We start from the raw sequence: 57,671 nt of genomic DNA, 5'->3' as shown, positions 1-57,671 counted from the left end.
CAGCATGCGCTACGTCGCCCCCGAAGCCGCGCGGATTTTGGGCAAACCGCTGGAAGACCTGCGCATGATCGTCGCCCACCTCGGCAACGGCGCATCCATCACCGCCATCCGAAACGGCAAATCCGTCGATACCAGCATGGGCTTTACCCCCATCGAAGGCCTCGTCATGGGCACCCGCTGCGGCGACATCGACCCCGGCGTGTACAGCTACCTGACCGCCCATGCCGGCATGAACATCGAGCAAGTCGATGAAATGCTGAACAAAAAATCAGGATTGCTCGGCATCTCCGAACTCTCCAACGACTGCCGCACCCTCGAAATTGCCGCCGACGAAGGCCACGAAGGCGCACGCCTCGCCCTCGAAGTCATGACCTACCGCCTCGCCAAATACATCGCCTCGATGTCGGTCGCCTGCGGCGGCATAGACGCCCTCGTCTTTACCGGCGGTATCGGCGAAAACTCCCGCAACATCCGCGCCAAAACCGTTGCCTACCTCGACTATTTGGGTCTGCACATCGACACCAAAGCCAACATGGAAAAACGCTACGGCAACTCAGGCATCATCAGCCCGACAGGTTCCAATCCCGCCGTTTTGGTCGTACCGACTAACGAAGAACTGATGATCGCACTCGACACCGCCGCACTGGCAGGCTTTTTGCAAGAAGCAGGTTAGGGGATAGGGCAGAGTGTTTTTGAAAGAGAAAAGAGGTCGTCTGAAAACAAGATTTCGGTTTCAGACGACCTCTTGCCATATCAGCAACCTTGTCCCTTCCCCCGTCCTGCGGGGGAAGGCTAGGATGGAGGTGGTTTTACAGGTTTAGGTAAATCAAACTCGTGCGGTCCATAGAGCCACCCTCTCCCCAACCCTCTCCCGCCGAACGGGAGAAGGGGTAGGTTGCAGGGTGTGGTATAAATTTCTGTCCGATTACTGTTATTCCCATTCTGCTTGCGTGAGGGTAGGCTACAGTGGGAATCTATTTTTCGATAATAGAAATCTCGCAACAAAAATCTTAAAAATCATCCAAACAAACCTCATCCCATCAATAGATTCCCGCCTGCGCGGGAATGACGACGGCGGGGTGTTCGGCGTAGTTTGATGATGAACGGGGTCGTCTGAAATTCCATAAATCGTAATTTTCAGACGACCTCTTTGATTTATCAGCAACCTTGTTCCTTCCCCCGTCTGGCGGGGGAAGGTTAGGATGGGGGTGGCTTTGTGGCGTGGGAAAAATCAAATTCGTTCAGCTCATAGAGCCGCCCTCTCCCGCCGACGGGAGAGGGTAGGTTGCGGCAGATGTGGAAAAGCATGGAAGAGGATAGCGGCGGATGTAAGATGTTTGCTGTTATTTGAACCCATTAAACAAGGTCGTCTGAAATCTAAAATCCTTATTTTCAGACGACCTCTTTGATTTATCAGCAACTTTGTCCCTTCCCCCGTCTGGCGGGGGAAGGTTAGGATGGGGGGCTTTGTGTTTTTGAGGAAAAATCAAATTCGTGTAGTTCGTAGAGCTACTCTCTCCCCAACCCTCTCCCGCCGGACTGGAGAGGGGGGTAGGTTACGGCAGATGGAAAAGCATGGAAGAGAATGGCGGCGGGTAGGGTGTTTGCTGTTATTTAAATCCATTAAAAGAGGTCGTCTGAATTCCATAAATCGTAATTTTCAGACGACCTCTTTGCCGTATCAGCAACCTTGTCCCTTCCCCCGTCTGGCGGGGGAAGGTTAGGATGGGAGTGGTTTGTGGTTTGGGGAAAAACAAATTCGTGCAGCCCATAGAGCCGCCCTCTCCCCAGCCCTCTCCCGCCGACGGGAGAGGGGGCGGGTTGCAGCAGATGTGGAAAAGTATGGAAGTGAATGGCGGCGGGTAGGGTATTTGCAGTTATTTGAATCCATTAAACGAGGTCGTCTGAAATTCATAAATCCTTATTTTCAGACGACCTCTTTGCCGTATCAGCAATCTTGTTCCTTCCCCCGTCTGGCGGGGGAAGGTTAGGATAGGGGTGGCTTTGTGTTTCTGAGGAAAATCAAAGTCATGTGGTTCGTAGAGCCACCCTCTCCCCAGCCCTCTCCCGCCGGACGGGAGAGGGGGGCAGGTTGCAGCAGATGTGGAAAAGCATGGAAGGGAATGGCGGCGGGTAGGGTGTTTGCTGTTATTTAAATCCATTAAAAGAGGTCGTCTGAAATCCATAAATTCTTATTTTCAGACGACCTCTTTGCCATATCAGCAACCTTGTTCCTTCCCCCGTCTGGCGGGGGAAGGTTAGGATGGGGGTGGCTTTGTGGTTTGGGAAAAATCAAATTCGTGTAGTTCGTAGAGCCACCTTCTCCCCAACTCTAAAACTGTTTCTTCACGCCCAGCATGATTTCGTTTTGGCGGTAGCGGTAGAACACGGAATTGCTTTTGACGGTGGTGTGTTTGAAGCGCAGTTCGGGGTAGAAGCCGCCAATGTGCCATTGTCTGAAGCCTGCGGCGGCGAGCCAGACGGTTTGGCGGTCGCTGCGTCTTTGTCCGTCTGCGGCGATGCCTGCGCGGTCGTAGAGGTTGCGCCGTTTCATGACGAGGGCGTTGAGGTAGGTGCCGTTGTCAAACAGGGTGTATAAGCCTGTGCGGAGGGTGTATTCGCGGTGGTCGGATGTGCCGCCGTTGTATGTGCGGCGGGTGTAGTCGGAGCCTGCGAACACGCCGGTTTTCGGGGTCAGGGCGTATTCTGCACCCAAGCCTGTGCGGTATTCGGTGTAGTCGGCGGCGTAGGTTTTTGCGGTGCCGCTGTGGCGGTAGCGTTTGCCCGACCAGTCGGCGTTGACCTGCCATTTGGGGTTGATGGTATGCGTCCACGAGGCTTCGGCACCGTAGGCGTTGTAGTAGGTGTGGCGGTTGCGCCGTTCGTGTTCGTAAACGGGCATCATCGAGAGGCGGCTTTGTGCGTCGGCGTATTCGTAACCGGCGGACAGTGTGCCTGTTTGGCTGCCGTAGTCGGACAGGGCGGCGTCTGTGTCTTTGCGGCGGTAGTGCGTGCCGTAGGCGAGGAGGCTGGTTTTGAGGCTGTGGTGTCCTTTAATGGGGGTAATTTTGCCTGCGCTCAGGCTGTAATTCCATACGGGGGAACGGATGGGGGCGGGCAGGTTTTGGTAGGCGAGGCATTGGCCGTCAAGTGGCAGGATGCAGCGGACGGAGCCGTCGGATTGGTTGATATTGCTGTTGTAGCCGTAAGCGATGCCGATTTGTCCGTGCCAGCGGCTGCGTTTGTCGATTTCGCCGAGGTATTGTCCGATCAGGGCGCGGGTTTCTTCGGGAATGTCGGCGGCTTGGGCGCGGGCGAATGCGCTTCGGGCTTCGCGGTTTTGGTTGTCTTCGGTATAAAGGCGCGCGGTTTCGAGCAGGATGCGCGGGTTGGCGGGGTCGAGTGCTTCTGCTGATTGCAGGTTTTGCAAGGCTTCGGCGAGGCATCCTTCGGCGCGTTGTTTCAAACCGAGCACCAATTTGGGTAGGGCGGGATTGTGGCCGGGCAGGGCGGCATAGCGCGTGGCGAAGCGTTCTGCCTTTTTCCATTGGCGTTCGTTGATGGCATGGTAAATCGCGCTTTCCAGCTCTTCGGTATTGTTGCCGACGGTGTAAATTTGACCACCGATGCGGATGTATGCGTCGTCGTTTTCGATATCGCCTGCGGGTGTGCCGCCGTCCAGCCAGCCGCTTTCCCGATATTGCTGCTGCACGCGTCCGTTTTCTTCTGACAGGCGGCGTAGGTCGTCGCTGTCTGCGTGGGCGGACAGGGGCAGCAGGGCAAGCAGGAGGAGGCAGAATTTGTTCATTCGTATTCTTTCGGGCTGGTGTGTGGTAAGCAGACGAGGTGGCTTGTGGCGAGGCGGAATAGGTCGTCTGAAAAGATGCAATGTTCAATATCGCTTTGTTTTTAATCTGTTTCCGTTTTCAGACGACCCTTTTAGATAGAGACGAGCACAAAAGGTCGTCTGAAAACGGAAACTGCGGAAATTCGTCCGCAACTTGCCATAAAACGGGGAAAGCACGGCAATCCGCGCCTTCCCCGTTATGTTTCTATCGACGGCTTATTGTTTTACGCCGCCGAAGGAGATGTCATCGGCGCGGCTTTCTGTACCACGGGTCGCAGTACCCACCAATGCGGCGGCATTTTGACCGTAGAACTGACCTTTGATGCCTTCGTGGTTGCGGGCGGCGTCAGAGGCGAAAGTACCGTTGCGGTTGTCGATTTTCACGCCGGCAAAGTCCAGAGTGTCGGTATGGCGCGCCAGTTTGCCGGTCATGCTGCCGCTGTCGCCTGAACCGAAATAGGCTTTGACGGTACCGGTATAGATATCGCGTTCGCCGGCTTTATGACCGTTGACACCGACTACGTTGTAAGTCGCAGTTGCCAAGCCTTTGGTGCTGCCAGTCGGGTTTTTGCCATAGAACCAAGCAGGATGCGCGTTGCCTTTGACATGCGCAGTAGCGGCGGCTTCTGAAGCAGGCGCCCATTCGCCGAAGAACACATTGCCCGAAGCAGTCGGAATTTTGCCGACGGTCAGCAAGCCTTTTCCTTTGCCGTCTTCAGTGTTCAGGCTGAACAGCTCGATCTGATTAATGCGGCGTTCGCGGATGACACGCTCGCCCTTGCCTTCGATTCTGTCGATAACAAACAGGATTTCTTTGTTTTTCAGGTTGTCGGCATCAGCAACGCGGACGGAGTTTTTGACTGTATATTGAGGTTTTGCCACTGCGTTATTTGGATTGTAGGCAGGAGGTACGTCGGCTGTGGTCATGACGCCGACAGGTGTTGTCGAAGTACGTTTGCCATAAATTGGCTCAGAGTAAGGGAAGTTACCATTGTTGACGACGGGTTTAGACGGAGGAGGCGCAATCGGTTTGCCGATAGGACGGGCAGGAGGTTGGGAAGCTGTGCTCATCACACCACTGTCCGGTATCGAAACATTGCCGCCGATTGGCATGGAGTAAGGAAAGTCGCCATTGTTGCCGACAGGTTTGGATGGAGGAGGCGCAGTCGGTTTGACCGGACGTGCAGGAGGCAGGGTTGCGCCCGCCAGTGTCATCACGTCGTCGTGTGCTTTCAAATAAGGTTTGCCGTCATTGGCTGCGTTGGGATTGATTGGCATGGAGTAAGGGAAATCTTGGTTAGCCAATGGCGCACGTTGTGGAGGAGGCGCAGTCGGTTTGACCGGACGTGCAGGAGGCAGGGTAGCGCCTGCCAGCGTCATTACGTCGTCGTGTGCTTTCAAATAAGGTTTGCCGTCGCGCGCTGCGTTAGGATTAATCGGCATGGAATAGGGGAAATTGTGGTTGTCCAAAGTGCTGCGTGCGGGTGCAGAGGTGGGGTGGGAAGCGTCATATGCAAACGCAGAATGCGCTGTGATAACCGCCGTCGCTGCAAAACAGGTTTTTAGAATAGAGGAAGTTATTTTTTTCATAGCAATACTCTTGTCGATAATTAATTAGGATATTGTCTGTATACGTGCAACAATAAACTGCTTTATGAAACAAGCTGATACATACAGGGGAGGCGAGGATAGCATGACAAGGGGGAAATGTAAAAAATTACTGTGGGATTATGAATATAAACTGATATTACTCAACTAGATTAAATTTAATAAGGCGATTTGCCCATGACTTGATGAATGCCGAAGGATTAAAATAGAAAATGTCCACCTCCTGACATTTGTCACATCTGTTATAAAAAAGGTCGTCTGAAACCCGTGTAATAGGTTTCAGACGACCTTTCTATTATCAGGCGTTGTTTACCTGTTTCTCAAGATTATGCTTCTTTGTTTTCAGTAGCTTTTTGACGCAGACGCAGACTCAATTCGCGCAGCTGTTTGTCGTCCACCGCATTTGGCGCGTTAGTCAGCAGACATTGGGCGCGTTGGGTTTTCGGGAAGGCAATCACGTCGCGGATGGATTCGGCACCGGTCATCAACGTCACCAGACGGTCGAGGCCGAATGCCAAACCGCCGTGCGGAGGCGCGCCGAATTTCAGGTTGTCCAAGAGGAAACCGAATTTTTCCTGTTGCTCTTCGGGGCTGATTTTCAGTGCGGCGAACACTTTTTCCTGCACGTCGGCACGGTGGATACGGATAGAACCGCCGCCGATTTCCCAGCCGTTCAACACCATATCGTAGGCGCGTGCCAGGCAGTTTTCAGGATCGGACGCCATCAGGTCTTCATGGCCTGGCTTGGGCGAGGTGAACGGATGGTGCATGGCTGCCCAGCGGTCGCCGTCTTCGTCGTATTCGAACATCGGGAAATCGACAACCCACAAAGGTTTCCATTCGTCCACGAAGTAGCCGTTTTCCGCGCCGTGTTCCAAGCCGACTTTGATACGCAGTGCGCCGATGGCTTCGTTCACGACTTTGGCTTTGTCTGCGCCGAAGAAGATGATGTCGCCGTTTTGCGCGCCGGTACGCTCGATGATTTCTTTCAGGGCATTTTCAGACAGGAATTTCACGATCGGAGATTGCAGGCCGCTGTCTTCGCCGTTGGAAAGGTTGCCGACATCGTTCACTTTGATGTACGCCAAACCTTTCGCGCCGTAAATGCCGACAAATTTGGTGTATTCGTCGATTTCTTTGCGGCTGAATTTCGCGCCGTTCGGTACGCGCAGGGCAACCACGCGGCCGCCTTTCATGTCGGCTGCGCCACGGAAGACTTTGAATTCTTCCGTTTTCATCAGGTCGGTCAGCTCGGTGAATTTCAGGTTGATGCGCATATCCGGTTTGTCGGAGCCGTAGTAGAACATGGCTTCGGCGTAAGGCATACGCGGAAAATCGCCCAAATCCACGCCCAGCGCGTCTTGGAAGACTTGTTTTGCCATGCCTTCGGTGATGTCCATGATTTCATCCTCATTCAAGAACGAGGTTTCCAAGTCGATTTGGGTGAATTCAGGCTGGCGGTCGGCGCGCAAGTCTTCGTCGCGGAAGCACTTGGTGATTTGGTAGTAACGGTCAAAACCTGCCACCATCAACAGTTGTTTGAATAATTGCGGCGATTGCGGCAGCGCGAAAAACTCGCCCGGATGAACGCGGCTCGGCACGAGGTAGTCGCGCGCGCCTTCGGGCGTGGAGCGGGTCAGCATCGGGGTTTCAATGTCGATGAAACCTTGCGCGTCTAGATAACGGCGAACACCCATAGCGACTTGATAACGCAGGCGCAGGTTGCGCTGCATCACCGGACGGCGCAGGTCGATAACGCGGTTGGTCAGGCGCACGTTTTCGCTGATGTTTTCATCGTCGATTTGGAACGGCGGCGTAGCGGCAGCGTTCAACACTTCGATTTCTTTGGCGAGGATTTCGATTTTACCGGAAATCATTTTGTCGTTGGTCGTACCTTCGGGACGGTTGCGCACGCGGCCGGTAATGCTCAAAACGTATTCGTTGCGGGCGGAATCGGCAGTGGCAAATGCTTCGGGCGTATCGGGGTCAATCACGACTTGGACGATGCCTTCGCGGTCGCGCAAGTCGATAAAAATCACACCGCCGTGGTCGCGTCGGCGGTGTACCCAGCCTTTGACGGTTACGGTTTGGTCTAAGTATTGCTCGCTGATCAGGCCGCAATAGTTGGTACGCATAAAATCACCTTTTTATATTGTTCAATTTGAAAAGAAGGAAAAGGTCGTCTGAAAAAAGACACCTTAATTGTTTTGTTCTTTACGCCATTCTGCCTTCAGAAAATTTAATTCTGCTTCCGTGGGCTTACCGTAAATGTAGATTTGATCCGGATTGTCTGCAGAAAAGGAGTCATCATTTTTATAAACAACATGATAAGCAGCGATATGTTGCTTGTCAGTTAGAATATACATGTTGTTGCCTCCGCAGTTATGCGGTTGGCACATGGTGGTGTAGTAATAGGTCTTGCCGCCGATTTTCACACTTTCCAGCGGCGGCATCGGACCTGCCATTTTACGCACCCAATTGTGCATGGGGGCTTTGGGTGCATGTTTGCTGACTTGTTCGTGCCAAAGCTTTTTGAAAGCGGGTTGTTTGTGCCAATCAAATAGAAATACCTCTTCGCCTTTACTGTTGGTTACAGGTGCGGAGACGGCTAGATTGGGCAGAAACAAGGCAAGCAGTAAAGCAGATAAATATTTCATGTTTATATTTTGAGGTTGAATAAACTTTCAGGCTGTTAGTTTATGCGTTCAGCTCGTCTGAAAATTTCAGTCATCACGATTTTCCCAACGCCAAAGTATAGTGGATTAAATTTAAATCAGGACAAGGCGACGAAGCCGCAGATAGTACAGATAGTACGGCAAGGCGAGGCAACGCCGTACTGGTTTAAAGTTAATTCACTATACAACAGCTAAAAACAATAATGACAATGTAAATAGCCATGAATCAAGGCCAAAACGACCATGTGTCATGTGTTTACCATCTCTAGTTTATTTTTCTAAACATCGTATTTCGGCTTGGGCTTTGAGCGGCAAGTCATCCGGCATCACCATGCCCAACGAAATCACATATTTCAATGCTTCGTCCACGCTCATATCGAGTTCGCGCACGTCGCTTTTTTTCACCATGATGTAATAGCCGCCGGTCGGGTTGGGCGTGGTCGGCACATAGACGGAAAGATAGTCGTCATCGTGCGGCAGGCTGCCTTTGAGTTTGTCGGGAATATGCCCTGATACAAAGGCAATCGTCCAAATATTGGGTTGCGGGAACGGAACCAGCACGGGCGTTCTGAACGAGCGGCTACTGTCGGAGAGCAGGGACTCGGATACTTTTTTGACGCTGGAATAGATGGACTTGACGACGGGAATCCGTCCCAACAGGCTGTCCCATGCGGCGAGGATTTGACGCCCCAAAACGTTGGCGGCGAACACGCCGGTCAGAAACAAGACGACGATGGCGGCAATGATGCCCAAACCGGGAATGTTGAATCCCCAGAAATATTGGGGCTGCCATTGCTCGGGCAGCAGACTGATCAGCCGGTCGGCGGCAGATATGATATAGCTGACCGCCCAAATGGTTACGGCTATCGGCAGCCACACCAACATGCCTGTAATCAGATATTTTTTTAATGCCTTGGCAACTTTTCCGCCTTCGGCCGTTTGTTCTGTCATCTTCTGTGTTATTCCGACAAATATCGCCCAAACGTTGCATTATACGCGTTTGGGCGATAGGAAACGAGTGTTTTTAATATGGGGAGCGGTTTGTTTTGCTTTCAGACGACCTGCGTGCAACATGGTATAAAAGGTCGTCTGAAAACAAGATTCGGCATTAAATTCCGTCCCAGTCGTTGAACATCAGACCGATGCCGATGCCGTTTTGTTTGTGGTTGTAATCAATCAGGCTTTCGCCGTAGCCGTGAAAGCCGCGCACGACGCCTTTGAGTTTGCCTTTAATCGGGAAAGTATAGGCGGCTTCAACCGCGCCGTGTCCGGTTTTCGGATTGTAGCGCAGCAGGGACGAAATATTCTGTTTGTCGTTCAGACGGTATTGCAGCTTCAAATCGCCATGACCCATGTAGTCGGTAATGTCGGGATTGTCGTTGTTTTCACCGGTCTGATCGAATGCGCGCATCCACACGCGCGGGATGACGGTCAGTTTGCCCCATTCCATTCCTGCCAGCGCGTAAACTCGGTTCCATGAGCGGGATTCGGGGCGGCTTTGTCCGTTGGATTGGTGGACGAAGCCTACGCCGACCATACGCAGTTTGCCGCCGAACGGTAAATCAGCCTTCACGGGCTGGGTCAAGAAGATTTCGGGTTCGTAATCGGTATTGCGGAACGGCGCGGATTTTCTGCCTTGGTTGTAAATCTGCCAATCGGATTTTTGGGTGTAGCCGAACCACAAATCCGCGCGGGTTTTAAACAAATCTTCGGCGATTTTGCTTTTGAACGAAACTTGCAGTTTGGTTTCTATGTGTTTCTGTTCGCTGAATTTTTCCTGATTGGTCGTGCCGCGCGAAGGGGAATGGGGATGAAGGTTGGGCGAGCTGTTGTACCATGCGGGCATGAGGTACATGGGATTGTGCTCGCGCACGCTCAACAAGCCGCGCGAGTCGTTTTTGTCTAAATCGTACATCAGGCTCAATGGCGTGTAGGCATCGGCTGTGGTGCGGAGATTGTCTTCCGAAAGGGTGGATTGCTCTTTATTTTCGTCAAACACAATTGTCGCCGCTTTTTTCTCACGGCTGGTGCTGATGGTTTTGGGCAAATCGACCGGCGCTTTGGCGGCTTCTTCGCGAATGACGGGCAGCGGTGCTTGCGGCGGCAGTTGCGCCGAGTAAATGCTGTCGTAACACGCTAAACGGGTGGCATTGTCTTGAATGGAGGTGCATTGCAAAGCCGTGTCGGCATAGGCGACAGGGGCGGTGGCTCCGCCGACAAGGATAAGCATCAAGGCGCGCCGGCATTTGGAGAATGACGGTTTTCCGTTTTCCAGGGTATCGCTTTGCGCCAAATTGTGTTTCAACATCTTGTTCATCATTTCATTCATGGGATTGCCGATTGGATGTTTTCAGACGACCTTTTGCCTGAAAATCGGGATTAATCGTTTTAAAAACAGATTAAACCGCATTTTACCGCCTTGCGCCTTCTTTACGGCGGGTCGTCTGAAAAGTTTACATCAACTTGCACCATATACGGCAATGCCCCTGAAAGGTTAAGACCTCAGGGGCATCGTTATCTGCTTGCCTGTCCCGACGCGATAACACGCCAAGGCGATGGGCGAAAAAGATTAAGCCAATGCTTTTACTTTGGCAGACAGACGGCTCTTATGGCGGGCTGCTTTGTTTTTGTGGAATACGCCTTTGTCAGCGATACGGTCGATGACTTTGACGGACTCTTGGTAAACTGCTTGAGCAGCAGCTTTGTCGCCGGCTTCAACTGCTTTCAACACTTTTTTCACTGCGGTACGGAATGCAGTACGCAGGCTGGCGTTGTGGGCGCGTTGTTTAACCGATTGGCGGGCACGTTTGCGGGCTTGTGCGCTGTTTGCCATATTGAATATCTCCTGAAAAAATAAATTCTGTAAACGCGCAATTTTAAAGACAGATTTCTCTATATGCAAGTATTTTCTCTGTTTGCGCGCGCAAATCGACCGTATTTTGCCCAAAAACGACATCTTGCGCAACGCCGTTTTCCCGAGTCTGGGAAATCGTGCCTTATTTCAATAAAAATCAGTCAGATATTGCTTTGAGTTCTCACCTACTTCCATTACAATAGCCCCGCTTTGCGCCGGGGTATTGATGGGGTGCAGAGTGTTCATTTTCTGTTAACAATCTTTCATCAGGAATCTGCCCGTATGAAAAAATCCGTATTAGCCGTATTGGCGGCATTATCGCTGGCCGCTTGCGGCGGTGGCGAGAAAAAAACCGAGCAACCTCAAGCAGGCAGCGCGCCTGCTGCCAATGCCGAAGCAGCCGCCACCGATACTTTGAACATCTACAACTGGTCGAACTACGTTGACGAGAGTACCGTTGAAGACTTCAAAAAAGCCAATAATCTGAAGCTGACCTACGACCTTTACGAAAACAACGAAACCCTCGAAGCCAAAATGCTGACCGGCAAATCCGGCTATGATTTGGTTGTTCCCGGTATTGCTTTCCTGCCCCGCCAAATCGAAGCGGGTGCTTATCAGAAAGTCAATAAAGACCTGATTCCTAATTACAAAAACATCGATCCCGAATTGTTGAAAATGCTGGAAACTGCCGATCCGGGCAACCAGTATGCCGTGCCTTACTTCTCCGGTGTCAACACTTTGGCAATTACGGCAAAGGGTAAAGAGCTTTTGGGTGGCAAGCTGCCTGAAAACGGTTGGGATTTGCTGTTCAAGCCTGAGTACACCAATAAACTGAAATCATGCGGCATCGCCTTGTGGGATACGCCGAGCGAAATGTTCCCGATTTTGTTGAACTACTTGGGTAAAGATCCTAAAGGTACAAATCCTGATGATTTGAAAGCAGCGGCGGAAGTGCTGAAAACCATCCGTCCTGATGTAAAACGTTTCAGTCCGTCTATCATTGACGAACTGGCGCGCGGCGACATCTGTCTCGCAGCAGGTAACGGCGGCGATTTGAACTTGGCGAAAGCCCGTTCCGAAGAAGTGAAAAACAATGTCGGTATTGAAGTCTTGACGCCGAAAGGCATGGGCTTTTGGATTGAATCTTGGCTGATTCCCGCCGATGCGAAAAACATCGCCAATGCCCACAAATACATCAACTACACGCTTGATCCCGACGTTGCGGCGAAAAACGGTATTGCCGTTACCTTCGCACCTGCAAGCAAACCGGCGCGCGAGAAAATGCCTGCCGAATTGGTTAACACCCGCTCCATCTTCCCGAATGCTCAGGATATGAAAGACGGTTTTGTGATGCCGCAAATGAGTTCGGATGCGAAGAAACTGTCGGTTAATCTGTGGCAGAAAATCAAAGTCGGTTCAAACTAATCGTTTGATGCTTTGAAGTGAAAGGTCGTCTGAAAACCTTGGATTGGGTTTTCAGACGACCTTTTCTTATTTTGGTTTCGGGGTGGTGTGCATGGATTGATCTTGGGTAAGGTGTTGTTTTGATATTGGATTTGGCTGTGATTTGTTTGTGTTGATTTATAGTGGATTAACTTTAAACCAGTACGGCGTTGCCTCGCCTTGCCGTACTATCTGTACTGTCTGCAGCTTCGTCGCCTTGTCCTGATTTAAATTTAATCCACTATAGTTTAAAGTAAGTCGGCTGTGTTTGTGATGAATTTTTAAAAGCAAAGAAAAAAAGCACAGTTTGTTTAAACTGTGCTTTAAGAATTTGGCACGCCCACGGGGAATCGAACCCCGGTTACCGCCGTGAAAGGGCGATGTCCTAACCGCTAGACGATGGGCGCGGATAAATTTTGTTGGCGCACCCGGAGCGATTCGAACGCCCGACCCTCTGGTTCGTAGCCAGATACTCTATCCAACTGAGCTACGGGTGCATTTCCATCACTTCGCGACTGCGTCGTGAATCAAGAAGACCGAATAATATACAAGCTGTCGGCGGCTGTCCAGCATTTTCTGGATAAAAATATTTATAATAAAATAACAATATGAAAATAAAGGATATTAATTATCGTAAAATGCCCACTCCCGATAAATCTTGCGCCATTTTTGCGGCGGCGTTGTCTGTCATGCCGCCAACGAAATCTAAGATTTTCATGTAGGCGCGATACAGGCTGTCGGTTTCTTGGATGGGGTCGTGGTTTTTTAGCAATTCAAGCGCGAGGGATTGGCGTACATCGACTTGTTTTTCTGCAATCATGGCGTATGCGGCGGGAACCAATAAATCCAAAATAGAACCGAGACACGGGAAGGTGGCGATTTCGGTCATGAGTTTGGTACGGTGGCGGAAAATGCGTGTGCGGGCAAGTTCTTTGGCTTTCTCTAAAGTGTTTTGAACTTGCGGGCTGCACAACGCCAATAGGTCTTTGCCTTTGAAGTTGCCGTTTAGCAGGTCGGATTGGTGCATCATGAAAGTCTGGGCGACGTCTTCTATCGCTTTGCCGATGGCGATGCCGCGCAACATGGCGCAACGTTGGCGGCTGGATTGTGCGTGCCAAGTGCTTTCTTCAAAGGTAAGTTCGGATAATACGCTTTCTATTTCGGCGTCGCTCAGTAGATCCAATTCGACTGCGTCCTCCAAGTCTAAGAGGGCATAGCAGATGTCGTCCGCCGCTTCCATCAAGTAGGACAAGGGATGGCGCACCCAGCAGTCTGTTCCTGATTCAATCAGTCCCAATTCGTCTGCAACGCGGCGGATGAAGGGTAATTCGGTTTGATAAATATTGAATTTTTTTCTTCCGTTGGGATGTTGCGTCGTCCAAGGGTATTTCAGCAGTGCGCCTATGGCGGCAGAGGTTAGGCGCATGCCGCCTGCGTCGGGATACATTTCCAAGCTTGCCGTGATACGCAGGCTGTGGGCATTGCCTTCATAGGTTTGGATGTCGTTGCGCTCTGCTTCGTTTAATGTCTGTAAAAACGGCTGGTTTTTGGGATTGCGGAACCAGTCGCGCAATGCGTCTTCTCCGGTGTGTCCGAACGGCGGGTTGCCTAGGTCGTGCGCAAGGCAGGCGACTTGGACGACGGCGCCGATATCGCTCGGCGTATTGTTTTCCGGTAAAAAACCGCCTACCTGCAGCATCACGCCTACACGGTTGCCGATACTGCGCCCGACGCTGGCGACTTCGACGCTGTGTGTGAGGCGGTTGTGGGTCAGGTCGTGTTCGGCTAGAGGGTGGACTTGGGTTTTACGTCCCAATCTGCGGAATGCGCCGGAGAACACGACGCGGTCGTAGTCGATATGGAAGTCGGTGCGTAAAGCGTCGGCTCCTTCTTGGGTGGAAGGCGTGACGGTCGGGATGATTTCGCCGTTTTTCGTGCGGAAACGTTGTGAGGAGAGTAGATTTTTCCAATTCATCTGCATGAAATTGCTCCTTGCGGGTTTTCAGACGAGCTGTGTAGGATGGACGGGATATTACTGCATTGCGGGACGGTTTGAAATCCCGATTGGCGTAGGGCGGCTGCTTGGGTTGCGGGTCTGAACAGGACTTTGTTTTTCAGTTACAATACGCGCTTATTATAATGATCGACAGTTTGAAGAGACGCGATGAAAGAACATAAGGCCCGGAAACGCTTCGGGCAGAATTTTTTGCAGGACACGCGGATTATTGCCGATATTGTCAACGCCGTGCGTCCGCAGGCGGATGATGTGGTGATTGAAATCGGACCGGGCTTAGCGGCGATTACCGAGCCTTTGGCGAAGAAGCTGAACCGCCTGCACGTTATCGAAATCGACCGCGACATCGTACGTCGTCTGAAAACGCTGCCGTTTGCGGATAAGCTCGTGATTCATGAAGGCGATGTATTGCAGTTTGATTTCAACAGCATCGCGGGCAAAAAGAAAATTGTCGGCAACCTGCCGTACAACATTTCCACGCCGCTTTTGTTCAAGCTGGCGGAGGTGGCGGACGATGTCGTCGATATGCATTTTATGCTGCAAAAGGAAGTGGTCGAGCGCATGGTTGCCGCGCCGAAAAGCAACGACTACGGCCGCTTGGGCGTAATGCTGCAATATTTTTTTGATATGGAGCTGTTGATTGACGTGCCGCCCGAATCGTTTGACCCTGCGCCGAAAGTGGATTCTGCAGTGGTGCGCATGATTCCGGTGAAACACCGCATCGGCAAGGCGGACGATTTCGAGCATTTCGCCAAACTGGTGAAACTTGCCTTCCACCAACGCCGCAAAACCATACGCAACAATCTGAAAGAGCTTGCCGGCGACGAGGATTTACAGGCAGTCGGCATCAGCCCGCAAGACCGCGCCGAACACATCGCGCCGGAGAAATATGTGGAACTGAGCAATTATCTCGTCCGTAAGGTCGTCTGAAAAATAGGGGATGGAATGCTTAAAAAATATCTTTGGGGCGGGGTAGTCATATTCATTGCAGGTACGGTGTTTGCCTTAGGCGGTATCGGTGGGAAGAAAGGTGATTTGCTGAGTAAGGCAAAGGCTGGTGATGCAGATGCACAATATATGCTGGCAGAGCAGTTGGAAATGACCACTGACCCTGTGAATCTCAAGAAGAGTGAGTTTTACTATTGGCTCAAGAAAGCTGCAAAAAACGGCAATGGTCAGGCACAGGATTTACTCCATGATATTGATGCTGAATATGATAGAAAGGCTTTGGAAGACGAACTTGCACCTAACGGTTCGCAAAAATTGATGGATGAAGTCGCCAAGCTGGAAAGGCAGAAACGGAAAAATTATCCGTTAATCAAGGAAAAATTGTTTAAAGCGGGGACGTTGGGGAATTTTTCGGCTCTGGTGAAAACCGCATGGCTATTTGGAAATCAGGATGCTGCGCGGGAATATGGCGTGCCTTTCCATCCTTTGAAAGCCTGTATTTTGTCGGTATATACCAATAATCGTTATGGTGATCTGAATAAGGATGCAATGGATGTATTGTGCAGCGGTATTTACTATGAACACAATGCGAAAAAAATAGATGGCTATGTTAAACGTATCGAAGATAAACCAGCCAAAATCTGGTCAATTTTAGAGAATGTAAAATAAACATGATTAAATTCAAAAACGTACATAAACATTTCAAAGACCTGCACGTCATCAACGGCGTCAATCTGGAAGTGAAGCAGGGTGAAGTGGTGGTGGTTTGCGGACCTTCGGGTAGCGGCAAATCGACGCTCATCCGTACCGTCAACCAGCTTGAAAGCATTGAGAGCGGCGAGATTTGGGTGGACGGTATCAATGTTGCCGATCCGCAGACGGATTTGAACAAGGTGCGTGAGGAGGTGGGTTTTGTGTTCCAAGGCTTCAATCTGTATCCGCATCTGACCGTATTGGAAAACATCATCCTGTCGCCGATGAAGGTGAAAAAACAAAGCCGCGAACAGGCTGAGGAAAAGGCGATGGAGCTGTTGGAACGCGTGGGTTTGGCGCATAAAAAAGATGCATTCCCCAGCCAGCTTTCCGGCGGACAGCAGCAGCGCGTGGCGATTGCGCGCGGGCTGGCGATGGAGCCGCGAGTGATGCTGTTTGACGAACCGACTTCCGCGCTCGACCCGGAAATGGTCGGCGAAGTGTTGAAAGTGATGCAGGATTTGGCGGAAAGCGGCATGACCATGATGTGTGTTACACATGAAATGGGCTTTGCGCGCGAAGTGGCAGACCGCATTATTTTCGTGGATAAAGGGCAGATTTTGGAAAACGAAACGCCTGAAGAGTTTTTTACCAATCCGAAACACGAACGCGCCAAACAGTTCTTGCAGCAAGTGATGACGCATTAACAGCTTGTCAAAAGGTCGTCTGAAAGACAGATTGAGGCTTTCAGACGACCTTTGGCGAATGCAACCGACATCTCTAAAGACAAGACAATAAAACAATGAAAATGACAGACATTCTTCATAGGTATTATGGTGACTTTGATCTGATAAAGGAAAAATGGAATGAAGACTATGAAAGCATTTTGATTAAGACAAAGTGTGATCAAAAATATAAAAGATGCCGTTTGGCAAAGAAAACACCCAAAAAAGAAGGCTACTTTACAGTCTTTTGGAAAAAAGACCAAGAGAACAAAAATATCCCTTATACCGATGAGGACTTGGGCGATAAACTGCTTATTGTCGTGATAGACGGCTGTCATTGCGGTTTATTTATAATTCCCAAAGAGGTGGCTATCAGTAAAAAAATTCTCTCTACAAAGGATTGTAAAGGAAAGATGTCCATGCGATTTTATCCACCCTGGTGCACAAATTTAAATAAAACAGCCCAGAAAACACAAAAATGGCAAATGGATTATTTTAGAATAGATATAGACGGTAAAGAGACTATCTCCGATTTTGCCGTAGCAAAGGAAAACCATGTATTTTGTTGACCGTACCGCCGTCGTGCTTAAGCCGACCGCCCGTTTTTTGGAATGGCTGAAATCCGCCGATGAAAATATGCCCGACCTGACCATCGAGCAAATCCGTGCCAACTGCTCCGTATTCCTCGTGCCGCAGTTTGACGAGCCGGAAGCCGTGATTGCCTATTTTGACGAACGCTACCAACAGATTTTCGAGGCGGAACTCGCAGGCTGGGACATCGACAAAAGCAAGTGGCCGCAAGACATGAGCCTGAAGGCGTTTTGGGAATTTTTCGATACCGAAATCCACGATATGGTTTTGGACATGGAAGAAGCGGAATTGAGCATTACGCCCGTGTTCGACAATATGATGTAGGGCGATGCGCGCTTTTCAGACGACCTTGAAGCCGTCCCGTTCTTTAAAAGCCTTGTCCGTTTTGTTGCATTTGTCCGCAGTGGCCGTGTGCCTGATATGGTTTTACGGCTGGATGATGTGGTTCGGGCTGGCGGCGTTGGCGGGCAGTTTTGTCCACGTTTGGCGCGTGGTGAATTTGCGGACGGCGGGTGCGGTAAAGAAAATCGCCATCGACCGCCATGCGCGCGCTTCCGTATTTTGCGGAAACGGAGAAGGGCAGGGCGCGGTGTTGGACGGTGCGACCATGCTGACTCCTTACGCTTTGTTTTTGCAGTGGAACGCCGACGGCAAAACGATACGGCAATGCGTCACGCCCGATATGGCGGATAAAGAATCTTACCGTCGTCTGAAAGTTTGGGCGCGCTGGTGTCAGGTTCAGGATGCCGGGCATCCGCTTTAATTCGGTAAAGCGGTTTTCCGCCTTGTCCTTGTCAAATTAAACCCAATATAAAAACAGTCCACACAAGCAGCCGAAGCCGTCCCCATTATGCCGAAACGACGGTTTCAGACGACCTTTTGAAAAACGAAACACACATGAAAACATTACAAGACTGGCTCTCGCATTTGGAAACCGCCCACAGCGGCGGCTTAATCGACATGGGCTTGGAACGCACGGGCGAAGTGAAAAAACGCATGAAGCTCGAGCCGCAATGCCCCGTCGTCGTTGTTGCGGGAACAAACGGTAAAGGTTCGGTTTGCGCCTATCTGACGCAGATTTACAAACAGGCAGGCTTCAAAGTCGGTACTCTGACCAGCCCGCATTTATTGCGTTACAACGAACGCATCGCCGTCAACGCCGAGCCGGTTTCAGACGACCTCATCACCGCTTCCTTCGAGCGCATCGAAGCGGCACGCGGCGAAATATCGCTAACCTATTTTGAATTCAATGCCTTGGCGGCGGTCGATATCTTCATTCGCGAACAAGTCGATGTAATGATATTGGAAGTCGGCTTGGGCGGACGTTTGGACGCGGTCAATGTGTTCGACTGCGATTGCGCGGTGGTTACCAGCGTGGATTTGGACCATCAGGCGTTTTTGGGCGATACGGTCGAACAGGTCGGTTTTGAAAAAGCAGGCGTGTTCCGCAGCGGCAAACCTGCAATCTGCGGGCAAAACCCTGCGCCCGAATCGTTGGTCGCACACGTCGAAGCCATAGGCGCGAAGTTGTTGATGGTACAGCGCGATTTCGATTTTTCCTCGTTAGAAAATATCCAATGGAACTACCGCTTCCATCCGCAGCATTCAGACGACCCCGCGCGCAACCGCAATTCCCTGCCGTTCCCCGCATTGCGCGGCGCATATCAACTCTCTAACGCCGCCTGTGCGTTGACCGTGTTGGAATGTTTGAATGACAAATTGCCGGTGGACATCGGCGCCATCAAGCGCGGTTTGCTGCTGGTTGAAAACCCCGGACGTTTCCAAGTCCTGCCCGGCCGTCCGCTGACCGTTTTGGATGTCGGACACAATCCCCACGCCGCCCGCGCCCTGCGCCGCAGCCTGATTAATTTAGCGTTTGCACAAAAACGCACCGCCGTATTCAGTATGTTGTCCGACAAAGATATAGACGGCGTGTTGGAAATCGTTAAAGACCAGTTTGACGAGTGGTATATCGCGCCTTTGGACGTGCCGCGCGGCATGACGGCGGAAGCCTTGCAGGCGAAACTGGAAGCACAAAATATCGAAAATATACAAACTTTTACCTCCGTTCGAGAGGCGTACCGCGCAGCTTTGGCGAAGGCGGGTGAAAATGATAGAATTGTTGTTTTCGGCTCATTTCATACCGTTGCCGACGTGATGGCGGCGTTGTAAAAGGAAATCTCCATGTCTGACAATAAGCAAAATGAAGTTCTGACCGGTTACGAACAGCTCAAACGCCGCAACCGCCGCCGCTTGGTTATGGCATCGGGGTTGGTGGCGGCATCGACCGTTTTATTGGGCGTCACCCTGTCAACCGGACCGGAAAACAAGCAAGAAGAAAACGCCCAAACTACAACCATCCAACAGAATAATGCCAACGCAGAACCTGCCAACCTGGCGGATGCGACCGTGTTGGAACCCTCTACCAAAGAAGATTTGGAAGCAGCGGCAGAAGCGGCCAAAAATGCCGATGCCGAAGTAGCGGACAAACCGCAGGAAACTGCCGCGCCGGAGCAAAATGCGCATGCACAAGCCGAGCCGCAACCTGATGCACCGCCGGCAGCGCCCGAAGATGTAGGCCCACCTTTGGTGCTGATTAACGATACGCTGTCAGACAGCGACATCAAAGGTTTGGAAGAATCCGAGAAAATCCAAAAAGCCGAAGCCGCCAAACGCGAAACAGCCGCACGCCGCGCGGAAGAGCGCCGCCGTAATCGTGAAGAGCAGCGTAAAGCGCAGCAGCTTCAAGCACAAGAAGCAGCGGAGCGAGAAGCCAATGCCGCCGCACGCAAACGCGCCCTTCAAGCCGCTAAAGCCGAGAAGGCGGAACGTGCCGCCGCAGCCGAACGCAACAAACTGGCACAATTGGAAAAAGCTGAAAAAGCTGTTGCCGAACGTAAGGCGTTAAAAGCCAAAGAAGAAGCGGCGGCGAAACACAAAGCGGCAGCGGAAAAAGCCAAAGAAGCCGTCACAGCATCCGCATCCGAACCTAAAGAAAGAATTCGGGTAGATGCTTCCAAATACGAAAAAATCGAAACAGCCAACAAAAAAGCTTCTGCGGTAAGAGAAGCCGAAGCGAAAGTTGCCAAAGCCAAAGCCGAGCCGACAGCCAAGGCAGAGAAAACCGTTGCTGCCGAAAGGTCGTCTGAAAAAGCAAAAACCAAAACCGCCGAAGTCAAATCAGGTAAAAAAGCCGCGATTCAGGCAGGTTATGCTGAAAAAGAACGCGCCTTGAGCCTGCAACGCAAAATGAAAGCGGCAGGTATCGACTCAACCATTACCGAAGTGATGACGGATAAAGGCAAGGTTTACCGCGTCAAATCAGGTGCATACAAAAACGCCTACGACGCCGAACGCGACTTGAACAAACTGCGTGTGCACGGCATTGCCGGACAGGTAACCAATGAATGATATTCCGTTAGCCGACATACTCGCCTTCGGCGTGATTGCGGCGTGTATCGTGATGTCGATGATACGCGGCGTCATTGCCGAAGCGGGTTCGCTGTTTGCGTGGGTGATTTCCTTTTTGTTGGCTAAAACGTTTGCCGTGCCGTTTTCGGAAGTGGCGTTTAAATCGATTCAACCGCGCGCCTTGGGCGTTGCCATTTCATTTGTCGTGATTTTCTTTTTGGCGCGTTTTTTACAGCAGTTTTTGCGCACCATACTGACCAACGCAGCGTCATCGATGGGCTTGGGAAGCGTCAACAGGGTATTGGGCGGCGTGTTCGGCGCAGCCAAAGGCGTATTGCTGGTGACTTTGGCGGTCATGGTCTGCGCCCACACCGATTTGCCGGAAACGGAAGATTGGCAAAGCTCATACAGTATTCCTTATTTCCAATCATTGTCTGAAGTCATCATGCCTTATCTGCCCGGACAGAAGGACAAGACGGAAGATAAGGCGGAATTGTAAACCGACCGGTTTCAGACGACCTCGATTACATCAAAGGTCGTCTGAAACCGGTTTTTCATGAGGGTTAAAAGTTAGGTAGCTATATTTGCCGATCGCGCTGCTTATAGTCTGAATCTCCGATGGAGGTATGGGCGGGGTGGTGGTAAGGCAATGAAATAAAAGCGTTTATAGTGAATTTGGATTTAATTTTCGATGCCTCGTGTTGTCGGATTGATTCATCAATAAGTCATAGTCTGTATTCGACTTCGAGCGAAACGGATGAATGATTGTCAACAATTTGGGCAACTTTGTCCGATTTATTCTATAATTCTAGTTTCCAAGTTAACCTCGAATTCGGAGAAGACGATATGTGCGGTGTATTAGGTTTGGTCAGCCATGAGCCGGTAAACCAGCTTCTGTACGACGGTTTGCAAATGTTGCAGCACAGGGGGCAGGATGCGGCGGGCATTGTAACGGCCGAAGGCGGCACGTTCCATATGCACAAAGGCAAAGGCATGGTGCGCGAAGTGTTCCGCACACGCAATATGCGCGATTTGGTTGGCAACGCGGGCATCGCCCACGTCCGTTATCCTACGGCGGGCAATGCGGGCAGCAGCGCGGAGGCGCAGCCTTTCTACGTCAGCTCGCCTTTCGGCATCGTTTTGGCGCACAACGGCAACCTCACCAATACCGCCGAACTGTATGAAAACGTGTGCAACAAACACCTGCGCCACGTCAACACCAGCTCCGATTCCGAAGTCTTGCTCAACGTATTCGCGCACGAATTGCGCCGCGAAGTCTCTAAAAACGCCAATCCCCACCAGCTCAATATCGACAATATTTTCAACGCCGTTGCTGAAGTCCACCGCCTGGTGCGCGGCGCATACGGCGTGGTTGCCATGATTGCGGGCTACGGCATGGTCGCATTCCGCGATCCTTACGGCATCCGTCCGTTGGTATTGGGTTCGCAAACCGACGAGGCAGGCAGGAAATCCTATGCCGTCGCCTCCGAATCCGTTGCCTTCAATGCGCTTGCCTACGATTTGGAACGCGATATCCAGCCGGGCGAAGCAGTATTCGTCGGCTTTGACGGCACACTGATTGCCCGTCAATGCAGCGACCGCGCCAAACTCAGTCCCTGCCTGTTTGAATACGTCTATTTTGCCCGTCCCGACTCCGTGATCGACGGCGTATCGGTTTACCAATCGCGTTTGGACATGGGCGTGTCGCTGGCGGAAAAAATCAAACGCGAGCTGCCTGTGGACGACATCGACGTCGTGATGCCCATTCCCGACACCAGCCGCCCCAGCGCGATGGAACTTGCCGTTCACCTCAAAAAGCCTTACCGCGAAGGTTTGATTAAAAACCGCTATATCGGCCGCACCTTTATCATGCCCGGTCAGGCGACGCGCAAAAAATCCGTGCGCCAAAAACTCAGCCCGATGGAAACCGAGTTTGAAGGCAAAAGCGTATTGCTGGTGGACGACTCCATCGTGCGCGGGACGACCAGCCGCGAAATCGTCGAAATGGTACGCGCAGCGGGCGCACGCAAAGTCTATATCGCCTCCGCCGCACCCGAAGTGCGCTATCCCAATGTGTACGGCATCGATATGCCCACGCGCGAAGAATTGATTGCCAACGGACGCAGCGCGGCGGAAATTGCCGCCGAAATCGGCGCGGACGGCATCGTTTTCCAAAATCTGAGCGATTTGGAAGCCGTCGTCAAAGCACTCAATCCGAAAATCGAATCCTTCGATTCTTCCTGTTTCAACGGCATCTATCAAACCGGCGACATCGACCAAGCCTACCTCGACCGCCTGTCCGCCGAAAAATCCGGCTGCGGCGGCTTGAAAGTCCATCCGAGCCGGATGGAACACAGCATCAGCATCAGCGATACGGGTGACGAAGAATAAAACCGGATTAAACGATTAAGACAAAAGGTCGTCTGAAACGGGATCATGTTTCAGACGACCTTTGTATAGTGGATTAACTTTAAACCAGTACGGTGTTGCCTCGCCTTAGCTCAAAGAGAACGATTCTCTAAGGTGCTGAAGCACCAAGTGAATCGGTTCCGTACTATCTGTACTGTCTGTGGCTTCGTCGTCGCCTTGTCCTGATTTTTGTTAATCCACTATATTATTTTTAACGGCAAGATTATGAGTACCGAAAACAAAAACTACATCACGCCCGTCGGCTGGCAGGCATTGAAAGACGAGCTGTATCAGCTGGTCAATAAAGAACGCCCCGAAATCGTCCAAATCGTCAACTGGGCGGCAAGCAACGGCGATCGCAGCGAAAACGGCGACTATCTTTACGGCAAACGCCGTATGCGCGAAATCGACCGCCGCATCCGTTTCCTGACCAAGCGTTTGGAAGCCGCCGTCGTCGTTGATCCCGAATTGCGCGAAGCGACCGACCAAGTGTTTTTCGGCGCAACCGTCGGGCTGTTGCGCGGCGACGGGCGCGAGCAAACCGTCAAAATCGTCGGCGTCGATGAAATCGATACCGCGCAAAACAAAATTTCTTGGATTTCCCCGTTGGCGCGTTGTTTGATTAAAGCGAGGGAAGGGGACGAAGTCGTCTTGAATACGCCGGAAGGGCGCGAAGAGATTGAGATTTTGTCGGTGGAATACATACGGATTGATTGAGCGGCAGTCGGATTATGCCGTATTTGTCGAGATGAAAAGGTCGTCTGAAAACATCAAGGTTTTCAGACGACCTTTTGTTTGAAGCCGCCGCTTCGCAAACTGACCTGTCCGCTGGATGTAATAATCTTTCTTTTGAGCCAAAGCAAGGCGGCGCGACCGCATTTTAGGTTTAATACACTATTGTTTTTTATCCGATAAGACCGTACACCGGCATCCCCTCAACACTGCCCTACCGCGACAGTTTTGCCGTCTTTCAAAAGCGGCGTTCCCACCTCAATCCACTTTAAGGAAAATCATGGTTTCGCGCGATTTATACCCACAGGAAATTTTACAGGTCGTCCTCGATAAAAGCTGTGCCAAGGCACAATCCAGCGTTTCCACGCTGGCGGTTTTGAGCGTTTTGGCGGGCGGATATATCGGCTTCGGTTATCTTGCCTATTTGAAAGTGGTCAGCGGCATCCCGCACGAATGGGGCGGCTTGGCAACTTTACTCGGCGCGGCAATGTTCCCCATCGCCTTGGTCTGCATCCTGCTCGGCGGCGGCGAGCTGGTAACAAGCAATATGATGATTATGTCTTTGGGGCGTTTGGCAGGGCGGATTTCTACGAAAATGCTGCTGCGCAACTGGGTTGTCGTGTGTCTGGGCAATTTGGCGGGTACGCTGGCGATGGCGTTTTTCCTCGGACACTATGTCGGCATGACCGAAGGCAGCGTGGCGGAAAAAACGATTGCGGTGGCGGAAGCCAAAGTCCACATGGATTTCGGCAGGGCTTTCGTCTCGGCGGTCGCGTGTAACTGGATGGTGTGTATGGGCGCGTGGCTGCACTTTGCCGCCAAGCATACGGCAGGGCGGATGTTGGCGATTTGGTTTCCCGTAATGATTTTCGTATTAAACGGCTTCCAACACCTTGTCGCCAATATGTTCGTCATCCCCGCCGGTATTTTGGCGGGCGCAGACATTACATGGGGGCAGTTTTTCTTCAACATGATTCCCGTGTTTTTAGGCAATGTCTTAGGCGGCGCATCGTTTGTCGGCGCGTCGTACCTTTATACTTATAAAGATACGCTGAAAGATTGCGCCGAATAAGTGCCTTTGCGAACAACAAAACCTGCTTCAAAAAGCAGGTTTTGCCGTTTCAGACGACCCCTGTGCCGATTGCCGATGCAGTCCGTCTGATATAATGCTGCCTGAAAATAATCAGATACATGAAACACATGACTCAAGCCTCCCTCCCGCCCCGCCGCCTGTCCGTTGCCCCCATGCTCGACTGGACTGACCGGCACTACCGCTATCTCGCCCGCCAGATTACCCGCAACACATGGCTTTACAGCGAAATGGTCAATTCCGGCGCCATCGTCTATGGCGACAAAGACCGCTTTTTGATGTTTAACGAAGGCGAACAGCCCGTCGCCCTGCAACTGGGCGGCAGCGACCCGTCCGATTTGGCGAAGGCGGCCAAAGCAGCCGAAGAATACGGCTACAACGAGGTCAACCTCAACTGCGGCTGCCCCAGCCCGCGCGTGCAGAAAGGCTCGTTCGGCGCGTGTCTGATGAACGAAGTCATGCTGGTTGCCGACTGCCTCAACGCCATGCAGGATGCGGTCAAAATTCCCGTTACCGTCAAACACCGCATCGGCGTGGACAGGCAGACCGAATATCAAACCGTTGCCGATTTCGTCGGCACGCTGCACGACAAAACCGCCTGCAAAACCTTCATCGTCCACGCCCGCAACGCATGGCTGGACGGGCTTTCCCCCAAAGAAAACCGCGACGTTCCACCGTTGAAATACGATTACGTTTACCGCCTGAAAAAAGAGTTTCCCGATCTGGAAATCATCATCAACGGCGGCATCACCACCAACGAAGCAATCGCCGGACACCTGCAACACGTTGATGGCGTAATGGTCGGACGCGAGGCATACCACAACCCGATGGTCATGCACGAATGGGACAGACTGTTTTACGGCGACACCCGCAGCCCGATTGAATACGCCGATTTGGTGCAGCGCCTCTACACATACAGCCAAGCCCAAATCCAAGCCGGACGCGGCACAATCTTGCGCCACATCGTCCGCCACAGCCTCGGGCTGATGCACGGTCTGAAAAACGCCCGCACTTGGCGGCGTATGCTTTCCGACGCGACGCTCTTGAAAGACAACGACGGCAGCCTGATTCTCGAAGCGTGGAAAGAAGTCGAGCGGGCGAACGTGTGGGAACATCGCGGCTAAGTTGATTTTCGATTGCCGTTGTCCTGCATCAGAAAATCGATTCTCCGCCCAAAAATTTAAGGTCGTCTGAAAACGAAATAGATTTTCAGACGACCTCTCTTTTTCCCCTATGACACAATCGGTGCAGTCTATTAAAATCCCCGTTTCAGACGACCTTTAAAGAAAGAATGACATGTATCACGCATTCGGCGGCGCGGCAGGCGTACGCAACCTGACCGACCGCTTTTACGACTTGATGGAACTCGAACCGCAATACCGCGCCCTGCGCCAGATGCACGGCGAAGACATGACGCTGATTCGCGAAAAACTCTACGAATTTTTCAGCGGCTGGCTCGGCGGCCCGCCCTTGTTCGAGCAGAAATACGGCCATCCCATGCTGCGGGCGCGCCATATGCCCTTTGCCGTGAATATGCAGGTGCGCGACGAATGGGTCGCCTGCTTCGCCCAAGCCATGAACGAACTGGAAATCAGCAAAGACCTCGCCGAACCCGTCCTTATCCGCATTTTTGCGATGGCAGACTGGATGCGCAACCAAAACGAAGAAGGCGTAGAACCGCCCATGCCGCCGATGGCGGTCGATCCCACAATCCGCATTCCCGAGCTGAAAAACGTCCTAAAGCAATACGGCGTAGACGGTTATTTCCCAACATCGCCGGTTTGAGGTCGTCTGAAAAAGGCGAATCCCTTCCCGTTTTCCCTGTTTGATAAAAGGGCTGCTGCTGTAAAGTTGCAGCCGTTTGCACTCAATCAATGGCGGAGAATCCCAATAACGATATTTCTGACGGTAACAGTCAGCTAAAGTAGCAAAATAGCATTTTAAATGCAGTAAGGATAGAATCACGGCATTTCAGACGACCTTGACCGTCGTCTGAAATGCCGTGATTTTTTATGAAACATACATCAGGGAAGTTTGAAATGAACACATGGTTGAAAAAAATGATGGTTGCTTTGCTGGCTTTAGGCATAGGGCAAGCAGCTTGGGCGGATGATGTACCGAATTTAAAGAAAATAGTGCAAAGGGCGGAAGCGGGAGAGGCAGATGTTCAAGTTATTTTGGGTTCGATGTATTTGAGAGGGATAGGCGTTCGTCAGAGTGATCAAGAGGCGGTGCGATGGTATCGCAAAGCGGCAGAGCAGGGACAGGCAGAAGCCCAATATAATTTGTGTATGATGTATTACGTAGGACAAGGTGTTAATCAAGACCATGAACAGGCGATGGAATGGTGCCGCTCTTCGGCAGATAAAGGGTATCTCTCAGCCCAAAATAATCTAGGCATGATGTATAGAGTTCTTGAAAACCATGTAGAGGCAACGAAGTGGTTTCAGAAGGCGGCAGAGAAGGGGAGTGTAAATGCCCAAAAAAATTTGGGCTCGATGTATGAGCAAGGGCAAGGTGTCCGTCAAAACTATGAAGAAGCGGCGCGCTGGTATCGCAAGGCAGCAGAGCAGGGAGATGCAGCTGCCCAATTTATTTTAGGTGTGATGTATGCCAATGGGCGGGGAGTTCGTCAGAGTTATCAAGAGGCTGAACGATGGTATCGTAAGGCAGCAGAACAGGGACTTGCGACAGCCCAATATCATTTGGGTGTGATGTATGCCAATGGACGGGGCGTCCGTCAAAACTATGAAGAGGCGGCGCAATGGTATCGCAAGGCAGCGGAACAGGGCGATGTAGACGCTCAAAATAATTTGGGCGCGCTGTATGACGAAGGACAGGGCGTTCGCCAAGACTCTGCAGAGGCAGTGCGGTGGTATCGCAAGGCAGCAGAACAAGGGTATGTAGTTGCCCAAAATAATTTGGGTGTGGCGTATAGTGAAGGGCACGGTGTTCGCCAAGACTATCCAGAGGCGTTGCGGTGGTATCGCAAGGCTGCGGAACAGGGTTTTGCAGCAGCCCAACATAATTTGGGTGAGATGTATTATGAAGGAAAAGGCGTACACCAAAACTATACAGAGGCGTTGCAATGGTATCTCAAGGCAGCAGAACAGGGGTTCTCACCGGCTCAAGATAGGTTGGGTGAGATGTATGAAGAAGGGCAAGGTGTATCCAAAAATCGAAAAGTCGCCAAAGAGTGGTACAAGAAGGCTTGTGATAATGGATTCCAAGATGGTTGCAATGACTACCGAAAGTTGAATAACGAAGGGCATTAAACCTTTCCCAAAGGTCGTCTGAAACACATAGACAAACCCAAAAACCTTCTGAATAAAAACAGGATTTGAGATGAACACCTTATTGAAAAACATGATGCTTACCTTACTGGCTTTAGGCATAGGACAGGCAGCTTGGGCGGATGATACGCTGAATGTAGGAGAGGTGGCGCAAAAGGAAATGCTGCGAATGGCGGAGGCTGGCGATGCGGAGCTTCAACTTGCTTTAGGTGTGATGTACGAACAAGGAAAAGGCATTCGCCAAGATTATACAGAGGCAGTGCGATGGTATCGCAAAGCGGCAGAAGAGCAAGGGTTTGCAGTAGCCCAATATAATCTAGGCAGGATGTATGAACAAGGAAAAGGTGTTCGCCAAGATCATGCAGAGGCAGCGGGGTGGTTTCGCAAGGCTGCGGAGTTGGGGCTTGCAGCAGCCCAATATAATTTGGCTGTAATGTATACCGAAGGACGAGGCGTTCGCCAAGACTATGAAGAGGCGGTGAAATGGTATCGAAAGGCCGCCGATCAAGGGTTTGCGGAAGCCCAAAATAATTTAGGTGCGATGTACAAGGACGGGAAAGGTATACGTCAAGATGACAATCAGGCTGTACAGTGGTATCGCAAAGCGGTAGAACAAGGGGTTGCTGCAGCCCAATATAATTTGGGCTTGATGTATTACGAAGGACGAGGTGTACGTCAAGACTATAAACAGGCATTGCAGTGGTATCGCAAAGCAGCGGAGCAGGGATATAAGGATGCGCAAAATAATTTAGGCGTAATGTACAAGGATGGGAAAGGTGTACGTAAAGATTACGTTCAGGCGGTGAAGTGGTATCGTAAAGCAGCAGAGCAGGGGAATGCAGAAGCCCAATATAATTTGGGTGGGATGTATGTCGAAGGGCAAGGTGTTCGGCAAGATGATGCTCAGGCGGTACAGTGGTATCGCAGAGCGGTAGAACAAGGCGATGCAAATGCTCAATATAATTTGGGCGTGATGTATGCCAAAGGACGAGGCGTCCGCCAAGATTATGTTCAAACATTGCAGTTATGGCATAAAGCTGCACGGCACGGAGTTGCCGAGGCACAAAGTGGTCTAGGTTGGATGTATTACACGGGTAGAGGCGTTCGCCAAAATTCGGTAATAGCCAAAGAGTGGTACAAGAAGGCTTGTGATAATGGATTCCAAGATGGTTGCGATGCTTACCGCAAATTGAATAACGAAGGACATTAAACCTTTCCCAAGGTCGTCTGAAACACATAGACAAACCAAGAAATACTCTGAATAAAATAGGATTTTAAGATGAAAACGTTATTGAAAAAAATGATGGTTGCCTTACTGGCTTTGGGCATAGGGCAGGCAGCTTGGGCTGATGATGTGTCGAATTTTAAGAAAATGCTTCAAGCTGCAGAGCAAGGAAATGCCGATGCCCAATTTAATTTGGGTCTGATGTACGCCAATGGGCAAGGAGTTCGTCAGGACGATATACAGGCAGTGCAGTGGTATCGCAAGGCGGCAGAACAAGGGGATGTAGAAGCTCAATTTAATTTGGGTGTGATGTACAACAATGGGCAAGGAGTTCGTCAGGACTATACACAGGCAGTGCAGTGGTATCGAAAGGCGGCAGAGCAAGGAGATGCTGCTGCCCAATTTAATTTGGGTCTGATTTATGGCAATGGGCAAGGAGTTCGTCAAGATTATGTACAGGCAGTGCAGTGGTATCGGAAGGCAGCAGAACAAGGGCTTGCAGAAGCTCAATCTAATTTGGGTTGGATGTATAACGAAGGGCGAGGAGTACGTCAAGACTATGTAGAGGCAGTGAGATGGTATCGCAAAGCAGCAGAACAAGGGATTGCTCAAGCCCAGTCTAATTTGGGTGTAATGTATTACAAAGGGCAAGGCGTTCGTCAAGATTATGTACAGGCAGTGCAGTGGTATCGCAAAGCTGCAGAGCAAGGGCATGCCGTTGCCCAATATAATTTGGGTGTGATGTATGGAAAAGGGCGAGGAGTTCGTCAAGACTATGCACAGGCAGAGCAGTGGTTTCGCAAGGCGGCAGAACAAGGGCATGCCAAAGCCCAATATAATTTGGGTGCGATGTATGCTAATGGGCAAGGAGTTCGTCAAGACTATGCACAGGCAATGCAGTGGTATCGCCAGGCGGCAGAACAAGGAGATGTTCACGCCCAATTAGCTTTGGGCTTGAGGTATGCCACTGGGCAAGGGGTTCGGCAAGATATAGTGATTGCCAAAGAGTGGTTTGGTAAGGCTTGTGATAACGGAAAACAGTTAGGTTGCGATGCTTACCGAGAATTGAATCAGCAAGGATATTGAATTCTTATTCAAAGGTCGTCTGAATATTTAGGATAAAACCAAAATGACTTTCCAAAACAAAAAAATCCTCGTCGCCGGACTTGGCGGTACGGGTATTTCCATGATTGCCTACCTGCGCAAAAACGGCGCGGAGGTTGCCGCTTATGATGCGGAGCTGAAACCGGAGCGCGTGTCGCAAATCGGTAAGATGTTTGACGGGCTGGTGTTTTACACGGGTCGTCTGAAAGATGCGTTGGACAACGGTTTCGATATTCTGGCGCTCAGCCCCGGCATCAGCGAGCGTCAGCCGGATATTGAGGCGTTCAAGCAAAACGGCGGGCGCGTGTTGGGCGACATCGAATTGCTGGCGGACATTGTGAACCGTCGCGGCGACAAGGTAATTGCGATTACCGGCAGCAACGGCAAAACCACGGTAACGAGCCTCGTGGGCTATCTCTGTATCAAGTGCGGGCTGGATACCGTTATCGCGGGCAATATCGGCACGCCGGTTTTGGAGGCGGAATTGCAGCGTGAAGGTAAAAAGGCGGACGTGTGGGTGTTGGAGCTTTCCAGCTTCCAACTGGAAAACACCGAAAGCCTGCGCCCGACTGCGGCGACAGTGCTGAACATTTCCGAAGACCATCTCGACCGCTACGACGACTTGCTCGACTACGCGCATACCAAAGCCAAGATTTTCCGTGGCGATGGCGTGCAGGTTTTGAATTCAGACGACGTGTTCTGCCGCGCCATGAAACGGGCAGGGCGCGAGGTGAAATGGTTTTCGTTGGAACACGAAGCCGATTTTTGGTTGGAGCGCGAAACGGGTCGTCTGAAACAAGGCAATGAAGATTTGATTGCCACGCAAGACATCCCGCTGCAAGGTTTGCACAACGCCGCCAACGTCATGGCTGCCGTCGCTTTGTGCGAAGCCGTCGGTTTACCGCGCGAAGCATTGCTCGAACACGTTAAAACCTTCCAAGGCCTGCCGCACCGCGTGGAAAAAATCGGCGAGAAAAACGGCGTGGTGTTCATCGATGACAGCAAAGGCACAAACGTCGGCGCGACCGCCGCTGCGATTGCCGGTTTGCAAAATCCGCTCTTCGTAATTTTGGGCGGCATGGGCAAAGGGCAGGACTTCACGCCCCTGCGCGACGCGCTTGCCGGCAAGGCAAAAGGCGTGTTCCTGATCGGCGTCGATGCGCCGCAAATCCGCCGCGATTTGGATGGCTGCGGTTTGAATATGACCGACTGCGCCACTTTGGAAGAAGCGGTTCAGACGGCATACGCCCAAGCCGAAGCGGGCGATATCGTGCTGCTCAGTCCGGCTTGCGCGAGCTTCGATATGTTCAAAGGCTATGCGCACCGTTCGGAAGTCTTTATCGAGGCGTTTAAGGCTTTGTGAGGTCGTCTGAAACATGAAAAGAGGGTTGAAAATCAGTTTGGCGGCGGTTTTGCTTTTGGCAGTCGCTGCCGGAGTGGTTTGGTATTCCAAGCCAAGCAGTCCCGAGCCGACCGTTGCAACATCAGGAGAACACGCAGGAGAACCCGCCGTTTCAGCGCCGATCGAAACGCCGCTTCCCGCAAATGCCGTTATCGACAGATTGGTCGTACATAAAAGCAAGCGCACCATGTCGGCGTACTCGAAAGGCAGGTTGCTGAAAACCTATCCCATTGCGCTGGGCAAGCAGCCCGTCGGGCATAAACACTTTGAAGGCGACGGCAAAACGCCCGAAGGGAAATACCGCATCAACGATCGCAATCCCAACAGCGCATACCACAAAAACCTCGGCGTTTCCTATCCCAACGAGGCCGACAAAGCCTACGCGGCGGCACAAGGTAAAAGTCCGGGCGGGCTGATTAAAATCCACGGCATCAAAAACGGCTGGGGTTCTATCGGCAAAAAGCATCTGCAAAGGGACTGGACCGACGGCTGCATCGCGGTAACGGACGAGGAAATCGACGAGCTCTACCGCAGCGTGAAACACAATGCGGAAATTGAAATTCTGCCGTAAGCCTCGTGTGCCATTGCCTCAAAGGTCGTCTGAAAACGTTAAGGCGGTTTCAGACGACCTTTTTGCAGCAACGGCAAACTTGTTTCTTTCCTCTCTACCGTGCTACTGTTTCTTAAAATTTGCCTATGCGGGCAAACGGCGAGGCGGCGGGTAGCTATGCCTGACCGACAAAACGTGTGTTTATCAATCCGAAAGGAAAACCCATGAATTTTCAAGACTACATCCGTTACGATGCCGTCGGTTTGGCAGAGCTGATCCGCAAAAAAGAAGTCTCCGCCGATGAAGTGTTGCAGGCAGCTTTAAACCGCTTGGACGAAGTCAATCCCACGCTCAATCTGTTGGCGCACGATTTGCGCGAACGCGCGGCGGCGTGGCAGGGGTCGTCTGAAAATGCCGATATGCCGCTGGCGGGCGTGCCGTTTTTGCTCAAAGACCTGCTGGCAGATTGGGAGGGCGCGCCGACATGGTCGGGTTCGCGCATGATGCAGCATTACATTGCCAAGCAAAACAGCGACTTAACCCAAGCCTATCTCGATGCGGGGCTGCGCGTGTTCGGCAAAACCACCACGCCCGAATGGGGCGCATATGCCGTTACCGAAACCGAAATTTACGGCATTACGCGCAATCCGTGGCATTTGGATTACACCGCGGGCGGCAGCAGCGGCGGCGCGGCTGCGGCAGTGGCTTCGGGCGTCGTACCCGCAGCACACGGCAGCGACGGCGGCGGTTCCATCCGCTTACCCGCGCACAACTGCGGCGTGTTCGGGCTGAAACCCACGCGCGGCCGCAGCAGTTACGCGCCGAACGCATCGGAGGCATGGCAAGGTTTGGTATGCGACCATGTCTTGACCCGCAGCGTGCGCGACAGCGCGGTTTTACTGGACATCGCCGCCCAAACCCAAGCCCGCGCCCTGTATGCCTGCCCGCCACCGCCCGAAAACGGTTTTGCAGACAGCCTGAAACAAGAAACAGGTCGTCTGAAAATCGCTTTTTGGAAGCAGACATGGTTTGGCGGCGGCAACGACGAAGGCACGGAAGCCGCGTTCGCCCATAGTTTGAAACTGATGCAAGATGCGGGACACGAATTGGAAGAAGCCACGCCCGATTTCGCACCGCCCGAACAACTCAACCGCGCCGCCCGCGTCATCGTCATGGGCGAAACGGCAAAACTGTTCTACCAATATCAATACGAAACCGGACAAAAACTGCCGCACCGCCTGCTTGAGCCGACAACGTGGGCAATGATTGTGCAGGGGCGGCAAATCAGCGCGGGCGAAATGGCTTGGGCGCGCGACGTGATGCTGGCGCAGGAACGTGCCTCCAAAGCATTTTTTACGCGCTACGACGTGTTGATGACGCCCGTCTGCCCGCGCACCACGCCGAAAATCGGCGAGATGATGCCGCCGCCCGCCGCACAAAAAGCCATGCGCCTGCTGTTTGGCACGCTGCGCTTGGGTTTTTTGTTGAAAAACAACCCGTTTTTAGAAAAAGAAGCCGCCGCCGCGCTGCAATACGTCGGCTATACGTCGCCGCTGAACATGAGCGGCAACCCCGCCATGAGCGTGCCGCTTTACCGGCATCACGGGCTGCCCGTCGGCACCCAGTTCGCCGCCGCACACGGGCGCGAAGACACGCTGCTCCGCCTCGCCGCTCAGTTGGAACAGATACAGCCGTGGGCGGAAATACCGCAGTTGGTTTAGGTTTTGCATTGGATAAGAAGCGGTCTGCGCTGACAAAACGGATTGCATCCTCTATATCAAACTGAAGGAATTTTGCCTTGTCTTTCTACCAACGTTATCTGAACGGCGAATACAGCCAAGTTTATGCCGACATCGCCCGACTGCGGCAAAAAGCCTTTCAACCCGAAGCAGCAGCGGAAATCGACCGCTTGCTTACCGAAACCTTTCGGCGTGTGCTGCACAACGCGAATATCGTTGCGGAGACCTTGCCGCAGTTCGGCTATCGGTTCAACCAATGGCGCGATAACGTGATTACGCCGCCCCTGCCCGATGCGGATGAACATATCCGCCGCCTTGTCCAAGCTGTGCAGCCTGTCGGGTTCATTCCCCTTTCGCTGCAATACTTCTACCGGATTGTCGGCGAAATCAACTTTATCTGGGACTATGACGAATATCCTGAAATTGTGTGGGAATATGCCGACCCTTTGTGTGTGTACGGCATAGATTTTGTTTTGGAAGAGGTGGAAAACGAAGACAACGAGTGGCTGGAATGTACCCGAGAATTGCTTGCGGAAAACCCAAAATGCCCGATTGGTTTGCCATTTTCGCCCGATGATTACCACAAAGACAATGTAAGCGGCGGCAATGCTTATGAAATTGCATTAAGCACCAAGCCAAGCGTGGATGGTAAAGTGCTGTACGCCCCGCAAAATACACAATTTATCGCGTATCTTCGCCACATTTTCGCCAACGGCGGCTTTGGCAGCGAAGTGGATGCGCCCGAATTCCAAGACTATCTGCAAACCGTATTGCCCAAATTGCTGCCGTTTTAAAGGCAGCCCATAAGGTCGTCTGAAAACATCAAAACGTTTTCAGACGACCTTTTTTGCGTGTGTGATGGGTAGGGGAGGGCGCAAAGAACGCCGGAATCCGATGGTCTTTAAAGAATCTGAATTGTTGCTTTGCCAAGAAACCTTTAGAATGACGTTTTTCTGATTCACGCTATTTTTTCAGACGACCTTCGATGTTCCGATTAGGTGGAGGGTCGTCTGAAACGCTTTGTTCTGGTTGTTTCGGGGCGGATTTTTCCGTCTGCCCGCATACGGATGTTTTTCATGATTAGTCTTTCCAAACTTCTCGACCGCCCGATTTCTTTGGACGGTCGGAAATTCGATGTGTCACTGTTGTGGATGGTCGTTTTGATGACCGCCTTCAGCCTGGTGATGATTTATTCTGCGTCGATTGCCTATGCCGCGTCCGAAGGCGGCAATCAGTTTTCTTTTGTCAGCAAGCAGGCGATGTTTGTCGGCGCGAGCGTATTGGGCTGCCTCGGGCTGTCGCTGTTGAGCATGAGTTTTTGGCGGAAAATCATTCCGTTTTATTTTGCTTTTTCCGCGATTTTGCTGGTGGTGGTGTTGTTTGTCGGCCGTGAAATCAACGGGGCGACGCGTTGGATTCATATCGGGCCGGTCAATCTTCAGCCGACCGAGTTGTTTAAGCTGGCGACGGTTTTGTATTTGTCCAGCCTGTTTACGCGACGCGAGGAAGTGTTGCGCAGTATGGACTCTTTGGGTTTGAAGCCGCTGTTTGTCGGTTTGTTCAATGCTTTTCTGTGTCCGTTCAGCAAGGAAGCACGTCAGAAAACTTGGCAGAAGCTGAAAAAGTTTAAAAACATCTTGCTGCCCATTGTGATGATTGCATTGGGTTTGGTTCTTGTGATGGCGCAACCTGACTTCGGTTCGTTTGTCGTGATTGTGGCGATTACGATGGGTATGCTGTTTTTGGCAGGCTTTCCGTGGAAATATTTTGCCGTCTTGGTACTGAGCGTATTGGGAGGCATGGGTGTGATGATTTTGGCGGCACCTTACCGTATGGCGCGCGTGTCGGCATTCTTAGACCCTTGGGGCGACCCTTTGGGCAAAGGCTACCAGTTGACGCATTCGCTGATGGCGATTGCGCGCGGCGAATGGTTCGGTCAGGGCTTGGGCGCGAGCTTGGAAAAACGCTTCTACTTGCCCGAGGCGCATACTGACTTTATCTTTGCCGTTATCGGCGAAGAATTCGGCTTTGTCGGGATGTGTATTTTGGTGTTCTGCTACGGCTGGCTGGTGATGCGCGCATTCTCTATCGGCAAGCAGGCGCGTGATTCCGGGCTGATGTTCAGCGCGTATGTCGCCAACGGCATCGGTATTTGGATAGGTATTCAAAGTTTCTTCAATATCGGCGTCAACATCGGTATCCTGCCCACCAAAGGCCTGACTTTGCCGTTGATGTCTTACGGCGGTTCGGCGGTTGCCGTTATGCTGGTGTGCTTTACCTTATTGTTGCGTATCGATTATGAAAACCGCAAAAAAATGCGCGGTTACCAAGTGGAGTAAATCATGGGCGGTAAAACTTTCATGTTGATGGCGGGCGGCACAGGCGGCCATATTTTCCCTGCGCTGGCGGTGGCGGATTCATTGCGCGCGCGCGGCCATCATGTGATTTGGCTGGGCAGCGAAGGCTCGATGGAAGAGCGCATCGTGCCGCAATACGACATCCTGCTCGAAACGCTGGCGATTAAAGGCGTGCGCGGCAACGGCATCAAACGCAAGCTGATGCTGCCGTTTACTTTGTATAAAACCGTCCGCGAAGCGCAGCGGATTATCCGCAAACACCGCGTCGAGTGCGTCATCGGTTTCGGCGGCTTCGTTACCTTCCCCGGCGGCTTGGCGGCGAAGCTGTGCGGCGTGCCGATTGTGATTCACGAGCAAAACGCGGTGGCAGGTTTGTCCAACCGCCAACTGTCGCGCTGGGCAAAACGGGTGTTGTACGCTTTTCCGAAAGCGTTCAGCCACGAAGGTGGTTTGGTCGGTAACCCCGTCCGCGCGGATATTGCCAACCTGCCTGAGCCTGCCGAACGCTTCCAAGGGCGTGAAGGTCGTCTGAAAATCTTGGTGGTCGGCGGCAGTTTGGGCGCAGACGTTTTGAACAAAACCGTTCCGCAGGCCTTGGCTTTGCTGCCCAACGATGCGCGCCCGCAGATGTACCACCAATCGGGTCGGGGCAAACTGGGCAGCTTGCAGGCGGATTACGACGCGTTGGGCGTGAAAGCCGAATGCGTGGAATTTATTACCGACATGGTGTCCGCCTACCGCGATGCCGATTTGGTGATTTGCCGTGCAGGCGCGCTGACGATTGCCGAGTTGACGGCGGCGGGGCTGGGTGCGTTGCTGGTGCCGTATCCTTACGCCGTTGATGACCACCAAACCGCCAACGCGCGTTTTATGGTGCAGGCGGAGGCGGGCCTGTTGTTGCCGCAAACCCAGTTGACAGCGGAAAAACTTGCCGAAATCTTAGGCGGTTTGAGCCGAGAGAAATGCCTCAAATGGGCGGAAAACGCCCGTACATTGGCGCTGCCGCACAGCGCGGACGATGTAGCGGAAGCCGCCATCGCGTGTACGGCGTGATGACATGATGCAATGAATGAAACAGAGGTCGTCTGAAAACCAAGAAACAGGTTTCAGACGACCTTTTTGCAACTTGGCAGCCTTATTGTGCGGGAGTATGATGTAAATAGGAATCTATCTCATTGGAGGCTGCCATGTCTGCAAAAATCTCTCCCGAAACCGTTTCCGCCCTGTCCAGTACCATGCTGATCCCCCTGTGGGCGAAGGCTGTGGAGCAGGGTAGGGCGCAGCCGCTTTTGCGCGATGATGAAGCCGTACGGATGTTGGACAAAATTGACTACGACTTCGGCAAGTTTGCCAAAGTCAAAGCATCGCAGGTCGGCTGTTGCGGGCGGGCGAAGCTGTTGGACGATATGACCCGGCACTTTATCGCCGAACATCCCGATGCCGTCGTGGTGCAAATAGGCGCGGGGCTGGATGCGCGTTACGAACGCTTGGGCAAGCCGCGCATTACCGCTTGGTACGATTTGGATTTGCCCGAAGTGATTGAAGTGCGGCGTATGCTGCTGCCCGAATCGGGCAATCATTATTTGGGCGCGTCCATGTTCGACGAAGCGTGGATGAACACCGTCGCAGCGCACGGCAAACCCGTGTTGCTCGTCATCGAAGGCGTGTTGATGTATTTTGAAGAAGCGCAGGTGCAGGACTTTTTCAAACAGGTTGCACGCCGCCTGCCGAACGCCCAACTCGCCTTTGACACTATCCCCAAGGCCTACATCGGACAAAGCAAACGCCACGACGCACTCGGTAAAATGGACAAACCGCCCGAGTTCCGCTGGGCGATAAGCGGAACGGACGACATCCGACGGCTGATGCTGGGTGTGGAAATCATCGAAGAAGCGGGCTTGAGTAGCGTCTGCAACCCGCGTTATCCGTGGCTCTTGCGCTTTTTGTATGCGACCGCGTGGGGACGGCGCAAATTGGATATGCGCTTGATGAGGATACAAGTGCTGTCAAGTTGAGAAGCGTGAGGTCGTCTGAAAACTGTTTTCAGACGACCTTCAGGTTTTGATGGTAAATTTATATCGTCATTCCAGTGCAGGCGGGAGTGACGAAGCAAGCTTGCATAAACTCATAATACTATGAAAAATTTCTATTTTGAATTTCCAATACCTTGAGAAGCTATCATGGAACCCCAGGAACTCGAAACACTAGACCTCAACGAAGCCCTTGCCGAAATCTTGCAAGCCCATGGCTATACCTGCCAAATGCAGGGCGAAAAAATCCTGCCTGCCTTTGCCGTGCCCGTGCAGCTCGAAACTTGGGCGTTTCCGCGCGAACACACCAACGGCGTAGTGATAAGCCGTTTCGATGTCGGCATTACTCTGCCTGACGGGCGCGAACTCTACGAATGCTGCGGCGACATTGGCGAGAATTTGGAAGAAGCCCTTTCACGCAACCTGCAAAGCTTCTGTACCAACAGCCTGCACGTTTTGCTGGATACATTCAATCCCAACGAAAACCAATGCCCGCACGAAATCTGGACGGCACGCAATGGCAAACGTTTCCAAGCGATTTTGGGGGACTGGGTAACGAAAAATTTGGTCGAAGACACCGACGACGGTGATACGGAAACAATCGGCAACATCATCCCCGAAACACTGGAAAGCACACTGCAAACCATCATCTGTAATCAAAACCTGGAAGCGCAATATCATTTAATCCGCTTCTTCTACGCCCAATCCGATAATGTTATGATGAACGTGGAATTTATGGTTGACAACCAAGAAGATGCCGCGGAAGAAGAAAAACAGCTTGCAAGCCTCCCTTGGCTGCGCAGGGAAGCCTATTACAGCATACGCCGTTCGATTATGCTCAAACCCTTGGATTCAGCATAAGACTACCGAAACCGTCAAAATCAACCTTTCTGCAAGATTTCAGGTCGTCTGAAAAACCGTTTTCAGACGACCTTATGTTATGTTTTTGCTGGTGTTTTGGTGGCTGAAATCAAGTTTAAAAATGGGCAAAAAAGTGGAGATTCGCCGCCGAACGCAGCCTCATTTTCACCCATATTGCAACCAATGTGAAATCCTGTATGCCAAAACATCTTTAATTTACAAGAAAACTATGGCGCAGAAGCGGATAGCCCTTTAAAATAACGCCTTTACGCATCGAAAATCCACCGGAACGCAACATCATGATGAAAAATCGAGTCACCAACATCCATTTTGTCGGTATCGGCGGCGTCGGCATGAGCGGTATCGCCGAAGTCTTGCACAATTTGGGCTTCAAAGTTTCCGGTTCGGATCAGGCGCGAAATGCGGTTACCGAGCATTTGAGCAGTTTGGGTATTCAAGTTTATCCCGGTCATACCGCCGAACACGTCAACGGTGCGGACGTTGTCGTGACTTCTACCGCCGTCAAAAAAGACAATCCCGAAGTCGTCGCTGCGCTGGAGCAGCAAATCCCCGTCATCCCGCGCGCCCTGATGCTGGCGGAACTGATGCGCTTCCGTGACGGTATCGCCATCGCTGGTACGCACGGCAAAACCACGACCACCAGTCTGACCGCCTCCATCCTCGGTGCGGCAGGTCTCGACCCCACTTTCGTTATCGGCGGCAAACTCAATGCCGCAGGTACCAACGCCCGTTTGGGCAAAGGCGAATACATCGTCGCCGAAGCCGACGAGTCCGATGCGTCCTTCCTGCATCTAACCCCGATTATGTCCGTCGTCACCAATATCGACGAAGACCACATGGACACCTACGGACACAGCGTTGAAAAACTGCACCAGGCGTTTGTCGATTTTATCCACCGTATGCCGTTCTACGGCAAAGCGTTTTTGTGTATCGACAGCGAACACGTCCGCGCGATTTTGCCCAAAGTGAGCAAACCTTACGCCACTTACGGCTTGGACGATACCGCCGATATTTACGCGACCGGCATCGAAAACGTCGGCGCACAGATGAAATTTACCGTTCATGTTCAAATGAAAGGATCTGAACAAGCGCCGTTTGAAGTCGTGTTGAACATGCCCGGCAGGCACAACGTCCTCAATGCCTTGGCTGCTATCGGCGTGGCGCTGGAAGTCGGCGCGTCCGTCGAAGCCATTCAGCGCGGCTTGCTCGGTTTTGAAGGCGTCGGCCGCCGCTTCCAAAAATACGGCGACATCAAGCTGCCCAACGGCGGAACCGCGCTTTTGGTGGACGATTACGGACACCATCCCGTCGAAATGGCGGCGACCCTCTCCGCTGCGCGCGGCGCGTATCCTGAGAAACGTCTGGTGCTTGCCTTCCAGCCGCACCGATATACCCGCACACGCGATTTGTTTGAAGACTTCACCAAAGTCCTCAATACCGTTGATGCGCTGGTGTTGACCGAAGTTTATGCCGCTGGCGAAGAACCGATTGCCGCTGCCGACTCCCGCGCCCTTGCACGCGCCATCCGCGTATTGGGCAAACTCGAGCCGATTTACTGCGAAAACGTCGCCGACTTGCCTGAAATGCTGTTGAACGTTTTACAGGACGGCGATGTCGTGTTGAACATGGGCGCAGGCAGCATCAACCGTGTACCTGCCGCGATGCTGGAGTTGTCGAAAAAAGCGTGAGGCGCAAACTTTTATCGTGATGCCGCGATAGCCGCCTGATGAAGCGGTGTTTTATCAGGCGGAACAAACAAGATTAAGGTCGTCTGAAAACCCGATTTGTTTTCAGACGACCTGTATCAAACAAAGAAGCAATCAAGAAAGAACAAAAACAATGCAGAATTTTGGCAAAGTAGCCGTATTGATGGGCGGCTTTTCCAGCGAACGCGAAATTTCGTTGGATAGCGGTGCCGCCATTTTGAATGCCTTAAAAAGCAAAGGCATAGACGCACACGCCTTCGATCCTAAAGAAACACCCTTGGCGGAATTGAAAACCCAAGGTTTCCAAACTGCTTTTAATATCCTCCACGGCACTTACGGCGAAGACGGTGCCGTTCAAGGCGCGTTAGAATTGTTGGGCATTCCTTATACCGGCAGCGGTGTAGCCGCTTCAGCCATCGGCATGGACAAATACCGCTGCAAGCTGATTTGGCAAGCCTTGGGGCTGCCTGTTCCCGAGTTTGTCGTTTTACACGAAGACTCGGATTTCGATGCCGTCGAACAGCAACTCGGCTTGCCCATGTTCGTTAAACCGGCAGCCGAAGGCAGCAGCGTCGGCGTTGTGAAAGTCAAAGAAAAAGGTCGTCTGAAAAGCGTTTACGAAGAATTGAAACACCTTCAAGGCGAAATCATTGCCGAGAGATTCATCGGCGGCGGCGAATACTCCTGCCCCGTGTTGAACGGAAAAGGCCTGCCCAGCATACACATCATCCCCGCTACCGAGTTTTACGACTACGAAGCCAAATACAACCGCGACGACACTGTTTATCAATGTCCGTCCGAAGACTTGAGCGAGGCTGAAGAAAACCTGATGCGCTCTCTGGCAGTCCGCGGGGCGCAGGCAATCGGGGCAGATGGGTGCGTGCGCGTCGATTTCCTCAAAGATACCGACGGTAAGCTGTACCTCTTGGAAATCAACACATTGCCCGGTATGACGAGCCACAGTTTAGTACCGAAATCCGCTGCCCATACCGGCGTGGATTTTGCCGATTTATGCATTGAAATTTTGAAAACCGCACATGTGGGATGACGCAAGCGCACTGGGTCGGCTGACCCGCTGGCTATTGCTGCTGATGGCATTGCTGCTCATCGGCACCTGCATAGCCTGGCTATACAACTCCAATCATTTTCCCGTCAAACAAGTGTCCATACAGGGCAAGCTGACTTATTCGGATGGGAAAGAACTTCAGCGCGCTGCTCAACAGCACACGCGCAGCAATATTTTCCGTGCCGATTTGGACGGTATTCAGGCGGCCTTTCAAAAGCTGCCGTGGGTGGATTCCGCTATGGTGCGCCGCCGCTTCCCCGATACCGTCGAAATCCATTTGACCGAGCGCGTGCCTGTTGCCCATTGGCGCAGCGGCGGTTTGGTCGATACCAAAGGCAATGTGTTTGACGCCAAGCTCAAAGCCAAGTTGCCCGTTTTTGAAGGACAGCCGGGTACAGGCAAGGACATGGTCAAACACTACGAAGAATTTTCCGGCATCCTCCGCCGGCAAAATTTGGCGATTAAAGAACTGATTTATACGCCGCGCTCCGCTTGGTTGGTGATCTTAGACAATGGGATTACCGTCAGACTGGGAAGGGAAAACGAAATCAAACGCTTACAGCTTTTCGCCGAAATTTGGCCAACGCTGTTGCGTAAAAATCAAAATCGGTTATCCTACGTTGATATGCGGTATAAAGACGGATTTTCCGTGCGTTACACATCAGAGACGTCGTCTGAAAATGTTTCAGACGACTAAAGCCAAACAAACAACGTGAAGCAACTATTGCCAATACAGACAAATAGTTATAACTCCAGCGAAATAACGAGCAAATATAATGGAACAACAAGGTAAATATATCAGTGCCCTCGATATCGGCACATCCAAAGTCATCGCCCTGATTGGCGAAGTACAAGACGATAACGAAATCCATATTGTCGGACTCGGGCAGGCACCGTCTCGCGGTCTTAAAGCAGGCATGGTAACCAATATCGACGCAACAGCCCAAGCCATTCAGCAGGCGGTCAATGAAGCAGAATTGATGGCGGACACCAAAATCAGCCACGTTACAACCGGTATCGCAGGTAACCATATCCGCAGTTTGAATTCGCAAGGGGTTGTCAAAATCAAAGACGGTGAAGTTTCGCAAGCCGACATCGATCGCGCTATCGAAACCGCCAAAGCCATCAATATCCCGCCGGATCACAATATCCTGCATACCGTGGTACAAGAGTACATTATCGACAACCAACCCGGTGTCAAAGAGCCTATCGGTATGAGCGGCGTCCGTCTCGATACCCGCGTACATATTATTACCGGTGCCAATACCGCCCTGCAAAACATCCAAAAATGTATCCATCGTTGCGGTTTGCAGATGGACCAAATCATGCTTCAGCCTTTGGCGAGCGGTCAGGCTGTTTTGACCGAAGACGAAAAAGATTTGGGCGTGTGCGTCATCGATATCGGCGGCGGTACGACCGATATTGCCGTTTATACCAACGGCGCCATCCGCCATACTGCCGTGATTCCCGTGGCGGGCGATTTGATTACCAAAGATTTGGCACAAGCACTGCGCACCCCGCACAGCGCTGCCGAATACATCAAAATCCACTATGGCGTCGCGATTCCCGATATGGATGGCTTGGACGAAATGGTCGAAGTTCCCAGCGTCGGCGACCGCCAGCCCCGTCAGATTTCCCGCCGCGTTTTGGCAAGCGTTATCGGTCCTCGCGTCGAAGAAATCTTAGAGCTGACCCTGAACGAATTGCGCCGTTCCGGCTTCCCTGAAGAAGTCCTCACATCAGGTATCGTTCTGACCGGCGGCGCGTCTATGCTGACCGGTATCGTTGAGCTTGCCGAAGAAGTATTCGCCCTGCCTGCACGCATCGGCGTACCTCAAGAAATGGGCGGCGTATCTGAACGCATCCGCAATCCGCGTTACTCAACCGCCATCGGTCTTTTGCAGGCGGCAAGGGGGGAAGAAGACGGTGCGCCGGTGACCGGCGCTATCGTAGTTCATGATCAGGCTGAAAAAATCAGTCTGTGGGCAAGATTGATGAAATTTGTTAAAGACAATTTCTGATTGTTCCGTTACTTGCTTACAGGGAAAATGAGTTGCTGTCGGAATAGTTCCAATTGCAATAATTAAAAACTTGTGTGCTTTCGTTAAAAAATGTAGTAAAAAAATAACGGTAATGGTGAATGAATAAGAAGTATTTTGCCAGCGTCGGAATACTTCTTATATAATACGGATAATATCTAATTTTTGGACCGTCCTCGAGGCAGGGCGCGCAGGAGTATTTTAATGGAATTTGTTTACGACGTAGCTGAATCAGCCGCAAGCCCTGCGGTCATCAAAGTAATCGGCTTGGGTGGCGGCGGTTGCAACGCTATTAACAACATGATTGCCAACACCATCCAAGGTGTTGAATTTATTAGTGCTAATACTGATGCACAATCTTTGGGTAAAAATAATGCGGCCAAACGCATCCAGTTGGGTACCAACCTAACCCGTGGTTTGGGCGCAGGTGCCAATCCTGAAATCGGCCGTGCTGCGGCACAAGAAGACCGCGAAGCCATCGAAGATGCTATTCGCGGCGCGAATATGTTGTTCATCACCACCGGTATGGGTGGCGGTACCGGTACCGGTGCGGCTCCTGTGGTTGCCGAGATTGCCAAAGAAATGGGTATCCTGACCGTTGCAGTCGTTACCCGCCCGTTCGGCTACGAAGGCAAGCGAGTACACATTGCCCAAGAAGGTCTGGAACAGCTCAAAGGTCAGGTTGATTCATTGATTATCATCCCGAACGACAAATTGATGACCGCATTGGGTGAAGACGTGACCATGCGTGAAGCGTTCCGTGCGGCGGACAATGTCCTGCGCGATGCGGTGGCCGGTATTTCCGAAGTAGTTACCCGTCCCGGTTTCATCAACCTTGACTTCGCCGACGTTAAAAACGTAATGGGCATCAAAGGTATCGCCATGATGGGTTCTGGTTTTTCCCAAGGCATCGACCGCGCCCGTTTGGCAACCGAACAAGCGATTTCCAGCCCGTTGCTGGATAATGTGACTTTGGATGGCGCGCGCGGCGTATTGGTGAACATCACTACCGCTCCGGATTGCCTGAAAATGTCCGAATATCGTGAAATCATGAAAGTGGTTAACGAAAATGCGCATCCTGAAGCAGAATGCAAATACGGTACTGCTGAAGACGACAATATGGGCGAAGACGCTATCCGCGTAACCATTATTGCGACCGGTTTGAAAGAAAACGGCAGTGAAAACCAAATGCGTGCGGCTGTCCGTGCACAAAAACTGGTTAGCGGAGTCGATGATTCCCATGTTCAACAGCAGGGTAGTGTAGAAAGCTTGGTAAGAACCAACCGCGGTATTCGCTCCATGAATCTGACTGCGGCAGATTTCGGCAATCAGTCTGTTTTAGATGATTTTGAAATTCCTGCGATTTTGCGCCGTCAGCACAATCCTGATAAATAATCGATAAAAAGCCTGCTTTGAGCAGGCTTTTTTGTATCTGTGCATTGTAGAGCATAATTTTTGAAGGATTCAAAAAGGGTGGTGCATTGATATCCTTTGATATTTCTTGTGAATAAAAATCTATTGATGAGATTCGGTTTTTGGGTTTTGTTGAGCAGTTCCCACTGAAAAGATGGATTTCCGTTTGAGCGGAATAGTGGTTTTTGTTTGTGGGAGACCTGACTCAAGCAATTAAATTGAAGAAACGAGCAAGCTATATTATTGAGCAGTTGAAAAGAGGCCGTCTGAAACGTGTTTAAACGTAATTTTCAGACGACTTCTTCTCATAATTGGGATAGACGAGCAAGCTATATTATTGAGAAATTGAAAAGAGGTCGTCTGAAACGTACTTAAACGTAATTTTCAGACGACCCCTTCTCATGCTTGGAATAGACAACCTTAAGCAGGGCGGCAGACGATCATATAATTCACTTCTGTCGAATCGCATAAAGAATAGCGGCGGGTCAAGAGGTTGTAGGTCATGCCCTTAGTATTGATAACATCCAACCCTGCCTGTCTGCACATACGCGCCAGTTCGGCAGGGGTAATGAATTTTTGCCAATCGTGCGTCCCTTTGGGAACGACGTTCAACACATATTCCGCGCCGACAATCAGATGAAGATAAGATTTAGGGTTGCGGTTGATGGTGGAGAAAAACACCATACCGTCAGGCTTTACCAGCTCCGAACAGGCTTTGACGATAGCGGCGGGATCGGGAACGTGTTCCATCATTTCCATACAGGTTACGACATCGAAGCTGTGCGGCTGTTCGGCGGCAAGGTCTTCGACGCGGATGCAGCGGTAATCGATATTGTCCACCCCTTCGGCAGCGGCATGGGCTTGGGCGGTTTGCAGCGACTTTTCCGCCATATCGATACCGGTAACGTGCGCCGCGCCGCGTTTTGCCATGCTTTCCGACAAAATCCCGCCACCGCAGCCGACATCCAAAACACGCTTGCCCGCCAACTGCGCGAACGAGTCGATATAGCCCAAGCGCAGCGGATTGATGTCGTGCAAAGGTTTGAACTCGCCGTTTTTATCCCACCATTTATCCGCAATTTGGCTGAATTTAGCGATTTCGTCCGCATCGACGTTGTGTTGTCCGGCTGCTTCCATCATGATTTTCCTGATTTGGATTTCGGGTTGAAGAGGGTTTCGATTTTATAGCAAAGCGGCAGGATGGAACAGAGACAAACTGTCGCCAGCCGCCAAAAGGTCGTCTGAAAACGCCGCTTACCCTTTTCAGACGACCTTTGACTTGTTTTTACCCCTTCCGCCTTGTTTGCCTCGACCTTTCCCATTAATTTATATCAAGCACTCCTCGCATTGCCGAAACAGCAAGCCCCGACCTTCACCAAAAAGAAAACCCAATGAAACCATTTATCCGCGCCGCATCCCTACTCTTCCTTGCCGCCGCATCCGCGCTTGCCTCAGGCAAAGACTTTATCATTTACGACCGCATGGACTACGTCGGCAAACCCGACCTGACTGTCGACAAATTGTCCAAAGTATTCCTAATTTACGAATCCGAGCTGGTGATGCCCGATCCTGCCGGCAAGCGCAAACACGGCGTATTGAACGAAAAACGCATCCGCGAATTGGCGCGCCAATCCTATCGCGAAGGCTACCGCACCATTTCCACCGACATCGAAACCTGGTTTGCCGAAAAAGACGGACAAATCCTCACGCCTCAAGAACTTAAAACCGATTTTGCCCGTATGTACCGGATTTTCAAAGAAGAAAATCCCCGTGCCTACATCAGCAACTACGGCTTGCCCGACGAACACCTGCACGCCATCCGCTACTACCAAACTCAGGCGGACAACGAGGCAGTATTGGCAAAATGGCGGCAGTTCAGCAAACGCCGTCAGATGAGCGCAGCCATCAGCGACTATGCCAATCCCGTGTTCTACATCACCACGCCCGATTTGGCGCAATGGGAAAAAGACGTCCAAACCACCGTTGCCGAGATTAGAAAGCGCTATCCCGACAAAAAAATCATCGGCTACCTCTGGCCGCAATATTATTCCGCGAGCAACAGCCCGTATTTCAAACAATTTATCGATGCCGAACGCTGGCAGAAAATGCTCGAAATCAGCAGCAAATATATGGATGGCGTGATTATCTGGTCGGACAAGCGTGATGAAAACCATCAAATCGTCCGCTGGAACGACCCGCGCATACAGTCAATCATGCGCGCGACCAAATCCTTTATCGCGGCGCACCCCAAAGACATCGCCGTCGAAACATTGCAGCCGCCGACATCATCCAAATCATTGAAAAACAGCAAATTGAAATAAAACAACGCATAATCTACTAGAGAAAAGCATGAAGGTGGGCGGATAAATCCGCCAAGCAAAAAGGTCGTCTGAAACCCAAAATTTAGGTTTCAGACGACCTTTTTGTCGCAATGGCGGTTTTGTTGCTTATTAATCCACTATAACAGGGAGAGTGATGTCCATGATCTTGTTGCAGTTTATTTTCAGACGACCTTTTTTCAAAATTCGCTTACGGCATTTTTTCATTTTAGTATAAATGATTTATGGAAGTCTGAAGGCATGAATCAGATATGTCATCTTTGGCATGGTAATTGCAGGATAAAAGTCATAGTTCTATATTATTTGGTAAATAAGTGTTAATTTTAAAAGCAAAGTTACGGATTATCGGGGCTTTTTTTAAACAAACGGTAAGGTTGATTAGCTTAAAACACTATTTCCCAAGATATAGATATGTTCTAAAAATTGTACCTAAGTGACAATTAACGTCAGCTTGATTGGTTTTCAATAATATATAAACAAAATAAATGAATGCCTGCCTCATAAAATCCGCGTGTGCCTGAAGAAGAAGATCCGGCGGCGGGGCAGTGCGGGGAGTACGTCTTATTTTGATTGTATATGCTTGAATTCAATCTGATATTTTTTAATAAATCCAACCAAGAGAGATTGTTATGAATAAGATTTTCAAAGTTGTATGGAACCGTACCATCGGCTCTTTCGTCGTTACTTCCGAATTGGCGAAGGGACGTGTCAAATCAAGCAGCGAAGGTGCTGAAGGGGATGTGCGCGCCTCAGAGGAAGGTCGTCTGAAAACCTTATTCAGGCTGACGGCGTTGAGCGCGGCATTATTGGGATTTTCCGAAGGGGCTTGGGCGGTGATTGCGCCTACCGCTGCGGTTGCAAGTGGTGGAGGTGGTGAAACTGCTGTCAACGGCGGTAATGCTAATGGTACAGGTGCAATTGCAGTTGGTGCCTATGCGCGTGCGGGAACAAGGGCTGCACCTCCTCTTGGGCTCAATACGGGTGCTATTGCAATCGGTGGTAGTGATTCAAATTCGCCTACGTATGCTGATGGTAATAATGCGATTGCTATCGGTACGAGCGCGAATTCAAATGCGGCTAAGGCGGTATCTATTGGTTCGGATACGATTGCTTCCGATCAGTTTACTACTGCTTTAGGTGGTCGCGCCGAGGCGAAGGCGCGCGGTGCGACAGCCATTGGCGGTTGGACACAGGCAACAGGCCAGTTTGCGGTTGCCATCGGGGGGAGTGACCGCTTTGGGCGTGGTAATAATACAGAATTGAATGACGGCAGTGGCGCGACTTTGGCTTCAGGGGATCGCAGTACCGCCATTGGTCGACGCGCGATGGCATCTGGTAATGATACGCTTGCTTTCGGTACGAATGCGAAGGCTACGGGCGTAGATGCGGTTGCTTTTGGAACGAACGCGAATGCATCAATTCTTAAATCGATTGCTATCGGTAAAAATACACAGGCAACGGGAGAGGCTTCTATCGTTATTGGTAGTGATGATCATGTTTATGGAGAGATTAAATCAACCTCCAGACAAGGTATTGCCATCGGTACGGGAGCTAAGGCGACAGGCGCAACCCAAGCAGTTGCCATTGGTCCAGATGCTCAGGCGACAGGAGCACAATCAACCTCCATTGGTAACAATACCCGCGCAAAAGGGGATTCATCAGTTGCTATCGGTGGCGATGACTGGGATGAAGCAAAAAAAACTGTAAATGCACAGTACAAGGCATTGACTGGCTCTGATATGGCCGGGGGTTATAAAGGTACGGAAGCGGCTACGGCGGCAGTTGCGGTCGGTGTTAGGGCAGTTGCGAGCGGTTCATTGTCAACGGCTTTTGGTCCGGGAACGACAGCTAGCGGTTTGGGTGCATCAGCATTCGGTGTGGGTGCATCTGCTACTCAGGATAAGTCCGTTGCCATCGGTGCGGGTTCGACTACTACCATCAATGCGGAAAAGATAACTACTGCAACTGTAAATGGTATTACCTATGGTGGTTTCGCGGGTACGAACAATTTGACGCACGGTTCACAGGTTTCTTTTGGTACGAAAGGCTACGAACGCCAGCTTAAAAATGTTGCGCCGGGTGCGATTACTGAGACTTCTACAGACGCAATTAACGGCAGCCAGCTTTACGCGCTTCATGCAGGTTCGGGCAATATCGCCAAAGCGGTTGCCGATGCATTGGGCGGCGGCGCGGCTGTGAGTACTGATCCTACAAACCGTCAAGGTACGGTAACGTTGCCATCTTATAACGTGCTCAAAGGTAGTGATACGCCGAATACGGCAGGTAATGGTACAGCCAAATTCAATACAGCTCCTGCTCAGAGCGTCGCTAATGCGATGGCCAATCTTAATAACTACGTCAACCAAGGCTTTGCCGTCAAAGATAATTCGGGCGCGCCGAAGGGCATTGTTACGCCCGGTGAAAGCGTACAGTTTGCCGACGGCAATGCAACTACCGTTACCGTCGATACTGAAGCAAACGGCAATACTAAAATCAAATACGACGTCCAAGTGGACGGAGAAACTGTCAAAATCGAAAACGGCAAACTGACTGCCGCGTCGCAAACTCATTTTTATAGCGTAAATAGCACAGATAAAACAAAAGCCAACTACAATAATGACGGCGCGACAGGCGAAAACGCGATTGCCGCCGGTCCAGAAGCCAAAGCGGCTGCGAGCAATGCAGTTGTGATAGGTAGCAAGGCTACCGTTGAGGCGGCAGCAGGCTCTGATCGGGATATTAATGGTGATACTACTGGCGAAGGTTCGGTCGCCGTTGGTGCACTAAGTAAAGCAAGCGGCAAGAATGCAACCGCCATCGGTCAGAAAGCAAATGCCTATGGTCAAAACTCGTTTGCAGGCGGTCAAGATACTGAGTCATCAGGTAAATCGAGCGTGGCCATAGGTGATGGCTCAAGAGCTACTGATAATTCTACCACTGCCGTTGGTCCATATGCCAAAGCTCAAAAAGCAGGTGCATCAGCATTCGGTTTCAACGCTAATGCTCAAGCAATAGGCTCTGTGGCAGTAGGTCGACAAGCACAAGCTCTGAATTTGAATGCTGTTTCGGTAGGTAATGAAAGCAAAGCAAAAGGAGAAGATACTGTTGCTATCGGTACTAGTGCCGATGCTGTGCAAAATCGGGCAATGGCAATCGGTAAAGGGGCTTTTGCTAATGGTGCTGACACGATTGCATTCGGTGCCGGTACGAAGGCTGATAAAAGATATGCTATTGCTATCGGTTCGGGCAATAATGCTTGGAAAGAAGATTCTATCGCGTTAGGACGTGCTGCCAATGCAGACGGTGCGGCTTCTTTGGCGCTTGGTTTGAACAGCCATACTCGTAACGAAAATGCTATCGCTTTGGGTAACAACGCAAACGTAGATGACAAAAATTCTATTGCCATCGGTACAAACAGCAAAGCTAATGAATTTTCCGCAGTCGTTATCGGCCACAATGCAGAAGCCAATAGATACAGTTCGGTTGTTATCGGTGAAAGTGCAAGATCTAATAACGTGCGCTCTGTCGTCATCGGTTATAACGCTTCTGCAACCAATACTGCAGAGGCCGCAATCCAGAAAGAGACCAATCAAACCGTTGCTATCGGTGCATATGCCAACGCATGGGGAGACCAATCTACTGCCATCGGTAACAATGTAACCGCACAAGGCAATTCTTCTATTGCTATTGGTTCAGACGACTGGGATACCGTTGCAGGAAAATCAGTAGCCGGTACGGGTAAAACGGTTAAAGAGGTTTATCAAGACTATACCGGTGATGTGATGCAGGTTGGCAGCGAGTCTCAAACTAGGTCCGGCGAAGCGGCAGTTGCCATCGGTACGAAATCTGAAGCAACAGCCGAATTGTCTACCGCCTTCGGTACGGGTACACGCGCTCTAGGCGTTGCCTCTGCTGCATTCGGTATGGGTGCGAAAGCCACTCAAGGCAACTCTGTGGCCATCGGTGCGGGCAGTACGACTGCAACCAATGCAACCAGCGTCAACGAAGCTACTGTTAACAATCTGAAATACTCAGGTTTTGCAGGCGGCAACAATGTTAATCCTGGCGACCAAGTGTCTTTCGGTACGGCAGGCTACGAACGCCAATTGAAAAACGTTGCTCCGGGCGAAATTTCTAGCAATTCTACGGATGCCATCAACGGCAGCCAGCTGTACGCGGTACAAAACGTTTTGGGTAATACTGCCAAAACCGTTAAAGACGTATTGGGTAGTAATGCAAAGTTGGCTGAAGACGGCAGTATTACCATGAATAATATTGGTGGTACGGGTGAAAATACCGTTGACAGGGCAATTGCGTCTTTGAAAACGTCAGCCTTTAAATCGTTTCAATTAGAAACGGCTGCTGCTGCTGGAACCAATGGTCGCGCTGAAAACCATTCTTTACAGGAAATCACGAGTGGCTCCACTCTTCGACTTGAAGCAGGTAAAAATATCCATTTGAATCAGTCAGGAAGTACTGTAAGTATCAATACGGTTGATAATCCTGAGTTTACAGGCGTAGTTACTGCCAAAGGCGGACTAAATATGTCTGAAAACCGTATCACTAATTTGGGTAAAGGTACTGATACTAATGATGCGGTTAATGTTGGGCAGCTCCAAGATGCAATGAATAATCTGCGTGTCAACACTCTGACTACGGTTAGCAATGACGCCCCTTTCTCTTATATTGATAAAGACGGAAAGCTTTTAACCCGCAACGTTAAAGAAGTAGGCGGACAAAAAGTAGTATCGTTTACTTATGTAGATGGTGGTAAAGAATATAACGGTGATGTCACTATTGCCGCTTTGAACGCCAAAGACCCACAAACTTCCGTACCAACTATTGTTGGTAATGTGAAATCGGGTATCAAAGATAATGATGCAGTCAATGTGTCCCAATTGAAGAAAATAGCTGAAGCATTAGGTACACAGGTAGGAACTGACGGCAGTGTTTCTATGCCAACATATGCGGTTGTTTCAGGAGCACCATCTAATTCAAGCGTAGTTAACTACAATACTGTTGGCGATGCGCTGTCTGCTTTGAATAGAGCTGTTAATAGCCCTCTGAATTTTACAGGCGATGTTGGCAATAAGTTTGACCGTCAACTTGGCAGCACCGTGGCCGTTAAAGGCGGACAAACTGATCGGGCTAAATTGTCTGATAATAATATCGGTGTGGTTTCAGACGACCAAAATCACACGCTGAATGTCAAACTGGCAAAAGAATTGACCGGACTGACTTCTGCGGCCTTCAGCGGCGATGTAACCGCTGCTGGCACGACCGTTAACGGCTCTGGCGTAACCATCGGCTCCGGCAGCAACCCAGTGAGCCTGACTGCTGGCGGACTCTCCAACGGCGGCAATAAAGTTACCAACATTGTCGACGGCGCAGTAGATACCGACGCAGCAAGCTACAAACAAGTCAAAGCCGCGAAAACCGAGGTTCAAAAAGGTACAAACGTTGCCGAAGTGAAGAAGACCGAAGGTGCGGACGGTCAGGCAATTTACACCGTTAATGCCAAAGGCACAGTTGTTTCTGCCTCAGGCGCAGACAACGGTCTGACTCTGGGGGTGTCTGAAGATACAACCACCAATGTCACTACCTACAATTTGGATTTGTCAGACAAAACCAAAGAATCCTTGAAAAAAGCCGACAGCGCATTGCAAAACATCGGCGTACAAGTCAACGGTACGGCTGCCAAAATGTTGACTAAAGACGATTCCACGTTGAACTTCGTTGACGGCACAGGTACGACTGCTGAAAACAAAGCCGACGGTATCGCGTTCAATGTTAATAAATCTACGTTGAAAGCGAGTACTGGAGGTTTAGTCAGCGCAGATAAAGCAGGCGATGCTTTCGCCACGGCTGCCGATGTTGCACAAGCCATCAATGAGGCTGTTGCCAACAGCGAAAAAACCAGCGTGGTTGAAAAAGGAGACAATACCCATGTTGCCGCTGTGGAAGCGGGTAATAAAACAACCTACACCGTCCATGCCGACAATACCACGGTCAGTGTAAAAGCTGACGGTAAGTTGGCATTGAAGTCGTCTGAAACGATAAACGGTAACCAAACCAAAACCACCAACTACGAACTTGACCTTTCAGATGCCGCCAAGACTGAGATTCAAAAAGGCGTAGATGCGAAAGAAATCGTCGATACCAAAGGTATTACCTTTAACGGCGATAGCGGCTCTCCCGTAACCAAAAAACTGGACGAAACGCTGGCAATTAAAGGCGACGACAAAAACGTTGAAACCGAAGCAGGTACAGACGGTATTAAAGTCAAATTGAAAGACGAAATCACTGTCCAAACCGTCAATGCCGATAAACTCAAAGCGGGTGATAGTGTTCTGACCAATGACGGACTGACTACGCCTAAAGTCACCGCAGGTAACAGCGTACTGACGACCGATGGTCTAACCATTGCCAACGGTGATAATCCCGTATCCCTGACTAAGTCCGGTTTGAATAACGGCGGTAACAAGATCACCAAAGTTGCTAAAGGTACGGAAGAAACTGACGGAGTGAACGTCAGCCAAATCAAACCGTTGGCTGAAGCATTGAACATGACCGTCGGTGCGGACGGTACGATCGGACAGCCGAGCTTTACCGTCAAACAAGCCGACGGTACAGCAGGCACGGCTGTGCATACTGTTCAAGATGCCTTGAACAAAGTCAGCGACGAGTTGAACAAAGGTCTGAACATTGCCGCAGACAACGGCAATAACCAGAAAATCAATCTAGGTGATACCGTCAAGTACACGAGCAAAGACAAAAATATCGTTACGACTAGTGGCACGAACAAGGATATCGACTTCAGTCTTGCCGAAAAAATCACCATTGGTAAAACCGACGGTAAGAAAGTTGTTATCGACGGTACGAACGGCACGGTAAGCGGGCTGACTAACAAAACCTTGGGCGATACGGATTTCGCTACCAAAGGTCAAGCTGCGACTGAAGAGCAGATAGATGCTGCACAAACTAATTTGGCAAATGTTTTGGGTACAGGTTCAACCAACCAAAACGGTACGGTAACGGTTACCGACATCGGCGACACAGGCAAAACTACCGTCAGCGATGCGATTAAATCTGTCAAAGAAACTGCTGAAAAAGGCTGGAATCTGCAAGCCAACGGCGATACTGCCGAAAAAGTAGCAGCAGGCGAAACGGTAACGTTCAAAAACGGCAAAAACATCAAAGTAACCCGCGACGGCAAAAACATCACCGTGGCGACTTCAGACGACGTCGAGTTTGCTCATGTTAAAGCTAATTCAGTAGAAGCTGCCAGCGTGGTTGCCGACAGCGTCATTGCAGGCAACAGCGTCTTGACTACCGAAGGTCTGAAAATTGGTGATGACAGATCTCCGAACCAAGTGTCCCTGACTAATACCGGTCTGAATAACGGCGGCAACAAAATTACCAAAGTAGCCAAAGGTACGGAAGACGCCGACGCGGTAAATGTCAGCCAAATCAAACCGTTGGCAACAGCGTTGAACACGACCGTTGGTACGGATGGTTCTATCGCAGCACCTAACTTTACCGTCAAACAAACTGACGGTACGGCAGGCACTCCTGTGCATACTGTTCAAGAAGCATTGGACAAAGTGGGCGACGAGTTGGGTAAAGGTCTGAAGATTGCCGCTGATGCAGGGTCGACTGAAAAAGTCAACTTAGGTGACACCGTTACTTACACCGGTATTGATGGCAACATTAGGACCAAAACCCTGTCGGGAGGCAAAGTTGATTTCGGTTTGAACGACAAAGTTACGTTGGGTAAAGCCGGCAGCACCCCGATTGTACTTGACGGTACGAACGGCACGGTAAGCGGGCTGACCAACAAAACGTTGGGCGGCGCAGACTTTGCCACCAAAGGCCAATCTGCAACCGAAGAACAGCTGAATGCCAGCCAAGTGAATCTAAAAACCATTTTGGGCGGTAACGCAGAAAATACCAACGGCAATATCGCTATGAGCAACATTGGCGGGACTAACCAAAATACGGTTCATGACGCAATCAAGTCTGTGAAGGAGACGGTGGAAAAAGGTTGGAAGCTGCAAGCGAACGACGATACCGAAGAGAAAGTTGCTGCCGGCGAAACGGTTAACTTCAAAGACGGCAAAAACATCAAAGTAACCCGTGACGGTAAGAACATTACTGTAGCCACTTCAGACGACGTTGAGTTTACTCATGTCAAAGCTGGTTCAGTAGAAGCTGCCAGCGTGGTTGCCGAAAGTGTTATCGCAGGCAACAGCGTCTTGACTACCGAAGGTTTGAAGATCGGTGCAGACGGTTCGCCAAGCCAAGTGTCTCTGACTACTTCCGGTCTGAACAATGGCGGCAACAAGATTGCCAACGTAGCCAAAGGTGTGGCAGATACTGATGCGGTTAACGTCAGCCAGCTGAACCCGATTGCCAAAGCGTTGAATACCAGCATTAACCCGACTACCGGCGCGATTGAAGCTCCTGTCTTTACTGTAACCAAAGCAGACGGTACGAAACATGAAGCCGTAGGCACGATTCAAGATGCTTTGGATAAAGTGGGCGAAGAAGTCGGCAAAGGTCTGAACATCGTTGCGGACAACGGGTCGTCTGAAAAAGTGAACTTGGGCGATACTGTCAAGTACACAAGCAAAGACAAGAATATCGTTACCACAAGCGGTACAGGCAAAGCGATCGACTTCAGCCTGGCCGAGAAAGTCACCATCGGCAAAGACGCGGCGAACGGCGGCAAACCGGTCGTGATTGACGGTAAAGAAGGTATTGTCAGCGGACTGACCAACACTACATTGGGAGACACCACGCTCGCTGGTTCAAACAAAGCTGCGACCGAAGCTCAGTTGGATGCCACTCAAGTGAACCTGAAAACCATCTTGGGTGGAGAAGCCAAGAACGATAACGGCAATGTATCCACTGCCAACATCGGCGGTACAGGCAAAGACAACGTTCACGACGCGATTGCCGCAGTTAAAGAGACCGTAGGTAAAGGCTGGAACTTGAAAGCCAACGACGAAGCTGACAGCGACAGTGAAAACATCGCCGCAGGCGACACCGTGACTGTGAAACAAGGTAAGAACATCCGAGTGAAACGCAGCGGTAAAGAGCTGACGATTGAGACTTCAGACGACGTCGAATTCGGTACGGTTTCCGCTACTACCGTACTGGCCGACAGCTTCATCTCCGGCAACAGTGTACTGAGCGGAGAAGGTCTGAAGATCGGTGCGGACGGTTCGCCAAGCCAAGTGTCTCTGACCAATGCCGGTCTGAACAACGGCGGCAACAAGATTGCCAACGTAGCCAAAGGTACGGCAGCCACCGACGCCGTCAACGTCGCCCAACTGAACGAACAACTCGCCGCCACTGAAAAAACCACCACCGTCGTTGCCGGTAAGAACGTTACCGTCAGCGAAAAAGTGGACGGCAACAACACCGAGTACACCGTCAACGCCGACAAGACCACCCTCAGCCAAGCGGCGGGCGGTGCGGTTA

The 57,671-nt window shown here is 51.1% G+C and carries 44 protein-coding genes and 2 tRNA genes (1 of these 46 running past the window's edge); 35 read left to right on the top strand and 11 right to left on the bottom strand.

Features of this window, described 5'->3' with window-relative positions; translation table 11 throughout:
• Together AAG834_RS05750 and AAG834_RS05745 are read left to right on the top strand one after the other, a co-directional pair.
• Window positions 1-673, top strand: the 3' portion of a protein-coding gene (locus AAG834_RS05750; RefSeq protein WP_342031543.1) for an acetate kinase. It extends 539 nt beyond the left edge of the window; 673 of the gene's 1,212 nt are visible here — the last part of the coding sequence; its start codon lies beyond the left edge, outside the window; the stop codon is at window positions 671-673.
• A gap of 1,052 nt (window positions 674-1,725) precedes the next feature.
• Window positions 1,726-1,866, top strand: a complete 141-nt coding sequence (locus AAG834_RS05745; RefSeq protein ID WP_342031542.1) for a hypothetical protein — start codon at window positions 1,726-1,728, stop codon at window positions 1,864-1,866.
• 466 nt (window positions 1,867-2,332) lie between these two features.
• On the opposite strand, the gene AAG834_RS05740 is transcribed toward AAG834_RS05745, so the two are convergent.
• From AAG834_RS05740 to rpsT, 7 genes are all read right to left on the bottom strand, one after another.
• Window positions 2,333-3,808: a surface lipoprotein assembly modifier gene (locus AAG834_RS05740; RefSeq protein WP_342031541.1), complete on the bottom strand. Its 1,476-nt coding sequence runs from the start codon at window positions 3,806-3,808 to the stop codon at window positions 2,333-2,335.
• Window positions 3,809-4,063: 255 nt separating this feature from the next.
• Window positions 4,064-5,437, bottom strand: coding sequence for a hypothetical protein (locus tag AAG834_RS05735; RefSeq protein WP_342031540.1), 1,374 nt, complete (start codon window positions 5,435-5,437; stop codon window positions 4,064-4,066).
• Window positions 5,438-5,781: 344 nt separating this feature from the next.
• Window positions 5,782-7,590: an aspartate--tRNA ligase gene (gene aspS / locus AAG834_RS05730; protein WP_342031539.1), complete on the bottom strand. Its 1,809-nt coding sequence runs from the start codon at window positions 7,588-7,590 to the stop codon at window positions 5,782-5,784.
• Between the two features lie 63 nt (window positions 7,591-7,653).
• Window positions 7,654-8,112, bottom strand: coding sequence for an Ivy family c-type lysozyme inhibitor (locus AAG834_RS05725; protein ID WP_342031538.1), 459 nt, complete (start codon window positions 8,110-8,112; stop codon window positions 7,654-7,656).
• A 288-nt stretch (window positions 8,113-8,400) separates the two neighbouring features.
• Window positions 8,401-9,081 (bottom strand): DUF502 domain-containing protein, encoded by a 681-nt coding sequence (locus AAG834_RS05715; protein ID WP_045072337.1) that lies wholly within the window; start codon window positions 9,079-9,081, stop codon window positions 8,401-8,403.
• Window positions 9,082-9,238: 157 nt separating this feature from the next.
• Entirely contained in the window at window positions 9,239-10,459 is a 1,221-nt protein-coding gene (locus tag AAG834_RS05710) for a phospholipase A (RefSeq protein WP_342031537.1), read from the bottom strand.
• 240 nt (window positions 10,460-10,699) lie between these two features.
• Complete coding sequence (gene rpsT, locus AAG834_RS05705) at window positions 10,700-10,963, bottom strand: 30S ribosomal protein S20 (protein ID WP_002212556.1); 264 nt, start codon at window positions 10,961-10,963, stop codon at window positions 10,700-10,702.
• Window positions 10,964-11,266: 303 nt separating this feature from the next.
• Between rpsT and AAG834_RS05700 the strand changes: the two genes are divergently transcribed.
• Window positions 11,267-12,409 carry an extracellular solute-binding protein gene (locus tag AAG834_RS05700; RefSeq protein WP_342031536.1) on the top strand — a complete coding sequence of 381 codons (1,143 nt, stop codon included), beginning with the start codon at window positions 11,267-11,269 and terminating at the stop codon, window positions 12,407-12,409.
• Window positions 12,410-12,759: 350 nt separating this feature from the next.
• On the opposite strand, the gene AAG834_RS05695 is transcribed toward AAG834_RS05700, so the two are convergent.
• The 3 genes from AAG834_RS05695 to AAG834_RS05685 form a co-directional block, all read right to left on the bottom strand.
• Window positions 12,760-12,834, bottom strand: a tRNA-Glu gene (locus tag AAG834_RS05695).
• 13 nt (window positions 12,835-12,847) lie between these two features.
• Window positions 12,848-12,924 (bottom strand) — tRNA-Arg (locus AAG834_RS05690).
• A gap of 131 nt (window positions 12,925-13,055) precedes the next feature.
• Window positions 13,056-14,408 carry a deoxyguanosinetriphosphate triphosphohydrolase gene (locus AAG834_RS05685; RefSeq protein ID WP_342031535.1) on the bottom strand — a complete coding sequence of 451 codons (1,353 nt, stop codon included), beginning with the start codon at window positions 14,406-14,408 and terminating at the stop codon, window positions 13,056-13,058.
• 183 nt (window positions 14,409-14,591) lie between these two features.
• Between AAG834_RS05685 and rsmA the strand changes: the two genes are divergently transcribed.
• The 30 genes from rsmA (at window position 14,592) to ftsZ (ending at window position 45,828) form a co-directional block, all read left to right on the top strand.
• Window positions 14,592-15,371: a 16S rRNA (adenine(1518)-N(6)/adenine(1519)-N(6))-dimethyltransferase RsmA gene (rsmA, locus tag AAG834_RS05680; protein ID WP_003761535.1), complete on the top strand. Its 780-nt coding sequence runs from the start codon at window positions 14,592-14,594 to the stop codon at window positions 15,369-15,371.
• Window positions 15,372-15,386: 15 nt separating this feature from the next.
• Entirely contained in the window at window positions 15,387-16,058 is a 672-nt protein-coding gene (locus tag AAG834_RS05675) for a sel1 repeat family protein (protein ID WP_070498712.1), read from the top strand.
• Window positions 16,059-16,060: 2 nt separating this feature from the next.
• Window positions 16,061-16,789, top strand: a complete 729-nt coding sequence (locus AAG834_RS05670; RefSeq protein ID WP_003740819.1) for an amino acid ABC transporter ATP-binding protein — start codon at window positions 16,061-16,063, stop codon at window positions 16,787-16,789.
• 95 nt (window positions 16,790-16,884) lie between these two features.
• Entirely contained in the window at window positions 16,885-17,376 is a 492-nt protein-coding gene (locus AAG834_RS05665) for a MepB family protein (RefSeq protein WP_342031534.1), read from the top strand.
• Window positions 17,363-17,722 (top strand): hypothetical protein, encoded by a 360-nt coding sequence (locus AAG834_RS05660; RefSeq protein WP_003761526.1) that lies wholly within the window; start codon window positions 17,363-17,365, stop codon window positions 17,720-17,722. The genes AAG834_RS05665 and AAG834_RS05660 overlap by 14 nt, the downstream gene beginning before the upstream one ends.
• A gap of 4 nt (window positions 17,723-17,726) precedes the next feature.
• Window positions 17,727-18,161: a protein YgfX gene (locus AAG834_RS05655; RefSeq protein WP_342031533.1), complete on the top strand. Its 435-nt coding sequence runs from the start codon at window positions 17,727-17,729 to the stop codon at window positions 18,159-18,161.
• A 134-nt stretch (window positions 18,162-18,295) separates the two neighbouring features.
• Complete coding sequence (gene folC, locus AAG834_RS05650; RefSeq protein ID WP_342031532.1) at window positions 18,296-19,570, top strand: bifunctional tetrahydrofolate synthase/dihydrofolate synthase; 1,275 nt, start codon at window positions 18,296-18,298, stop codon at window positions 19,568-19,570.
• Between the two features lie 12 nt (window positions 19,571-19,582).
• On the top strand, window positions 19,583-20,809 hold the full coding sequence (locus AAG834_RS05645) for an SPOR domain-containing protein (RefSeq protein ID WP_342031531.1): 1,227 nt from the start codon (window positions 19,583-19,585) through the stop codon (window positions 20,807-20,809).
• Window positions 20,802-21,308, top strand: a complete 507-nt coding sequence (locus tag AAG834_RS05640) for a CvpA family protein (RefSeq protein WP_070498722.1) — start codon at window positions 20,802-20,804, stop codon at window positions 21,306-21,308. Before AAG834_RS05645 ends, AAG834_RS05640 begins: the two co-directional genes overlap by 8 nt.
• 347 nt (window positions 21,309-21,655) lie before the next feature.
• A complete protein-coding gene (gene purF / locus AAG834_RS05635; RefSeq protein ID WP_342031530.1) occupies window positions 21,656-23,200 on the top strand; it encodes an amidophosphoribosyltransferase in 1,545 nt (514 codons plus the stop codon).
• A gap of 243 nt (window positions 23,201-23,443) precedes the next feature.
• A complete protein-coding gene (gene greB, locus AAG834_RS05630; protein WP_070498726.1) occupies window positions 23,444-23,935 on the top strand; it encodes a transcription elongation factor GreB in 492 nt (163 codons plus the stop codon).
• 295 nt (window positions 23,936-24,230) lie between these two features.
• Window positions 24,231-25,022: a formate/nitrite transporter family protein gene (locus AAG834_RS05625; RefSeq protein WP_342031529.1), complete on the top strand. Its 792-nt coding sequence runs from the start codon at window positions 24,231-24,233 to the stop codon at window positions 25,020-25,022.
• Between the two features lie 128 nt (window positions 25,023-25,150).
• Complete coding sequence (dusA, locus tag AAG834_RS05620) at window positions 25,151-26,164, top strand: tRNA dihydrouridine(20/20a) synthase DusA (protein ID WP_446740450.1); 1,014 nt, start codon at window positions 25,151-25,153, stop codon at window positions 26,162-26,164.
• Between the two features lie 172 nt (window positions 26,165-26,336).
• Window positions 26,337-26,825: a group II truncated hemoglobin gene (locus AAG834_RS05615; RefSeq protein WP_342031527.1), complete on the top strand. Its 489-nt coding sequence runs from the start codon at window positions 26,337-26,339 to the stop codon at window positions 26,823-26,825.
• Window positions 26,826-27,079: 254 nt separating this feature from the next.
• Window positions 27,080-28,315, top strand: coding sequence for a tetratricopeptide repeat protein (locus AAG834_RS05610; RefSeq protein WP_446740449.1), 1,236 nt, complete (start codon window positions 27,080-27,082; stop codon window positions 28,313-28,315).
• Between the two features lie 70 nt (window positions 28,316-28,385).
• Complete coding sequence (locus tag AAG834_RS05605) at window positions 28,386-29,543, top strand: SEL1-like repeat protein (RefSeq protein WP_342031525.1); 1,158 nt, start codon at window positions 28,386-28,388, stop codon at window positions 29,541-29,543.
• Window positions 29,544-29,612: 69 nt separating this feature from the next.
• Window positions 29,613-30,644, top strand: coding sequence for an SEL1-like repeat protein (locus tag AAG834_RS05600; protein ID WP_342031524.1), 1,032 nt, complete (start codon window positions 29,613-29,615; stop codon window positions 30,642-30,644).
• Between the two features lie 43 nt (window positions 30,645-30,687).
• Window positions 30,688-32,025, top strand: coding sequence for a UDP-N-acetylmuramoyl-L-alanine--D-glutamate ligase (gene murD / locus AAG834_RS05595; protein ID WP_003779883.1), 1,338 nt, complete (start codon window positions 30,688-30,690; stop codon window positions 32,023-32,025).
• A gap of 13 nt (window positions 32,026-32,038) precedes the next feature.
• Window positions 32,039-32,635, top strand: a complete 597-nt coding sequence (locus AAG834_RS05590) for a L,D-transpeptidase family protein (RefSeq protein WP_342031523.1) — start codon at window positions 32,039-32,041, stop codon at window positions 32,633-32,635.
• Window positions 32,636-32,838: 203 nt separating this feature from the next.
• Entirely contained in the window at window positions 32,839-34,335 is a 1,497-nt protein-coding gene (locus AAG834_RS05585; RefSeq protein WP_342031522.1) for an amidase, read from the top strand.
• A 77-nt stretch (window positions 34,336-34,412) separates the two neighbouring features.
• The gene (locus AAG834_RS05580) at window positions 34,413-35,147 is read left to right on the top strand and encodes a hypothetical protein (RefSeq protein ID WP_342031521.1); all 735 of its coding nucleotides are present in this window, start codon (window positions 34,413-34,415) and stop codon (window positions 35,145-35,147) included.
• A gap of 282 nt (window positions 35,148-35,429) precedes the next feature.
• Complete coding sequence (locus AAG834_RS05575) at window positions 35,430-36,692, top strand: FtsW/RodA/SpoVE family cell cycle protein (RefSeq protein ID WP_342031520.1); 1,263 nt, start codon at window positions 35,430-35,432, stop codon at window positions 36,690-36,692.
• Between the two features lie 3 nt (window positions 36,693-36,695).
• Window positions 36,696-37,763 carry an undecaprenyldiphospho-muramoylpentapeptide beta-N-acetylglucosaminyltransferase gene (gene murG / locus AAG834_RS05570; protein WP_342031519.1) on the top strand — a complete coding sequence of 356 codons (1,068 nt, stop codon included), beginning with the start codon at window positions 36,696-36,698 and terminating at the stop codon, window positions 37,761-37,763.
• A gap of 134 nt (window positions 37,764-37,897) precedes the next feature.
• Complete coding sequence (locus AAG834_RS05565) at window positions 37,898-38,725, top strand: class I SAM-dependent methyltransferase (RefSeq protein ID WP_342031518.1); 828 nt, start codon at window positions 37,898-37,900, stop codon at window positions 38,723-38,725.
• A gap of 165 nt (window positions 38,726-38,890) precedes the next feature.
• A complete protein-coding gene (locus AAG834_RS05560; protein WP_342031517.1) occupies window positions 38,891-39,601 on the top strand; it encodes a DUF6348 family protein in 711 nt (236 codons plus the stop codon).
• Between the two features lie 299 nt (window positions 39,602-39,900).
• Complete coding sequence (murC, locus tag AAG834_RS05555; protein ID WP_342031516.1) at window positions 39,901-41,310, top strand: UDP-N-acetylmuramate--L-alanine ligase; 1,410 nt, start codon at window positions 39,901-39,903, stop codon at window positions 41,308-41,310.
• Between the two features lie 151 nt (window positions 41,311-41,461).
• Entirely contained in the window at window positions 41,462-42,376 is a 915-nt protein-coding gene (locus AAG834_RS05550; protein WP_107814152.1) for a D-alanine--D-alanine ligase, read from the top strand.
• Window positions 42,366-43,091: a cell division protein FtsQ/DivIB gene (locus AAG834_RS05545; RefSeq protein WP_342031515.1), complete on the top strand. Its 726-nt coding sequence runs from the start codon at window positions 42,366-42,368 to the stop codon at window positions 43,089-43,091. Before AAG834_RS05550 ends, AAG834_RS05545 begins: the two co-directional genes overlap by 11 nt.
• Before the next feature lie 79 nt (window positions 43,092-43,170).
• Window positions 43,171-44,415: a cell division protein FtsA gene (ftsA, locus tag AAG834_RS05540; protein WP_003779891.1), complete on the top strand. Its 1,245-nt coding sequence runs from the start codon at window positions 43,171-43,173 to the stop codon at window positions 44,413-44,415.
• A 222-nt stretch (window positions 44,416-44,637) separates the two neighbouring features.
• A complete protein-coding gene (gene ftsZ, locus AAG834_RS05535; RefSeq protein ID WP_070515239.1) occupies window positions 44,638-45,828 on the top strand; it encodes a cell division protein FtsZ in 1,191 nt (396 codons plus the stop codon).
• A 438-nt stretch (window positions 45,829-46,266) separates the two neighbouring features.
• On the opposite strand, the gene ubiG is transcribed toward ftsZ, so the two are convergent.
• A complete protein-coding gene (gene ubiG / locus AAG834_RS05530; RefSeq protein ID WP_070515236.1) occupies window positions 46,267-46,986 on the bottom strand; it encodes a bifunctional 2-polyprenyl-6-hydroxyphenol methylase/3-demethylubiquinol 3-O-methyltransferase UbiG in 720 nt (239 codons plus the stop codon).
• Between the two features lie 251 nt (window positions 46,987-47,237).
• Here ubiG and AAG834_RS05525 point away from each other — a divergent pair, with 251 nt between their 5' ends.
• A complete protein-coding gene (locus AAG834_RS05525) occupies window positions 47,238-48,167 on the top strand; it encodes a hypothetical protein (protein ID WP_342031514.1) in 930 nt (309 codons plus the stop codon).
• A 647-nt stretch (window positions 48,168-48,814) separates the two neighbouring features.
• Window positions 48,815-57,671 (top strand): ESPR-type extended signal peptide-containing protein (locus AAG834_RS05520; protein WP_342031513.1); only part of this gene is annotated, 8,857 nt, incomplete at its 3' end.

Origin of the sequence: Neisseria sp. Marseille-Q2251, from assembly GCF_940793045.1 — a bacterium.
Lineage (GTDB): Bacteria > Pseudomonadota > Gammaproteobacteria > Burkholderiales > Neisseriaceae > Neisseria.
This window is presented reverse-complemented; position numbering and strand designations above follow the sequence as displayed.

What these genes read in the sequence shown, in the direction of transcription:
- AAG834_RS05745 (WP_342031542.1), top strand. Translation starts at nt 1,726, where the DNA reads ATGGGAGTGGTTTGTGGTTTGGGGAAAAACAAATTCGTGCAGCCCATA.
- AAG834_RS05740 (WP_342031541.1), bottom strand. Translation starts at nt 3,808, where the DNA reads ATGAACAAATTCTGCCTCCTCCTGCTTGCCCTGCTGCCCCTGTCCGCC.
- AAG834_RS05735 (WP_342031540.1), bottom strand. Translation starts at nt 5,437, where the DNA reads ATGAAAAAAATAACTTCCTCTATTCTAAAAACCTGTTTTGCAGCGACG.
- aspS (WP_342031539.1), bottom strand. Translation starts at nt 7,590, where the DNA reads ATGCGTACCAACTATTGCGGCCTGATCAGCGAGCAATACTTAGACCAA.
- AAG834_RS05725 (WP_342031538.1), bottom strand. Translation starts at nt 8,112, where the DNA reads ATGAAATATTTATCTGCTTTACTGCTTGCCTTGTTTCTGCCCAATCTA.
- AAG834_RS05715 (WP_045072337.1), bottom strand. Translation starts at nt 9,081, where the DNA reads ATGACAGAACAAACGGCCGAAGGCGGAAAAGTTGCCAAGGCATTAAAA.
- AAG834_RS05710 (WP_342031537.1), bottom strand. Translation starts at nt 10,459, where the DNA reads ATGAATGAAATGATGAACAAGATGTTGAAACACAATTTGGCGCAAAGC.
- rpsT (WP_002212556.1), bottom strand. Translation starts at nt 10,963, where the DNA reads ATGGCAAACAGCGCACAAGCCCGCAAACGTGCCCGCCAATCGGTTAAA.
- AAG834_RS05700 (WP_342031536.1), top strand. Translation starts at nt 11,267, where the DNA reads ATGAAAAAATCCGTATTAGCCGTATTGGCGGCATTATCGCTGGCCGCT.
- AAG834_RS05685 (WP_342031535.1), bottom strand. Translation starts at nt 14,408, where the DNA reads ATGCAGATGAATTGGAAAAATCTACTCTCCTCACAACGTTTCCGCACG.
- rsmA (WP_003761535.1), top strand. Translation starts at nt 14,592, where the DNA reads ATGAAAGAACATAAGGCCCGGAAACGCTTCGGGCAGAATTTTTTGCAG.
- AAG834_RS05675 (WP_070498712.1), top strand. Translation starts at nt 15,387, where the DNA reads ATGCTTAAAAAATATCTTTGGGGCGGGGTAGTCATATTCATTGCAGGT.
- AAG834_RS05670 (WP_003740819.1), top strand. Translation starts at nt 16,061, where the DNA reads ATGATTAAATTCAAAAACGTACATAAACATTTCAAAGACCTGCACGTC.
- AAG834_RS05665 (WP_342031534.1), top strand. Translation starts at nt 16,885, where the DNA reads ATGAAAATGACAGACATTCTTCATAGGTATTATGGTGACTTTGATCTG.
- AAG834_RS05660 (WP_003761526.1), top strand. Translation starts at nt 17,363, where the DNA reads ATGTATTTTGTTGACCGTACCGCCGTCGTGCTTAAGCCGACCGCCCGT.
- AAG834_RS05655 (WP_342031533.1), top strand. Translation starts at nt 17,727, where the DNA reads ATGCGCGCTTTTCAGACGACCTTGAAGCCGTCCCGTTCTTTAAAAGCC.
- folC (WP_342031532.1), top strand. Translation starts at nt 18,296, where the DNA reads ATGAAAACATTACAAGACTGGCTCTCGCATTTGGAAACCGCCCACAGC.
- AAG834_RS05645 (WP_342031531.1), top strand. Translation starts at nt 19,583, where the DNA reads ATGTCTGACAATAAGCAAAATGAAGTTCTGACCGGTTACGAACAGCTC.
- AAG834_RS05640 (WP_070498722.1), top strand. Translation starts at nt 20,802, where the DNA reads ATGAATGATATTCCGTTAGCCGACATACTCGCCTTCGGCGTGATTGCG.
- purF (WP_342031530.1), top strand. Translation starts at nt 21,656, where the DNA reads ATGTGCGGTGTATTAGGTTTGGTCAGCCATGAGCCGGTAAACCAGCTT.
- greB (WP_070498726.1), top strand. Translation starts at nt 23,444, where the DNA reads ATGAGTACCGAAAACAAAAACTACATCACGCCCGTCGGCTGGCAGGCA.
- AAG834_RS05625 (WP_342031529.1), top strand. Translation starts at nt 24,231, where the DNA reads ATGGTTTCGCGCGATTTATACCCACAGGAAATTTTACAGGTCGTCCTC.
- dusA (WP_446740450.1), top strand. Translation starts at nt 25,151, where the DNA reads ATGACTCAAGCCTCCCTCCCGCCCCGCCGCCTGTCCGTTGCCCCCATG.
- AAG834_RS05615 (WP_342031527.1), top strand. Translation starts at nt 26,337, where the DNA reads ATGTATCACGCATTCGGCGGCGCGGCAGGCGTACGCAACCTGACCGAC.
- AAG834_RS05610 (WP_446740449.1), top strand. Translation starts at nt 27,080, where the DNA reads ATGAACACATGGTTGAAAAAAATGATGGTTGCTTTGCTGGCTTTAGGC.
- AAG834_RS05605 (WP_342031525.1), top strand. Translation starts at nt 28,386, where the DNA reads ATGAACACCTTATTGAAAAACATGATGCTTACCTTACTGGCTTTAGGC.
- AAG834_RS05600 (WP_342031524.1), top strand. Translation starts at nt 29,613, where the DNA reads ATGAAAACGTTATTGAAAAAAATGATGGTTGCCTTACTGGCTTTGGGC.
- murD (WP_003779883.1), top strand. Translation starts at nt 30,688, where the DNA reads ATGACTTTCCAAAACAAAAAAATCCTCGTCGCCGGACTTGGCGGTACG.
- AAG834_RS05590 (WP_342031523.1), top strand. Translation starts at nt 32,039, where the DNA reads ATGAAAAGAGGGTTGAAAATCAGTTTGGCGGCGGTTTTGCTTTTGGCA.
- AAG834_RS05585 (WP_342031522.1), top strand. Translation starts at nt 32,839, where the DNA reads ATGAATTTTCAAGACTACATCCGTTACGATGCCGTCGGTTTGGCAGAG.
- AAG834_RS05575 (WP_342031520.1), top strand. Translation starts at nt 35,430, where the DNA reads ATGATTAGTCTTTCCAAACTTCTCGACCGCCCGATTTCTTTGGACGGT.
- murG (WP_342031519.1), top strand. Translation starts at nt 36,696, where the DNA reads ATGGGCGGTAAAACTTTCATGTTGATGGCGGGCGGCACAGGCGGCCAT.
- AAG834_RS05565 (WP_342031518.1), top strand. Translation starts at nt 37,898, where the DNA reads ATGTCTGCAAAAATCTCTCCCGAAACCGTTTCCGCCCTGTCCAGTACC.
- AAG834_RS05560 (WP_342031517.1), top strand. Translation starts at nt 38,891, where the DNA reads ATGGAACCCCAGGAACTCGAAACACTAGACCTCAACGAAGCCCTTGCC.
- murC (WP_342031516.1), top strand. Translation starts at nt 39,901, where the DNA reads ATGATGAAAAATCGAGTCACCAACATCCATTTTGTCGGTATCGGCGGC.
- AAG834_RS05550 (WP_107814152.1), top strand. Translation starts at nt 41,462, where the DNA reads ATGCAGAATTTTGGCAAAGTAGCCGTATTGATGGGCGGCTTTTCCAGC.
- AAG834_RS05545 (WP_342031515.1), top strand. Translation starts at nt 42,366, where the DNA reads ATGTGGGATGACGCAAGCGCACTGGGTCGGCTGACCCGCTGGCTATTG.
- ftsA (WP_003779891.1), top strand. Translation starts at nt 43,171, where the DNA reads ATGGAACAACAAGGTAAATATATCAGTGCCCTCGATATCGGCACATCC.
- ftsZ (WP_070515239.1), top strand. Translation starts at nt 44,638, where the DNA reads ATGGAATTTGTTTACGACGTAGCTGAATCAGCCGCAAGCCCTGCGGTC.
- ubiG (WP_070515236.1), bottom strand. Translation starts at nt 46,986, where the DNA reads ATGATGGAAGCAGCCGGACAACACAACGTCGATGCGGACGAAATCGCT.
- AAG834_RS05525 (WP_342031514.1), top strand. Translation starts at nt 47,238, where the DNA reads ATGAAACCATTTATCCGCGCCGCATCCCTACTCTTCCTTGCCGCCGCA.